Source organism: Sphingomonas hengshuiensis, from assembly GCF_000935025.1.
GTDB classification, from domain to species: Bacteria; Pseudomonadota; Alphaproteobacteria; order Sphingomonadales; family Sphingomonadaceae; genus Sphingomonas; species Sphingomonas hengshuiensis.
In genome coordinates, this window is record NZ_CP010836.1 from 1,823,301 (window position 1) to 1,880,971 (window position 57,671).

A 57,671-nucleotide genomic window follows, 5' to 3' on the forward strand; every position below is an offset into this window, starting at 1 on the left:
CTCTCCTAACAGCACCCGGGCGTCCGTCAAACTTTCACATGATTGTAAGTCAACAGTCGTTGACAAAATTTTCGGGGGGTCCTAGCGCCGCGGCTACAGGCGGACCGTCTATATAAGATCGGCCCCTCGGAGGATGCCGGCGAGCCGGATCAGGAACGTAAAAATCATGGTTTCGAAGCAAACTCAGTCGCTTACCCTAGTGGCGCTTGCTGGCGCGCTTCTGCTCGCCGGGTGCGGGGGCCCGTCCGACTCGGGACCGCCACAGGGTAATCCGCCGGTTACGGTCGCGACTCCGCTGGTCGAGAATGTCGTCGATTGGGACGAATTCGCCGGCCGCTTCGAGGCGATCCAGAATGTCGAGGTGCGTCCGCGCGCCACCGGCTATGTCTCGGGCATCCATTTCCGCGACGGCGCCTTTGTCCAAAAGGGGCAGTTGCTCTTCACGATCGACGCGCGCCAGGCGCAGGCCGCGCTCGCCCAGGCACAGGCGCAGCTCGTCCAGGCACAGGCCACGGCGGCTAATGCGCAGACCGAACTCGCCCGGTCGCAGACGCTGGTCAGCCAGCGCGCGGCCAGCCAGGAAGAAGTCGAGACCCGTCTCGCCGCAGTGCGCACCAGCAATGCCCAGGTCGCCTCGGCTGCCGCCACCGTGCGTGCGCGCCAGCTCGATCTGGGCTTCACGCGCGTCACCGCGCCGATCAGCGGCCGCATTTCCGAACGCCAGGTCGATGCCGGCAATACGGTGACGGCCGACACCACGATCCTGACGACGATCGTCTCGGTCGACCCGCTGCACTTCGTGTTCCAGGGTTCGGAGGCGCTGCTGCTCAAATATCAGCGCAACGATTCGGGCGTGCAGCCGGGCGCGCCGGTGCGCGTCAAGCTGAGCGACGAGTCCGATTTCGCCCATCCCGGCAAGCTCGATTTCATCGACAATGCGCTCGATTCGGGCGCGGGCACGATCCGCGCCCGCGCGATCATCGACAATCCCGGCGGTTTCCTGAAGCCGGGCATGTTCGGCACGCTGCGGCTTGAGGCGTCGCGCCCCTATGCCGCGATGCTGGTGCCCGACACTGCGGTGATGGCCGACGCCGCCCGCCAGCTGGTCTATGTCGTCGACAAGGGCGGCACGCTCGTCGCCAAGCCGGTGCAGACCGGCGCGATGCGTGGAGACCTGCGCGTGATCCGCAGCGGCCTCGACCGCGCCGACCGCGTGGTCATCGGCGGTGCGCAGCGCGCGCGTCCGGGCCAGAAGGTGACCGCACAGCCGGGCAAGATCGTCCAGGGTGCCGGCGCGCCGGTTGCCCCGCCTTCCAGCGGCGCCCCGCCGTCCAGCACCGCTCTCCCCGCGGCCGGCCGCTGAGGACCGCATCATGAACATTTCCGGCTTCTTCATCGAGCGCCCGATCTTCGCGGGCGTGATCGCGGTGTTCATCACGCTCATCGGCGCATTCTGCTACCCGATGCTCCCGCTGTCGCAATATCCCGACATCGCGCCCCCGACGATCTCGGTGCAGGCGTCCTATGCCGGCGCTTCGGCTGAGACCATCGCCGAGACCGTGTCCGCGCCGATTGAGCAGGAGATCAACGGCGTCGAGGGCATGCTCTATATGAGCTCGTCGTCGACCCAGGGCATCGCGACGGTAACTGTGTCCTTCGCGCCCGGCACCAATCTGGATTCGGCGCAGGTGCTGGTCCAGAACCGCGTGCGGCTCGCGGAGCCGCGGCTGCCCGAACAGGTGCGCCAGATCGGCGTGACGGTGAGCAAGCAGGAATCGGGCTTCCTGATGATTGTGGCGCTGACGTCGCCCGATGGCAGCCTGGATACCGATTATATCGGCAACTACGCGAACACCGCGATCCGCGATCGGCTGCTGCGGCTCGAGGGCGTGGGCAATATCAGCGTGTTCGGCGGCGGCAATTATTCGATGCGCGTCTGGATCGATCCGGACAAGGCTGCCGCGCGCAACCTGACGTCGTCCGAAATCGTCACGGCACTCCAGGGGCAGAACCAGCAGGTCGCGGGCGGCGCGCTCGGCCAGTCGCCGACGGGGTCGAGCCAGCCTTCGTTCGAAATGGCGGTCGACGTCGAGGGGCGACTCAAGACCGCGGACCAGTTCAAGAACATCACGATCAAGTCCGATCCGACCAGCGGCGCAATCACCCGGCTGGGCGATGTCGCGCGGGTCGAACTGGGCAGCCAGGATTATTCGATCCGCGGTTCCATTGGAGGCGCGCGCGGCATCGCGCTGGCGATCGTCCAGCAGCCGGGGGCGAACTCGCTGTCGGCCGCGGCCGGTGTGCTCAAGGAAATGGAAACCCTGGCGAAGGATTTCCCGCAGGGCCTCAAATATTCGGTCCCGTACAACCCCACCGAATATGTCTCGGCGTCGGTCGAGGCGGTGCAGCATTCGCTGATCGAAGCGGTCTTCCTGGTGATGATCGTCGTCCTCGTCTTCCTCCAGACCTGGCGTGCTGCGGTCATCCCGATCCTCGCGATCCCGATCGCGCTGGTCGGCACCTTTGCGGTGCAGCTGGCGCTCGGCTATTCGATCAACTCGCTGTCGCTGTTCGCGCTGGTGTTGGCGGTGGGGATCGTCGTCGACGACGCGATCGTCGTGGTAGAGGCCGTGGAGAAGCATATCCGCGAGGGGCTGTCCCCGCGCGAGGCTGCGCATCGCACGATGAAGGAAGTGTCGGGCGCGCTGATCGCGATCAGCCTGGTGCTGGTCGCGGTGTTCGTGCCGACGGCAATGGTCTCGGGCATTCCGGGCATCTTCTATCGCCAGTTCGCCGTCACGATCGCGGCATCGACGGTGATTTCGCTCATCGTGTCGCTGACGCTGTCGCCGGCAATGGCGGCATTGCTGCTCAAGCCGCATGTCGAGCACAGCGTCGACGAGGGCCCGCGCTGGCTGCGCCCGGTGCGCATCGCCGGGCATAAGTTCAACCAGGGCTTCGACTGGCTCTCGGATCGCTACGGCAAGTTCACCGCCCGGGTGATCCGGATGGGCCTGATCATGATGATCCTCTATGCGGGTCTTCTGGCGCTCACCGGATGGCGGCTGACGGCCACGCCAACGGGCTTTATCCCGGAGCAGGATCAGGGCTTCCTGATCGGGGTGATCCAGCTGCCGCCGGGCGCGTCGCTGGACCGCACCAGCGCCATCGTCGACAAGGCATGGGCGATCGCGAGCAAGAACGAGAATGTCGTCGATGGCGTGGCCTTCGCCGGTCTCGACGGCGCGAGCTTCAGCCAGGCGTCCAATTCGGGCGTGGTGTTCCTGAAGTTGCGCGACTGGTCCGAACGCGGCGCGAAGGCGAGCGCAACCGCGCTGGCCGGGCAGCTTACCGGCGCACTGGCCGGGCAGATCAACGGCGCGAGCATCTTCATGATCTCGCCCCCGGCGGTCCAGGGGCTGGGCAATGGCAGCGGCTTCGTGATGATGCTCCAGGATCGCTCGGCCAATGCCGGCTATCGCGGGCTGGAGGGCGTGACCGGCGCGATGATGGGTGCGGCGATGCAGCAGCCCAAGGTCAACCAGGTCTTCTCGCTGTTCAACACCTCGGTTCCGCGCATCCGCGCCGACATCGACCGCGACAAGGCGCAGCTTCTGGGCGTCCAGCCCAGCCAGGTGTTCGACGCGATCGGCACCTATATCGGCTCGACCTATGTCAATGACTTCAACCTGCTCGGGCGCACCTTCCGGGTAACGGCGCAGGCCGAACCCAATGCGCGCAACGACGTCGCCGATGTCGGCAGGCTGCAGGTGCGCTCCAGCAGCGGGCAGATGGTGCCGATCTCGTCGGTGGCGACCTTCCACCGCGATTCGGGCGCGGCGCGCGTCGTCCGCTACAATTTGCTGCCCGCAGTCGAGCTGCAGGGACAGGCGGCGCCCGGCGTATCCTCGGGCGAAGCGCTGGCGACGATGGAGCAGATGGCGGGCCAGGTGCTGCCCCCCGGCTACACCTTCGAATGGACCGGCCTTGCCTATGAGCAAAAGGCCGCGGGAAGCAGCACGATCATCTTCGTCCTCGCGGTGGTGTTCGTCTTCCTCGTGCTCGCTGCGCAATATGAATCGGTGACGCTGCCGCTGGCAGTGATCCTGATCGTGCCGATGTGCATCCTGGCCGCGATGCTGGGGGTCAATCTGCGGGGGATGGACAACAACATCCTGACCCAGGTCGGCCTGATCGTGCTGATCGCACTGGCTGCGAAGAACGCGATCCTGATCGTCGAATTCGCCAAACAGGCGGAGAATGACGGCATGGACCGGTTCGAGGCGGCGGCCCATGCCGCGCGCTCGCGACTGCGCCCGATCCTGATGACCAGCTTCGCCTTCCTGTTCGGCGTGATCCCGCTGGCGATCGCCACCGGGCCGGGCCAGGAAATGCGCCAGTCGCTGGGCACCGCAGTGTCGTTCGGCATGGTGGGGGTCACGGTGTTCGGCCTGATCTTCACGCCGATCTTCTACGTCCTGATGCGCAAGTTCAGCGTCAAGCGGGTACCGCGCGAGGCGCCGTACGACGCCCCTGACGCCATTTCGGGAGACGCGCAGTGAAGCGCACGCTGAGCCTTGTATCCGCCTTCGCGCTTTCGGGCTGCGTCGTCGGCCCTGACTACGTCTCGCCGGCCCCCAATCAGCCGGCGCAGACTCCCTTTGCGAGCGCCGCGGCCCCAGGCTTCGTCGCCCAGGAGCCGCCTGCAGAATGGTGGCACCTGTACCGCGAGCCGGTGGTCGACCGGCTGGTGCGCGAAGCGCTGGCCGCGAATACCGATCTGCGCGTTGCTGCGGCGAACCTGCGCCAGACGCTGGCGGTGCTGCGCGAGACCCGCACGCAGCGGCTGCCCTCCACCACGGTGAGCGCGCAGGGCACCTATGCCCGCACCCCGGGCGCATCGCTCGGCATGCCCGACCTGAGTTTCGAGAACGAGACGTACACCGTCGGGCTCGACCTCAGCTATCAGGTTGACCTGTTCGGCGGGATCACCCGTGCGATCCAGGCCGGTCGTGCCGATGTCGCGGCGTCGCAGGCAACCTATGACCTCACCCGCGTGACCATCGTCGCCGAGACGATCCGCGCCTATGCCGACGCCTGTTCCGCCGGGTTGCAGCTCAAGGCGGCGCGCGAGAGCCTCCGCGTGCAGTCGGAGACCTTCGACCTCACCCGCCGGCTGGAACTGGGCGGCAGCGGCACCGGGCTGGACACCAGCCAGGCGGCATCGACGCTGGAGCAGACCCGCGCCAACATCCCGACCTATGAGGCGTCGCGCAAGTCCGCGCTGTTCCGCCTCGCGGTGATGACGGGCAAGCCGCCCGCCGATTTCCCCGAGGACGTCGCGCAGTGCGAAACGCCGCCAACGGTCGCACAGGCGATCCCGGTGGGCGATGGCGCATCGCTGCTGGCGCGCCGCGCCGATGTCCGCAACGCCGAGCGCAAGCTGGCGGCGGCGAGCGCGCGCGTCGGAGTCGCGGTCGCCGATCTCTATCCCAACATCACGTTCGGCGCGTCCGTGGGATCGACGGCGCTTGCTCTGGGCGATCTGGGCAAGAGTTCGGCGTTCAAGTTCAGCCTCGGACCGGCGCTGTCGTTCAGCTTCCCCAATGTCGCGGCCGCACGCGCGCGCGTCGCCCAGGCCGAAGCCGGCGCGGAATCGGCGCTCGCCACCTTTGACGGGACGTGGCTGACCGCGCTCCAGGATACCGAAACCGCGCTGAGCAATTATAGCTTGCGGGGACAGCGGATAGAGACGCTGCGCCGTGCGCGCGACGAGGGCCAGGAAGCGGCGCGGATCGCACGGCTGCGCTATCGCGCCGGTGCCGAGAGTTTCCAGGTCGTGCTGGATGCCGAACGCAACCTCGCGACGGTCGAGGCGACACTTGCCTCGGCGCAGGCGGACTTCTCGGATGCGACGGTGACGCTGTTCCTCGCGCTCGGCGGAGGCTGGCAGACGCCGGCCCCGACGCCCGCGGCGGCAGGCTGAACCGCGATGGACCTCGACGCGCTGCTCGACCATTATTTCGACGGCGCGGACCCCGATGCGATCGACCCCGCGACGCTTGCCGCGGGCAAGGAGAAGCTGGCGATCGACTTCGGGGTCGAGCGTGAGCCCGGGCGCCGCTTCGCGCTTTGGGCGCTGATGGAGGCGCTGGGCTTTGCCCCCGTCCCTGCGCTGGCGTTCCCCAAGGACGCCGCACTCCGGCGCGCGGCGGAGGAGTATCTGACGGTGGCCTGGCGCATCGATCGCTGAGCGGCACCGCCGCCGCGATTTCGCGGGAACCAATCGCGTCCAGGAACGATATCGCTGCTGCTCCCATCTGGCCCCAGCCAGCGCGCTGGAGTTATGGTTTGTTCAGCGATATCGTCCCCGACATGGTCCCCATCCCGCCCTTCACCGTCGCTCCTCGCGCGTCGTGCGATGCGGCCTCGCTGCTGCCCCGGCGACCCACAGGAGTAATTACGCAATGCCCAAGCCCGATGATCTCGAACTCACGCGCCGGCATGTCCTGGTCGCAGGCGCGGCGTCGGCGGCAGTGGTAGCCGTCCCCGGTGCCGAGGCGCGCGCCCCTCGCCCCCAGCCAAGCCCCGCGACGATGCCGGTGACCTTCACGGTCAACGGCACCCGCCAGTCGCTGGACCTCGATACCCGCACCACACTGCTCGACGCGCTGCGCGAGCATCTGCACCTGACCGGCACCAAAAAGGGGTGCGACCATGGCCAGTGCGGTGCCTGTACCGTGATCGTCGACGGCCAGCGGATCAACAGCTGCCTTAGCCTTGCCGTGATGCACGAGGGCGACGCGATCACCACGATCGAGGGACTGGGCACGCCCGAGAAGCTGCACCCGATGCAGGCGGCGTTCGTCAAGCATGACGGCTATCAATGCGGCTATTGCACGCCGGGGCAGATCTGCTCGGCGGTGTCGGTGCTGGCGGAGATCAAGGCGGGGATACCCAGCCATGTCACCGCCGACCTGACCGGCAAGCCCAAGCCGACCAGCGACGAAATCCGCGAGCGGATGAGCGGCAATATCTGCCGCTGCGGCGCCTATTCGAACATCCTCGATGCGATGACCGAAGTCGCCGGAGTACGCGCATGAAGCCCTTCACTTATGAGCGCGCCACGTCGCCTGCGGGCGCGGCAGCGGCGCTGGCGCAAGTCCAGGGGGCGAAGGCCATCGCCGGGGGCACCAATCTTCTCGACCTGATGAAGCTCCAGATCGAAACGCCGGCGCATCTGGTCGACGTCAACGGGCTGGGCCTCGACACGATCGAGGCCACGTCGGAGGGCGGGCTGCGGATCGGGGCATTGGCGCGCAATACCGCGCTGGCCGCCGACCGTCGCGTGCGCCGCGACTATGCCGTGCTGTCGCGCGCGTTGCTCGCCGGCGCCAGCGGACAGCTGCGCAACAAGGCGACGACGGCGGGCAATCTGCTCCAGCGGACGCGCTGCCCCTATTTCTACGACACCAACCAGCCGTGCAACAAACGCAAGCCGGGCACCGGCTGCGCCGCGATCGGCGGGTATAGCCGCCAGTTGGGCGTGATCGGTACCAGCGATGCGTGCATCGCGACGCACCCGAGCGACATGGCGGTCGCGATGCGGCTGCTCGACGCGACGGTCGAGACGGTAGCCCCATCGGGCGCGACGCGCGCGATCCCGATCGCCGACTTCCACCGGCTGCCGGGTGATACGCCGCATATCGAGACGGTGCTCCAGCCGGGCGAACTCATCACGGCGGTCACCTTGCCCAAGCCGCTGGGCGGGCAGCATTTCTACCATAAGGTGCGCGACCGTGCCTCCTATGCCTTCGCGCTCGTCTCGGTCGCCGCGGTGATCCAGCGCGACGGGTCGGGCCGTGTCGCGGCGGGGGCGTCGCGCACAAGCCGTGGCGCGTCGAGGCCGCCGATGCGGAGATGCCGCGTGGTGCCAAGGCCGTCACCGCCCGCCTGCTCGACGGCGCCAAGCCGACTCCTGAAAATGCCTTCAAGGTGCCGCTGGTCGAGCGTTCGCTCGCCGCAGTCATGGCCGAAGCGAGGACCGCATGAAGTTCGATTCGCCCGCGGGCACCAATCCGATCGACCAGCTGAAAGTCATCGGCAAGCCCGTCGACCGGATCGACGGCAAGCGCAAGACGACGGGCACCGCGCCCTATGCCTATGAACGGCACGACAAGGCGCCCAATGCCGCCTATGGCGTGATCGTCGGTGCGGGCGTGGCGAAGGGGCGGATCAACGCGATCGATCTGGTCGATGCGCGCGGTGCCCCCGGCGTGCTCGGCATCGTCACTGCCGAGAATGCGGGCAAGCTCGGCAAGGGCAATATGAACACCGCCAAGCTGCTCGGCGGGCCCGAGATCGAGCATTATCATCAGGCAATCGCGATCGTCGTGGCCGAAAGCTTCGAACAGGCGCGGGCCGCCGCCGCATTGGTGCGAGTCGACTATGCCCGCGCGCCGGGCCGGTTCGATCTCGCCGCCGAAAAGGGCAAGGCGACCAAGCCCGAGGGCGACGATGCCGACAGCGCCGTCGGCGATTTCGCCGCAGCGTTCGCGAGCGCGCCGGTCACGCTCGACGCGACCTACACCACGCCCGACCAGAGCCATGCGATGATGGAACCGCATGCGACGATCGCCGCATGGGACGGCGATTCGCTGACGGTATGGACCTCGAACCAGATGATCGCGTGGAGCAAGCGCGAGCTGGCGACCACGCTTGGCATTCCGCGCGAGAAGGTACGGCTCGATTCGCCATTCATCGGCGGCGGGTTCGGCGGCAAGCTGTTCCTCCGCGCCGATGTCGTGATGGCGGCGCTGGCGGCGAAGGAAGTGAAGCGCCCGGTCAAGGTCGCGCTGGCCCGGCCGATGATCGCCAACAACACCACGCACCGCCCCGCCACGATCCAGCGCATCCGCATCGGCGCGACGCGCGAGGGCAAGATCACGGCGATCGGGCATGAGAGCTGGTCGGGCGACCTGCCCGGGGGCGGTCCGGAAACCGCGGTGCAGCAGACCCGCCTGCTCTACGCCGGCGCCGATCGGATGACACGGACGCGGCTTGCGGTGCTCGATCTGCCCGAGGGCAATGCGATGCGCGCGCCGGGCGAGGCGCCGGGGATGATGGCGCTCGAGATCGCGATCGACGAGATGGCCGAGAAGCTCGGGATGGACCCGGTCGCTTTCCGCATCGCCAACGATACCCAGGTCGACCCTGAAAAGCCGTCGCGGCCTTTCTCGCAGCGCCAGCTGGTCGAGTGCCTGCAACAGGGCGCCGAACGCTTCGGCTGGAACCGCCGCTCGGCTCGTCCCGCATCGGTGCGCGACGGGCGCTGGCTGGTCGGGATGGGCGTCGCCGCCGGGTTCCGCAACAGCATGCTGATGAAATCCGCGGCGCGCGTCCGGCTCGACGCGCGCGGCATCGTGACGGTCGAGACCGACATGACCGATATCGGCACGGGCAGCTACACGATCCTGGCGCAGACCGCGGCGGAGATGATGGGCGTGGACCTCGATCGCGTCGTGGTCACGCTGGGCGATTCCGATCTGCCGGCCGCTGCCGGTTCGGGTGGGCAATGGGGTGCCGCCAATTCGACCGCGGGCGTCTATGCCGCCTGCGTCAAGCTGCGCGAGGCGGTTGCGGTCAAGCTCGACCTGGACCCCGCCACCGCCGAGTTCGCCGATGGCCGGGTCCGCGCGGGCAATCGCAGCGCCAAGCTGGCCAATGCGGCCAAGGACGGCCCGCTGACGGCGGAGGATGCGATCGAATATGGCGATATCGGCAAGCGCTTCCAGCAATCGACCTTTGCCGGGCATTTCGTCGAGGCGGCGGTCGATTCCTACACCGGCGTGATCCGCGTCCGGCGGATGCTGGCCGTCTGTGCCGCAGGGCGCATCCTCAACCCCAAATCGGCGCGCAGCCAGGTGATCGGCGCGATGACGATGGGCGTCGGCGCGGCGCTGATGGAGGAGCTGGCGGTCGACAAGCGCTTCGGATTCTTCGTCAATCACGACCTGGCCGGATATGAAGTGCCGGTCCATGCCGACATCCCGCACCAGGAAGTCGTGTTCCTCGATGAAGTCGATCCGACCTCGACCCCGATGAAGGCCAAGGGCGTCGGCGAACTGGGGCTCTGCGGGGTCGGCGCGGCGGTTGCCAATGCCGTGTACAACGCGACCGGGGTCCGTGTCCGCGACTATCCGGTCACGCTCGAAAAGCATCTCGATCGGCTTCCCGCCGTCGCATAAACCGCGCGGCGCACCGGCGGTTTCGTCGGTGCGCCGGAGCGCAGCGCGACGTTGTGCGTTCATCCCCGCGAGGCGCGCATGCCTGCCGCCGACACGTATCTGACAAGGGATATCGACATGGATGACGCAACCGTTCCGACGGCGACCGCCCCGACGACCAGCACGGACAGCGGCAATCGCAAGACCGCATTGACCGACGCCTTCCGCACGCATTTCTCGGGCGACGCGCCGATCACCGAAAAGGCCGCGAACTTCGCCAAGGCACGCCCCTGGACCAGCGCCGCCTTTGTCGGCGTCGCCGCGCTCGCCGTGCTCAACACGCTTCGCGGGCGCTGAACGGCCTGATCGTTGGATCGCGCGGACGCTGCGTGCCCATGGCCGCAGCGTCCGCGCTTCCACGCTCAGCTCACGCCATATCCTGCGCGAGCAATTGCAGGATCGCTGAATAATAATCGTCGGCAAGCGCACCCGGCTGGGCGCTGCCCGTCGCCCGGCCGACAACGGCCATCCCCCCGGCAGACAGCGGATAGGGTGCGGTTTCGCCCGTCACCACGTCGATCCACGCCGGGATCGGCTTGTTACCCTCGCCCACCGTCTTCCACCACGCGATCGCGGTCTCCGCCACCGAGAGCCGACGTCCGGCAGCGGCATAGAGCGGGACCCGCACGGCATCGAACCCGAAGCGCGGGGGCTTGTCGTGGGCCGGGGCCAGCTTGCCCGCGGCGTCGATCTCGAACCAGTCCACCGGCAGCGCGAGCGGTCCGAAGCGGGCGGCGGTAAGCAGCTTCACGCCGTCGTCGATGACCGGCCCCCACACCTCCTCGCCATCCAGCGCGGCAAAGGCATCGAGCGCCGACCAGATGTAATAGGACGGATTGACGACCGTCCGCCCGGCGTCCGAAAAGCCGACCAGACCCGGGAGGAGCACATTCCCCCCCGCCCGCTTGACCACCAACTGGCTGCGGATCGCCTGCCGGATGTCGCGCGAGCGGCGGGCATAGTCCGGCACCTTCCACCGCGCGTCCGCCCGCGCCAGCGCCCATGCGATCAGGATGTCGCCGTCGGTCGCATTATTGGGGTCCGCGACCGGCTTCGGCTCGCGCGGGTCGTATTTCCACGCGTGCAGCGCAACGTCAGGCCGCAGCAGCGTCTCCGCAGTCCAGCGCGCCAGCGAGTCGAAGGTTTCGCGGTCGTTGTTGAACGATGCCAGCAACATGCCATAGCCCTGGCTTTCGCTATGGCTGATGTTCCCGTTGCCATTGTCGATGACCCGGCCCACCGGCAGCACGAAGCGTTCGCGGAACTGCGGCCAGAGTCCATTGGGCACCTTGGCGCTGCCCTTGGGCACCTTGCCACAAGCGGCGGTCAGCATCGCGATGCAGCCCAGCGCGAAATGCCGGCGATCGATACCAGGCAGATCAATGGCCATGACGCACTTCGATGATCCGATCCTGCCACGTCGCCGAAGTATGGATCGCGGCCGCACTGCCCAGCGCGCGAAAGCATGCGTCGAACGTCCCGCGCACCAGCTCGAGCAGGAATGGGCGCGCGGCGGGCGACAGCGTGTCGGGCGGGAGCAGGCCGGGGTCATGCTCGACGACCAGCGCGGTGTCATCCGCGTGCAGGCGGCACCGGCCCAGGTCGAGATCGCTCCAGAGGCGATTCAGTTGCGATTCCAGGTCGTCGAGGCCGTTCACCTGGTCCAGACGCACCCGCGACGCCAGACGCTGCCCGAGTGCAAAGCCGAAGCCCGCGATCTGCTGCGCCGAGGCCGCGTCCGCCAGTTCCGCTACGACTTCGGAAAGGAGGAGCGGGACACCCGGCGAGCGGGTGCCGCCAAAGGCTTCGTGCAAGGGCGCCTGGATCAACGTCTTCCTCCAATTGCCTGCCGAATTCCAATCAGCGAGCGGAATTCCTCGTATTGTCCGAAGCTTGTGAACGAAGCATTGCCACCGACCTGGGTATTTGGCGAGACCCGGTAATAAGCCTCGCCGCCGGCCGAGACGGCGAATCCGGTGCGGCTCAGGCTGTCATAATGCGCCCGGACGTCCGCGTTGGCCGCCTTCATCGCGTCGAGATCGGCCTGAAGCGCCAGGTCGATCGGGTAGATCGCCGTCTCCTCCTGGCTGAAGCTCTGGAACCCGGGCGTGAAATTCGCCTTGATGTCGAACTTGTCGGTCTGCAGCGTATAGTTGATCGGGAAGCCGATGCTCAGGAAGCTTTGCGGGCTGAAATAGCCGCCCTGCCCGAAAGTGAAGAAGTTCTGACTGTTTTCGTAGCTCTGATAATTGGCATTCAACCCGCCGGTCAGTTGCGAATGTTCCCCCTTCATCAGGCGCAGATAGCCGCCGATATTGGCCTCGATTCCACGATTTTTTCGCACGTTGGTGCCGGTGAACTGGTTGTATGCGACTTCGCCGTACACGCCGCTCCCGTCGCGGTCATAGGACAGCCCTGCCCCGCCGCCGGTCCGCATGACCTGACCCCAGCGCTCGCCCGACACCGGATCGCGCGTGCCGGCATAGGAGACGACCGAGTCGGTCACTGCTTTACGCTCGGCCCAGGCCTTGGCGCGCACCCCGGGGGAGAGTTCGGGCGTCACGCTGGCGCGGAACGTCGCCCTGGTCTCGCCCATCCCCACTGGCGTGGTGCCGCCTTCGACCTGCACATTCTGATCGGCATAGCCGACGGTGAACGCGACTCCGGAAGCCTGCTGGGTCTTTGCCTGCGCCAGCACGGCGCGTTCCTCGTCGACAATGGCTCGCGCCTCGATCGTCGCGTTGCGGCCGAAACGGGCGAGGCCTGAGCCGGTCGGGCGCCCCGAATCGATCACCACCGCCTCGGCGCGGGCACGCACGCGCCCCCCGGCCAGCCCGGTCGACAGCTCTGCCGCGCCGGTGATTTCGTTCATCGCGCTCAGCCCGGTTTCGCCCTTGCGGCTGCGGTAGCCGGTCTGGAGATCGGCCCGCGTACGCGAATCCGCGCTGAGCGTCTCGATGTCCGAAGCGATCGCGGCAAGCACCGGGTCGACCGGGCCGCTCGGGATGCCGGCGCCGAAGCCGCCGCTCCCTGACGCTGCCGACGGCGACGCCACGCCCCAGCCCGAAGCCGAGGCCGCTTGCGCGCCTCCAGGCTGCACCGGGGATGCCGGCGCATAGGCCTGATACCCAAGGCCGCCGCTCATCGCCGGGGCCGGCGATGCCGAAGGCAACCGGGTGCCATTGCCCAGCGCGAACGGGTTCACCGCCGCCGGAGCAGCGGCGGCAAAGGCGGGCGCGCGGAACGGATTGCCGTCGCTCGCACCCGGCGCCGCCGCAAAGGGATTAGCGCCCGGCATGATCGCGGTCCCCGCGCCGTTCTGGCGTTCGTACAACTCGCGCGCCCGCTTGAGCAGGCGCGTCGCCGCCCCCTTGTCGCCGCGATCCTGCGCCACGCGGGCCAGCGCCAGCGGGACCTGATAATCATTCGGGTATGCGCTCAGCGCGCGTTCCGCGGCGTCCTTGGACAGCCCGCGATCGCCCGCCGCCTGCGCCGACTGGGCGAGCCCGAGCAGCGCATCGCGGTTGCGCGGGTCGCGCGCCAGGACAAGCTGGAACGATTGCGCCGCACGCGCGGGCATGCCGCCGCTCTGGTACAGCCCGGCAAGCGCGGTCAGGATTTCCGGATCGCCCGGTGCGGCGTTCCACGCGCCCTGCAGCACATCGAACGCCGGGGCGAACTGGCCGGCAAGGCGCATCTTGTCCGCCTGCGCGATCGCGAGCCCCGCCGACATGCGTGCCACTGCGCGCTGCGAGTCCGGAGCGGCGCCCCCCAGCGCGGATGCCTGTTGCAGCGCGGTTCGGGCGAGGTCCTCGCGCCCCGTCTTGGCGAAGACGCGCACCAATGCGTCATATCCGCCCAGATCGGTGATCTCCCCGTCGAGCGCCGAGCGCGCGAGGCTGGCGGCGGTCGCCTCGTCGCCCAGATCGTACAGGGCGCCCGCCACTTCGGCGCGGCGCGCGGCCGGGAGCGAAGGCTGGCTCGCGATCTGGCGCAGGGCCGATACCGCCGCCGCGCGCTGCCCGGAGTCCGCGAGCGTCTTCGCCCGGGCAATCGCCACTTCGATCTTGATGCCGATCGAGAAGTTGCGGATCGCGGGGCTGCGGCGGCTTTCGGGCACGCGCTCGACCAGCGCTGAGGCGGCGAGCAGATTGCCGAGGTCCTTGTTGATCAACGCCGCAGCATAGAGCGCGTCGGGGTCGTTCGACTGGGCGAGCGAGGCGATCAGCGATTCCGCGTCGCCCCGCCGCCCGCGTGCCAGCATGAAGCGCGCAAATTCGTAGCGAATCCAGGGATCGTCGCGGTCGAGCAGCAATCCGCCCTGGAACTCGCGCTCGGCGCCATAGTCGTCGCCGCGCGCCATCGCGTCCAGCGCCCGGCCGCGGGCGGCGCGGCTGGCGAGACGGGCTTCGTCGCTGCCGCCGCCCGCGCTCGCCTGGCGGTACAGATCGGCGGAATCGGCAAACCGGCCCTGCTTCTCATAGATTTGCGCGAGCAATTCGAGCGCAGCCTGCGGCTTGGGGTTGCCGAGACGGACAGTGTCCTCGGCAATCGCCTGCGCCTTGTCGAGCAGCCCCTTGTCCAGCGCGTCGCGCGCATCCTCTATCCCGCCGAAGAAGCGCGCGGAGGCGAGCGCATCGGCCCAGCGATCGGCGCCCGGCAGGCGCGAGGCGCGTTCCAGCAGGTCGCGCGCCTGTGCGAAGCGGCTCTGGCGCAGGCGCACGATACCAAGCCCGCCCAGCGCCGCGCTATCGTTGCGATCGACGGCAAGCGCGCGTTCGAAGCGGCTGGCGGCGGTCGCAAGATCGCCGGATTCGAGCGCGGAGAAGCCGGCGACGCGGGCGGTGCCGGCAGTCGACGCCGGGCGCGCAGGCGCGGCCTGTGCCCTGCTCGGGGCCGGCGCGGCGGCAGCGGGTGCGGCCCGCGCCGATGCAGGCCGGGGTGCCGGGGTTGGCTTTGCCGTTGTCTTTGGGCGAACCGGCGCCGCCTCTGCCGCACTAGGATCGATCGCCCGCGCGCGACGCAGCGCCTGGTCGGCGAGATCGTTGCGGCCCTTGGCGCGCCAATAAGCGGCCTGATCCAGCAGGGTCTTCACCACGGGGGTCTGCGCCGCTGCCATCGACGGCACGGCAACCCCCACCAGCGCTGCTGCGATCAGGCCGAACGGCACAATCCGGTGCTTGCGGCTCATGTCATGCGCCCTTTTCATCGATGGCAGCAAGCCGGGCCTTGGCTTGTCGGGTGAAGAACAGATAGACCGGGCCGGTCAGCGCCAGCGCCAGCAACAGCGTGGAAAGCGCCATCAGCAGCGGCCGCTGGCTGAACCAGTACGCAACCTTCATCCACACCGGCAGCGATCCGACCCAATAGGTCGGCCCGACGGCAAAGCTCACCATGCCGTCGCCCGAGGTCACCGACAGGTCGCCCTGGATCTGGGCATTGATCTTGGGATCGGCCATGCCGTCGACGAGGAGCGGCAACTGGCGGACATCATCGGCCAGCAGCGCCACGACGGTGCGATCGGCGGAATAGGGCGAGCGGAAGCTGGCGATGCCGGTGAAGCCGCGCGAGCCCTGGACGATGGCGGCGACATCCTCGGGATTGGACTGGTCGCGATTGCTGAACCACGAATAGGCATGTTGGAGCGGCGAGCTCTGCGTGACCCTGAGCCCATCGCCTTCATAATGGACCGGCGCGTTCGCGAAGAAATTCTCGGCGCTCGCAAGCGACGAACTGCCGATGACGAGGATGTCCTGATCCGCCAGCCGCGACGAATCGATCCGGTCTGCCACGGTCACGCCAGTGGTGGCAGCCCCCGTGACATCGCCGAAACGCCCCATCAGCCCCAGAAACGCCTCGACCGACGCCGGCGAGGGATTGCCCGCCATGATCACCGTCGTCTCGGACAAATCGGGGCGTACCGTGAACGGATAGCCCGCGCCCGCGAACGGCGCGAGATCGGGCATTTCGATGCCGTGATAGGCGCTGGTCAGGTCGATCAGCGATTCGGGCAGGACCGACACGCGGACATTGTCGGGCAGCATGCCGGTGCATTTCTGCTTGTTCGCCACGATCAGATTATAGTCGAACACGACTTCATTCTGGCCGAACAGCGCATAGCGCGGCAGCACGACCCGCTGGTGCCCATCCTCGCTGGTCGCGCCCTTGTTTCCGAACAGCCCCGACCACCAGCTTCCGGCGAGCGGGAGCGTCTTGAGATACTGGCCGTTCATCGAGACATCGAGGCGCGACGCATCGCGATCGAGCCAGTTGGCCACCGGATAGCGATAGCGCAGGCCAAGCTCGCCGCCCTGATGCGGCCAGAAGAACAAGTCGGGCGCGACGCGGAAGCGCGCCGCGAGCGGCCCCGGGGGCAGCCCCATGCCCTGCAACGCATAGGGTTCGACCAGCTCGCCCAGCCGAATCGTGCGATCGGTGGGCAGCCAGCGCGGCGCGCCATAGCGCGGCCAGGTCGGGATGCGCGCGCCATCGAAGCTCATGCGCGTGCCGCCGAACACGCCCGTGCCCGTCGCGACGGCGCCCGCGGCAAGGCGCAGCTCGGCACTGTCGCGGCCCATGATGACGAGCAGCGTACCGTTGGCGTCGCGAGGATTGGGAATGACGGCGGCGGACGGGCCGGTCACGGCAAGGCCCAGTTCGGGCATAGCGCCGTCGCGATTGAGGAAGACGACGGCATTGCCGGTGGGAATCTGCCCGAAGGACGGCGTGAACGCGAACCCGCGATAGCTGGCAAGGCTGCCCAGCCACGCCGCGATCGGCGCGGCGGCTTCCAATTCTCCGGCGCGGGGTTGCCCGGCGAAGACGAACGGCACCTTGAGCGTGGTATTGATGCCCTTGTCGAAGAACGGCGCCGGCAGGCGGGACAAATCGGGGCGGCTGGGGAGCGCTTGGGTCGAGAGATCGAGCCACGAGCGGGTGTTGCTGATATTGGCCCAGAGCAGGCTGCTGAACGGGTCCTCGCAGTCGCGCGCGTAATGGCCGATCAGCCGCAGGTTGAGCTGATTGTCGCCGGGCAGGAACATCGCCGGGTTGACCTGGACGGTGATCACCTGCCCGCCCGAATTCTCGGGCCGCAGCGCTATGATCTGCGCGACTTCGCCGTTGACGATCACGACGAGCTGGCTGCGGTCGCCGAGCAGCGCCGGCGACCATGCCGCCTGGAGCGTGATCGTCGCGGCGCTGACCACCTGGTCCTGACGCAGCCCGAACGGGATGCTGATCTCGCCGCGCGTCCCCTGAAGCCGGATCGCATCGCGAACGCGCAGGTCCTTGAACGTCAGCCGCTCGGTGCCGGGGCTCGTCGCAACGGGGACGGCCGCGCGTGGTGCCGCGGGCGCGGCCTGTGCCGCGCGCGCCATTTGCGGCGAAACGGCATAGCCCGCAGCCGCGAGCGCCAGCGCCACGCCCGCGGCTTTCGCCACCGATGCCGGGCCGAAGCCCGATTTGTCCTTGGCCGGGGCCTCGGCGGTCTTGGCCAGTGCGGCTTCCTCCGCCTTCATCATGCGCCGCTCGGCGAAGTTGAGGCCCAGCGCGCGCTTAACGGTCATGAAGTCGATCACGATGATATCCTGAAGCGAGCGCAGTCCTGCGACGCGCTCCGGCGGGGCCGTGCGCTGCCAGGCATCGGCACGGCCCATGATGGCGCGCACCAGCTGGCGCGCCGCGTTGTTCGCAAGCGGCGAGAACTTGACCGAGACGAAACCGTCGCGGCGGCGCACCTGATCGACCTCGACCGACAGGTTTTCGGCTCCAGTCGCGAAGACGACATGCGTGGCCGGCGCATCCAGCGGGGCGACGCCCGCAGGCAGTTCGATCGCCGCGCCGCCCATCGAGATATCGTTGGTCAGGCCCTTTGCGACATGGCCCGACGCGAAATGGACGGTCACCGGCAACCGCGCGGGCAGCCGGATTTCCTGCCGCGCCTGCCGCGTCTCGCGCGCCACCGAAACCGCGGCGAGCAGCAGGACCAGGCTGAACCCGCCCCAGGCGAGGTTGAGCGTCAGCGTATCGAGCTGGACGTTGAAATATTGCGGGAAGAACAGATATTTCGCGATCGCCAGCAGCATCCCCCCGACCATCAGCGCGATCGTGAACAGATGCGGACGCACCGTCGCCCAGTCGAAATAGGTGCGGTCGAGCACGCCGCCCTTGTCGGTCACGTTGAACTTGCCCTTGCGCGGCTGGAACCAGGTGACGACCGTCGGCGCGACGAGGTGGAAGGCGAGGATCGTCTCGTAGATCTCGCCCCAGAAGGGTCGCCGCCATCCGCCCTGCTGCCGCGCCGACGCGACCTGCGCGCAGAACAGATGTGGTAGCGCATAGGCGAAGATCAGCGAGGCCGAGGCCTGGATGATGTTCTGGCCAAAGATCAGATAGGCGAGCGGGCTGGTCAGGAATACGATGCGCGGCAGCGGAAACTGGAAATGCAGCATCGCATTGAGGTAGCAAAGCCGCTGCTGCCACTTCAGGCCCTTGCCCAGCAGCGGGTTGTCGATGCGCATGATCTGCGTCATCCCGCGCGCCCAGCGGATGCGCTGGCCGATATGGACGACGAGCCGCTCGGTCGCGAGCCCCGCCGACAGCCGCGCGGAGATGTACGCGGTGTTCCAGCCCATGCGCTGCAGCTTCAGCGCGGTATGCGCGTCCTCGGTCACCGTCTCGCCGGCGAAGCCGTTGGTCTGCATCAGTGCTTCGCGGCGGATCACGGCGCAGGAACCGCAGAAGAAGGTGGCGTTCCACAGGTCGTTGCCGTCCTGCACCGGGTTGTAGAACAGGTCGCCCTCGCCCGGCATGTCGCGCACCGGGGCAAGGTTGCGCTGCACCGGATCGGGCGAATAGAAAAAGTGCGGCGTCTGCATCAGCGCCAGCTTGGCATCCCTCTGGAACCAGCCGAGCGTGAGTTGCAGGAACGAGCGATTGGGAACGTGATCGCAGTCGAAAATCGCGATCAGTTCGCCATCGGTCTTCTTCATCGCGGCGTTGAGGTTGCCGGCCTTGGCGTGAAGATTATTGTCGCGCGTGATATAGCCACAGCCCGCCTCGCGCGCGAACGCCCGGAATTCGGGGCGCCGGCCATCGTCGAGGATGAACACCCGGAAACGATCCTCCGGGTAGTCCATGTCCATCGCCGCATAGACCGTGTTGCGCACGATATCGAGGCTCTCGTTATAGGTCGGGACATACACGTCGACCGTCGGCCAGCGGTCCGGCTCCCCCTTGATCTCGACCGGAGGGCGCTCGAGCGGCCAGCTCGTCTGGAGAAAGCCCAGGAGCAACAGGATCCAGGCATAGAGCTCGGCGAGATACAGCCCGCCGCCGAACAGGAATTCGGGCAGCGTGTTGAATTGCAGCGTCTGGGTGGTGCGCCAGAACATGTAGCGCGTCGAGGTCAGGATCGCGAGGATGCCCAGCGTCAGCGCCGCCTTGCGCGACATCCGGCGCGACAGCACCATCGTACCGATCACGGTGCCGCCGGCCATCATCCATTGCTGGTTGCGATCCAGCGGCACGCCGATGACGACCGCGGCGGCGAACAGCAGGGGTGCGATGGCGAGCCATCGCAGCAGATGTTCCGAATGGCGGGTCATGCGGCGTTGCTTCGCCAGGCCCGGTCGACCGTCTGCACGCTGTCTTCCCGGCTCCGTGGAAGCGTCGCGAGGCGCTCGCCCAGCGCGGCGATATCGGCGAGCGCGGCGCTCGCGGGTGCATGGCGCATCAGCGGCTGCATCATCGCCGCCGCTTCGGCGACTGCCTCATCGGCCTGGATCGTCGCGATCAAGCGGTCGCCCAGCAACTCGCGTACGAAGCTTGCGGTGTGCCGCGCCAGCCGGCGCGTATCGTCGTTGCGGTTCAGCAGGAACAGGGCGTTGTCCGGAAGCGTCTCGAGCGCCGCCGGGAGCGCGTAGACGCACTCCGCCGAAGGAACGAGCACGCAGAGTTCGACATCGGCATGCGCGCGCAACTGCGCGGCAACGCGCGCGTCGGTCCCGGAGAGGTCGGCGATGTGGATCGCATCCCCCGCGAAGCTATAGTCCCCACTCGAAAGCCCGTCGCCGAGATCGCCGCTGGCCGCCTGCCCCGACGCATCGAGCAACCGCACGCCATGGATGGCGCCAGAGTCCGAGGAGGACGCGGCGAAGCCCGGTAGCGCCTGGTGCGGGTCCAGCCCGAAATGGAGGCCGAGCGTGCTGTGCGGCGCCAGGGCCAGCGCGACCGACGACCGGCCCATTGCGCCAACGGTGATGGCAAGGTTGGCGGCGAGCATCGTCGTGCCGACGCCGCCGCGGAGCCCGGAGATCAAGACAAGCGCCATCAGACGGCCCCCCTCTCGACTGCGGCAGAGATCCGCGCAAGCAACGTCCGGACATCGTCGGTGGGCTTGGCCGCGCCGACGGCGGGGTCGCCGTGATATTTGCGCGAAAGCACCGATCCGATCGATGGCGCCTCGGGCTGCGATGTAGGGACCGCCTTTACCGAATGCGCGGCAGCGCGGTCGAATATCCGGGCGTCGCGAATGACCGCCTCGAACACCGGCCAGGTCTCGAGATCAGAGAAGCGATCGGCAAATTCCTTGTACCGGAACTGGCTTTTGCCCAATCTCTCAAGAAAGGTCTTCACATCGGACCGCATTCGACTGTCCCCACGCCCTTTTTGCGTCAGACCCTTTTTCCCCGCACGTGTGGGACGGAGGTCATCGGCGATATCCACGGAAATCCGCGCAACTCTGTGCGCGCAATGGTTATCAAACCGATAACACGTTGAATTTCGTGCCATAAATTCAGTACACTGAGGCCGCAAGACGAAAATGGGATGACCAGAATCCGCGTGTCAACCGCCCGATCTTACGCGACGCTGGACAGACACGATCAAGGCGCGCCCGACGCTGCTAAGGTCTCATAGGACAACGGACCCGTAGAAGTTTCCGCGATATAGTACCGCAGGACTTTGGCGGGGCGCACGATGGGCATGCCGCATAGGCTTAATACGGTCCGATCTGGAGGCGAAACGACCCGGACCTTTCGCATTCGTCGATTTTTAGCCGGCACGACCGTTTTACTGTCGGCCCGCGCCGCCGCATTGGCTATGTGTCTCACTTCGGCACGGTTCGGGCAGCGCGTCCGGAGCCCTTGCGCTGTCCCCCGGCGTCGAAGCGGCGCGCTGACGCCTGACAGCGCCTCGATCGGGGACCGTGTTGGGGGGAGTGCGCCGACGATCCCCTGCCCGGCCCTTTAAGGCGTTGTGATTCCGCGCTACTGGCCGAAATTCACACTTCGGGGTTGCGCGCCGTGGCTTGGCATGGAACCGGAATGCGAGGTCGCCGTAACCAGAGGTTCGCAAGAAAACGATGCCGCAAACGTCCGCGCGTACCGCCGCCAATTCCCGTTCGCGATTCGGGGTCACCATGGCCTTTGGCGTCGCCGCCGCGCTCCTCTTCTTCCTGCTCAGCGCCGCGCTCGCCTATTCGAACATCCAGGCGCTGCGTGCCGACACGAGCAAGGTGGTTCACACGCACGAGGTCATTACCGAGCTGGGCACTTTGCTCTCGGCGGTGCAGGACGCCGAGACCGGCCAGCGCGGCTTCCTGCTGACGGGCAATGATCGCTATCTGGAGCCCTATCAGGACGCGATCGCACGCGCCGGGACCAGCCTGAGCAGTATCGAGACGCTGACCCGCGACAACGACCTGCAACAGGCCAATCTCCGGCGGCTCAAGCCGCATGTCGACGCCAAGTTCGCCGAGCTGAAGGAAACGATCGAGCTGCGCCGCACGCAGGGCGTCGCGGCAGCGCTTGCAATAGTCAACGCCGATCGCGGCAAGGTCGAGATGGACGCGATCCGCGCGCAACTGGGGACGATGCGAACCGAGGAGCGGCGCCTCCGCGAATCGCGGCTCGCGCAGATGGAGGCAGCCTATGGCACCACCACCCTGACCGGCGTCATCACGGCGCTGATCGGCATGGCGCTGTCGCTCGCGGTCGCGGTCCTGATCCAGCGCAACGCGCTTGCCCGCCAGCGTCAGGCATGGCTCCAGGCGGGCGAAGTCGGCTTGGCGCAGGCAATGCTCGGCGACAAGACCGTGCGCGAGCTGGGCGAATGCATCCTCGATTACCTGACGCCCTATCTCGGCGCGCAGGCGAGCGTGTTGTTCAAGGGCGAGGAAGGCGCGTTCAAGCGGATGGCTTCGCTCGGCGTCCCGGGCGATGCCAGCGTGCCCAATAGCTTCGGCTTGCGCGAAGGGCTGCTCGGGCGGGTTGCCGCCGATGGCGCGCCGATGGTGCTCGATGACGTACCCGAGGGCTATCTGACGCTCGGCTCGGCGCTCGGGCGCGATACGCCGCGCCAGCTCGTCATCGCGCCGTTCAGCGCCGATGGCGTGGTCAACGCAGTGATCGAGTTCGGTTTCCTGCACAAGGCCGACGAGCGCGCGCTGACCTTCCTCGATCAGATCGGCAAGCCGGTCGGCGTCGCGCTCCGCTCCGCCCGCTATCGCACCGAGCTGCAGGCGTTGCTGGAGGCGACCCAGCGCCAGTCCGAGGAATTGCAGGTCCAGAGCGAGGAACTGCGCGTCTCGAACGAGGAACTGGAGGAACAGGGCCGCGCGCTCAAGGAATCGGCGGTGCGGCTCGAACAGCAGCAGGTCGAGCTGGAGCAGACCAACTCGCAGCTCGAGGAACAGGCGCAACTGCTCGAAACCCAGCGCGACGATCTCGCCCGCACCGGCGCGGCGGTCGAACTGAAGGCGCGCGAGCTGGAGCAGGCGAGCCAGTACAAGTCCGACTTCCTCGCCAATATGAGCCACGAGCTGCGCACCCCGCTCAATTCGCTGCTCATCCTGTCGAAACTGCTCGGCGATAATCCGACCGGCAACCTGACCGACGAGCAGGCGCAATATGCCCGCACGATCCAGGCGTCGGGCAACGATTTGCTCAACCTGATCAACGACATCCTCGACCTGTCGAAGATCGAGGCCGGGCATATCGATATCCGGGCCGAGGCGGTGGCGCTCAAGCGGCTCGCGTCGGACCTGCGCCAGACCTTCGATCCGGTCGCGCAGCAGCGCGGGCTCGCGTTCGACATCGCGATCGCCGAAGACGCGCCCGCGCAGATCGCCACCGACCGCCAGCGACTGGCGCAGATCCTCAAGAACCTGCTCGCCAATGCCTTCAAGTTCACCTCCGAAGGCACGATCGCGCTGCGGATCGAGCCGGTCGCCGAGGGGCGCATCGCGCTGACCGTCAGCGATACCGGCATCGGCATCTCGCCCGAGCAGCACCAGGCGATCTTCGATGCCTTTCGCCAGGCCGATGGCGCGATCAACCGCAAATATGGCGGCACCGGACTGGGCCTGTCGATCTCGCGCGAACTGGCCCGGTTGCTCGGCGGGTCGATCTCGCTCACCAGCGAGGCCGGGGTCGGCAGCAGCTTCACCGTGACGATCCCGGTCGATTACGACCCCGGTCAGGTCGAGGCGCGGATCGAACCGACGCCCGCGCCTGCGGCACCCGCGACGGCCACGAAAAAGCCGATGGCCCGGCGCGTCGTCAGCCTGCCGGCAGTCGATGACGACCGCGATCGGCTGGAGGGTGCGCGCCGCATGCTGCTGATCGTCGAGGATGACCCGGTCTTCGCCGGCATCGTCCGCGACCTGTCGCGCGAGGCGGGGTTCCAATGCGTCGTCGCCGGCACCGCGCAGGAGGCGCTCGACCTCGCCCGGCGGTTCAAGCCCAGCGCGATCGTGCTCGATCTCGGCCTGCCCGACCAGTCCGGCCTGTCGGTGCTCGACCGGCTGAAGCGCGAGGATGCGACGCGGCATATCCCGATCCACGTCATCTCGGGCAGCGACCACCAGCAGACTGCATTCTCGCTCGGCGCGATGGGCTATATGGTGAAGCCGGTGAAGCGCGACGATCTGGCGCACGCGCTCGATGCACTGGAGGCGCAGCTCACCCGGACGATGCGCCGCGTGCTCATCGTCGAGGACGATCCGGTCCAGCGCGACGCGGTGGGCAAGCTGCTCGCCGGGCCCGAGGTCGAGACGGTCGGCGCCGGCACCGCCGCCGAATGCCTCAAGCTGCTGGGCGAGCAGACCTTCGATTGCATGGTCCTCGACCTGACGCTCCCCGATGCGTCTGGCTTCTCGCTGCTGGAAACGCTCAGCGCCGATGGCGCGCACAGCTTCCCGCCGGTGATCGTTTATACCGGGCACGACCTGTCGAGCGGCGACGAGCAGCAGCTGCGGCGCTATTCGTCGTCGATCATCATCAAGGGCGCGAAATCGCCCGAGCGGCTGCTCGACGAAGTCACGCTGTTCCTGCACCAGGTCGTGTCGGAACTCCCGCCAGAGCAGCAGAAGATGATCCAGCAGTCGCGCAATCGCGATGCCGTGCTGGAGGGGCGCCGAATCCTGATCGTCGAGGACGACGTCCGCAACGTCTATTCGCTGACCAACATCCTCGAGCCGCGCGGGGCGAAGGTCTCGATCGCGCGCAACGGCCAGGAGGCGCTCGACGCGCTGGCCGACACCGCCGGAACCGCGGGCGAAGTCGACCTCGTGCTGATGGACGTGATGATGCCTGTGATGGACGGGCTCGACGCCACGCGCCGCATCCGGCGCGATTCGCGCTGGGCCAAGCTGCCGGTGATCATGCTGACGGCGAAAGCAATGCCCGATGATCAGGAACGATGTCTCGCGGCAGGCGCTAACGACTATATGGCCAAGCCCCTCGACGTCGACAAACTCCTCTCCCTGGTGCGCGTATGGATGCCGCGCTGAACCTCGCGGCCGGGGAGCCGGTCGAGGATATCGAGATCCACTTGCTGCTGGAGGCGCTCTACCGGCGCTATCACTATGATTTCCGCCATTATGCGCGCGCGTCGATCAAGCGGCGGCTGCGGCAGGCACGCACGCAATTGGGGTTCGTCAGCCTCTCCGCGCTTCAGGATGCGCTGTTGCGCGACGAGGCCGTGGTGACGCGGCTGCTCGACTATCTGACGGTGCAGGTCAGCGAGATGTTTCGCGACCCCGGCTATTTCCGCGCGATCCGCGAAAAAGTGGTGCCGCATCTGCGCACCTATCCCTCGCTCAAGATCTGGATCGCCGGGTGCAGCGGCGGCGAGGAGCTGTATTCCTTCGCCATCCTGCTGCACGAAGAGGGGTTGCTCGACCGCACCCTGCTCTACGCGACCGACATCAATCCCGCGGCGCTGGAGATCGCGCAGAGCGGCGTCTATGCGCTCGATCGGATCGCGGCGTTCACCCAGAACCATCAGCGCTCGGGCGGAAAATCCTCGCTGTCCGACTATTATGCCACCGCCTATGGCCGCGCCGTGTTCGACAAAAGGCTGCGCGACAAAGTGGTGTTCTCCGACCACAGTCTCGTCACCGACGCGGTGTTCGCCGAATGCCAGTTCGTGTCGTGCCGCAACGTGATGATCTATTTCGATCGCCCGCTCCAGGATCGCGCCATCGGGCTGTTCCGCGATTCGCTCAGCAGGCGCGGCTTTCTCGGCCTCGGCTCGAAAGAGACGCTCCGCTTCTCCGAACATGCCAACGCCTTCACCGAGTTCGTCCGCGAGGAGAAAATCTATCAGCGGCGCGAGGCATGACGGTGGCGCGCGCACAGGCGGTGGTGATCGGCGCCTCGGCGGGCGCCGTGCAGGCGCTGTCGCACATACTGCCGCAATTGCCGGCGAGCTATCCGCTGCCGGTGCTGGTGGTGGTCCATGTCCCGGCGGCGCCATCGGGGCTGGTCGCGTTGTTCAGCGCCAAATGCGCGATCCGCGTCCGCGAGCCCGAGGACAAGGAACCGATCGTGCCCGGCACCGTCTATTTCGCGCCGCCAAGCTATCACATGCTGGTCGAAAGCGATCGCAGCATCGCGCTGTCGATGGATGAGCCCGTGCTGTTCTCGCGCCCGTCGATCGATATTCTCTTCGAAAGCGCGGCGGACAGCTATGGCGCCGGGCTGGTCGGCGTGGTGCTGACCGGCGCCAATGAGGATGGCGCGGCGGGCGCGGCCATGGTCGCCGCGGCGGGCGGCACGGTGTTGGTCCAGGACCCGCAACACGCCTTTGCAACTGCGATGCCCCGCGCCGCGCGCGAGCGGTGTCCGGCGGCGCAAACGCTACCACTGAACACGATTGCGGACTATCTGGTGCGCCTGGGAGCGATATGAGCGGCACATCGGATCCGATCCATTTCCTGATCGTCGACGACCTCGAGGAAAACCTCGTGGCGCTCGAGGCGCTGTTGCGGCGCGACGGGCTCGGCTTCCTCCGCGCGCGATCGGGCGAGGAGGCGCTTGAGCTTCTGCTGCAGCACGAGATCGCGCTCGCGCTGCTCGACGTCCAGATGCCGGGCATGGACGGGTTCGAGCTGGCCGAGTTCATGCGCGGCAATGCGCGGACCCGGCATGTCCCGATCATCTTCCTGACCGCGGGCAGCGCCGACACCCAGCGGCGGTTTCGCGGCTATGAAGCCGGCGCAGTCGACTTCATCCAGAAGCCGATCGAAGGCGATATCCTGCGCAGCAAGGCCAATATCTTCTTCGACCTGCACCACCAGCGCCGCGAGATCCTGCGCCAGAGCGATGCGCTTGCCGATGCCGCGGGCCGGCTCGAAATGCAGGTGCGCGAGCGGACTGCGGAACTCGAACATGCGCTGGAGCGGCTGCGTGCCGAGACCGCCGAGCGCGAGCGCGCCGAGGCATCGCTGCGCCAGAGCCAGAAGATGGAAGCGGTCGGGCAGCTGACCGGCGGAATCGCGCATGACTTCAACAACATGCTGACCGGAATCATCGGTTCGCTCGACCTGATGCGCCGCCGCATCGCGATGAACCGCGTCGACGAGCTCGACCGCTATATGGACGCCGCGACCAGCTCGGCCGAGCGCGCGGCATCGCTGACCCAGCGGCTGCTCGCCTTCTCCCGCCGCCAGTCGTTGGACCCCCAGCCGCTGGCGATGAACGCGCTCATCCACTCGATGACGCAACTCGTCGAGCGCGCCCTGCCCGAGAAGATCGAGCTGGCGCTGGTGCTGGGGACCGACCTTCCCACCGCGCTGGCCGATTCGAACCAGCTCGAGAACGCGATCCTGAACCTCGCGCTCAATGCGCGCGACGCGATGCCCGATGGCGGTCGGCTCACGATCGAAACCGGCGTGGCGGATATCGATTCGGCGGATGCGGCAGCGCCTCCGGGCGTGGCCGACAATCGCTTCGTGGTCGTATCGATCTCCGACACCGGCACCGGCATCCCGCCCGATCTGCTCGACAAGGTGTTCGATCCGTTCTTCACGACCAAGCCGATCGGCAAGGGCACCGGGCTCGGGCTGTCGATGGTCTATGGCTTTGCCCAGCAGAGCGGCGGCTTTGTCCGCATCCAGAGCGCAGCGGACGTCGGCACCTCGGTCCGCCTCTACCTCCCGATCACCGAGCATTCCCCCAGCGACACGACCGTGGCGCCGGGCAGCGCGCCGCGCGGCGACGGCGAGCGGGTGCTGCTCGTCGAGGACGACCCCGCGGTGCGGATGCTCGTCCGCGAAGTGCTCGAAGAGCTGCACTATGAGGCGATCGAGATCGCCGACCCGTCCGACGCGGTGCCGCTGCTCGCGACCGACACGCGGATCGACCTGATGATCTCCGACGTCGGGCTGCCGGGCATGAACGGCCGCGAACTGGCCGATATCGCGCGCACCCACCGCCCCGACCTGCCGATCCTGTTCATCACCGGCTATGCCGAAAATGCGACGCTGCGCGCGGGGTTCCTCGGCACCAACATGACGATGATCACCAAGCCGTTCACGCTCGACAGCCTCGCGACCCGGATCAGCGAACTGATCGGAAGCCCGGTTTCGATCGACTGAGCGGGGCGGAATCCTCGCCTCACATCCCGTGAGAAAAGACTCCGTCGCGTCCCCTACCCCGCGATCGGCAGCTCGTGCGTGGACTTGATCTCCGACAGCGCCACGGTCGAGTTGATTTCCTGAATCCCGGGCAATTTGCTCAGCTTGTCGAAGAAGAACCGCTCATAGGCGTCGATATCGGTCGCGACGATCCGCAGCATGAAGTCGGTCTGGCCCATCAGCACATAGGCATCCAGCACTTCGGGGAAGGAGCGGATCGCGGCGCTGAACTCGTCGAGGTTCGAGCGGCCGTGCGCGTTGAGCCGGACCTGCGCGAAGATATGCGCATTGAGCCCGATCTTGCGGCGGTCGATCACCGCGACCCGCGCGCGGATCACGCCTTCGCGCTCCAGCCGGTCGATCCGCCGCCAGCAGGGCGATGCCGAGAGCCCGACCTTGGCTGCAATCTCCGCAGTCGTCTGCGCAGCGTCGCGTTGCAACTCGCGGATGATTCTGCGCTCATACCGGTCGAGTTCGATCATCTAAACCTCGATATGCGTATAATGAGGTCAATCTTACCGCGGATAGCCCATTTGGTCCACAGCTTAGGTCACATCTTTCCCGACGCACGCCGCATAAGCATCGCGAACCGCACACAGGAACGATCATGGCCTTTCAGACCGACCACGCGCTCGCCCCGGCCAGCGTCCACCTCCTCCACGACGCAGCGAGCGGGCTCGACGGCGTGATCGTCCTCCACTCGACCGCGCTCGGGCCCGCTGCCGGGGGCTGCCGGTTCTGGAGCTATCCCGATCGCGAGGCGATGATCGCCGATGGCTGCCGACTTGCCGAGGGGATGAGCTACAAGAATGCGCTCGCCGATCTGCCGCTGGGCGGGGGCAAGGCAGTGCTGCGCCGTCCCGAGGGCGATTTCGATCGCACCGCGCTGTTCCGCGCCTTTGGCCGCGCCGTCGAGTCGCTGCGCGGCAGCTATGTCACTGCCGAGGATGTCGGCACGCATGTCGAGGACATGACGGTGGTGCGCGACCATAGCCGGCACGTCGCGGGGCTTCCGCTGCGCGGCGACCGGCCCGGCGGCGATCCCTCGCCCTGGACCGCGCGCGGCGTATTCCTGTCGATGCGCTATGCCGCCGAGCGCAGCCTGGGGCGGCCGCTCTCCGACTGCACGGTCGCGGTGCAGGGCGTCGGCGCAGTCGGTGCCGCGCTGGCCGGGATGCTGCATCGCGCCGGGTCGCGGCTGATCGTCTCGGACGTCGACGCCCGTGCAGCAGCGCGCGTCGCGATCGAAACCGGGGCACAGGTGGCGAGCGTTTCCTCGATCCTGTCGGCGCGCGCGGACATCTTCGCGCCGTGCGCGCTGGGCGGCGTCCTCCGGCACGACACCGTGGGCAAGCTCAAGGCCAAATTGGTGTGCGGCGCGGCCAACAACCAGCTCGCCGAGCCCGCCGATGGCGACCGGCTGGCCGACCGCGGCATCCTCTATGCCCCCGATTATGTCGTCAACGCCGGCGGGATCATCAACGTCGCCGCCGAATATCTGAGCTGGTCGAGCGAAGAGGCGGCGCAGCGCGTCGAAGCGACGCCGCAACGGCTGGCGCAGGTGCTCGACTATGCCGCCGCCACGGGCACCGCGCCGCACGACGCCGCCGACCGGCTCGCGCGCGAGCGCATCGCTGCGGGCCATGCCGCGCGCCGCGCCGCCTGATCGCAGTGAAACTCTCGGTCCACGGCGCGGGTTCGCCCGAGCTGCCGCTGCGCGTGCTGGGCCTGCTCGCGCAGCAGGACGCAGTCGTCGAGCGTGCGGCGCTCGAATTGCGCGACGGATGCTACCGCATCGCGCTCGACACCGCGCCGGTCGCGGCGGACCGCAGCGCGCTGATCCTCGCCAAGATCCGCGCGATGGTGCTGGTCAGCGCGGCGGAGATGCAGGATTAGTTCGCTGAAATTGTCAGCTGGCCCAACTAAAGCTACCGTCATGCTGAACTTGTTTCAGCATCCATCGTGCAACAAGCTGCGAAAAAGCAAGTTGTGGGTTGGATGCTGAAACAAGTTCAGCATGACGGGGACTAAAGCAACGTCACGCCGCAGCGTCTCCGTGCAGGCTCATCAGCGAGTCCATCAGCCCTTCGTCCGCGCTCGAACACACGCCGAGCACCAGCGCCTCCTCGCATCCTTCGGCCACGACATAGGCGTGCCCCATCGACGAATCGATATAAATGGTCTCGCCCGGGCCCAGCACCACCGGATCGTAGAATTCGGTGTGGACCTCGATCCGCCCCTCGATGACGTAGATGAATTCCTCGCCCTGATGCCGGACGAGATCGCCGAACTCGCGGGCGCTGTGCGCGCGGATGCGCGTGACCAGCGGGATCATCCGCTTCCGGCGCAAATCGGTGCAGAGGTAATGATAATCGTAATTGGGCGTGGTGACGCGCACCGCCTGCTCCATCGTGCCCAGGCTGCGACGACCCGTCACGCGGACGACATTATCCTCGGACCCTTCGGCAAACAGGTCCGACATGCGGATGTTGAGCCGCTGGGCCAGTTGCTGGAGCTTGTCATAGGTCAGCGTCAGCCGGTCATGCTCGACCTTGGACAGCGTCGAGACCGGAATGCCCGACTTGGCGCTCATCTCCTTGAGCGTCCAGTCGTGACGCGCACGGATACCGCGCAGCACCGCACCCAGCGTCGGCTTGGAGGCGCTATTTGCCATCACTGCCCATCCGCGTTTGACAATTTTCTAATCAGGATCATTATGTCCCTATCGGGCTAATAGATGTAGCTCATTGATAGGGATTCGCGCAGGTCGCTGCAACCGTCCGCGCGGACAATGCAAAAGGGGATCGCGATGCGTTCGTTTCGCAGGCTGATAATCGCGCTGATGGCGGTGCTCGTGCTACCGTTCACCACCCAATTGTTCGCACAGGGGCCGGTGCCACAGGGGCCCGCCCCCAAAGCCTCGGCGCCCGCTGCGGCCTCCGCGCCCCCCGCGGGCCAGGCGACCCGGAACCCGCCGCCGCTCGACGCCATAGATCTGGAGACATGGCTCGACGGCTTCATGCCCTATGCGCTCGAGCGCGGAAGCATCGCGGGCGCCGTCGTGGTCGTCGTGCGGGGCAACGGCACCGTGCTGCAAAAGGGCTATGGCTATGCCGACTATGCCACGCGCAAGCCGGTGTCGCCCGACGCCACGCTGTTCCGCCCGGGCTCGATCTCGAAGCTGTTAACCTGGACCGCAGTGATGCAGCAGGTCGAGGCGGGCAGGATCGACCTCGACAAGGACGTGAATTCCTATCTCGATTTCACGATCCCGGCGTTCGACGGCAAGCCGGTCACGATGCGCAATATCATGACGCACACCGCCGGGTTCGAGGAGTCGGTGCGCCATCTGATCACCAGCGATCCCAAGGCGGCGCTGCCGCTGGGCCGGCTGGTGAAGGTCACGCTGCCCCAGCGTGTCTTTGCGCCGGGCACGACGCCGGCCTATTCCAACTATGCCACCGGCCTCGCCGGCTATATCGTCGAGCGCGTCAGCGGCATGTCGTTCGACGCCTATGTCGAGCAGCGCATCTTCGCCCCGCTGGGCATGACCCGGTCGAGCTTCCGCCAGCCGTTGCCCGATGCGCTCAAGCCGCTGATGTCGAGCGGCTATCCCGATGTGAACGATAAGGCCAAGCCGTTCGAGATTGTCGCCCCCGCGCCCGCCGGCAGCCTCTCCTCGACCGGCGCCGACATGGGCAAGTTCATGATGGCGCATCTTACCAACAACGGCGTGCTGATGAAGCCCGAGACGATGCGGATGATGCATGATTTCCGCGCGCCGGGGATCGGCCCGCTCAACACCATGGCGCTGGGCTTTTACGAACAATGGGTCAACGGCCAGCGTTCGATCTCGCATGGCGGCGACACCCAATGGTTTCACAGCGACCTGTGGCTGTTCCCGGAATCGGATGTCGGCCTGTACATCTCGATGAACAGCAGCGGCACAGAAGGCGCGGCGCATGCCGTACGCAGCGCGCTGTTCCACAAATTCGCCGACCGCTATCTGCCCGGCACCGATCCGATCGGCAAAGTCGATGACGCCACCGCGCGTCAGCACGCCGCGCTTCTCGCCGGCAATTATGTCAGCAGCCGCGGCTCGTTCACCAATTTCCTGAGCGTGCTCAACCTGCTGGGCCAGTCAACCGTAACCGTTGGCGAGGATGGCAAGATCGCCTTCCCCGCGCTCGATGGGCTGAGCGCCGGCGCGCGCGACTGGGTCGAAGTCGCGCCATTCGTGTGGCGCGACACCAACACCGGCGAACGCCTCGCCGCAGTCGTGAAGGACGGCAAGGTCGTGCGCTTCAGCGTCGATGTCGGCTCGCCGTTCATGGTGTTCGAACCCGCGCCCGCGGGTCTCAACACCGTATGGCTGGTGCCGGCACTGCTGCTCGCGCTCGGCATCATCCTGCTCGCTGCGCTGGCATGGCCGGTGCGCGCGCTGGTCCGCCGCAGCTATGGCCAGAAGCTCGCGCTCCAGGGGCGTTCGCGGCTCGCCTATCGCCTGTCGCGCGGCTTCGCCTGGCTGGTGCTGGCGGCAGTGGCGGGATGGATGGGCCTCATCGCCGCCTTCTCGGCCGATCTCGGATCGATCGGCGGCCCGCTCGACTGGCTCATTATCCTGCTGCGGGTCATCAGCCCGATCGCAGCGATCGGGCTCGTCGCATCGAGCGGCTGGCTGTTGTGGCTCGCCTTTGCGAGCAAGCGCCGCTGGACCGCCAGGCTCGGCGCGCTCCTGCTGCTGCTCGCGGGGCTGGTGGTGCTGTGGGTGGTGGTCTCCAGCCACCTCTACGGCTTCAACATGGTCTATTGATGCCTGCGCCGGACACGCAGGGACCGACGCTCGACCTTCGGGTCGAGCGTTTTCCCTATCACAAGCCGTTCCGCATCTCGGGCCATGTCTTTGCCGAAACTGCGGTGCTCGTCGCCACGCTGTCGCAGGGCGCACATCGCGGTCGCGGCGAAGGCGCCGGGGTCTATTATCTGGGCGACGACGCAGGCCATATGCTGGCCGAGGCAGAGCGGGTGCGCGGCGCGGTCGAAGCCGGGGCGACGCGCGACGATCTCCAGCACCTGCTCCCGCCCGGCGGCGCGCGCAACGCGCTCGACTGCGCCTTTTGGGAGTTGGAGGCGCAGCAGGCGGGCACGCCCGTATGGAGGCTCGCCGGGCTCGATCGGCCGCGACCGCTGCGCTCGACGCTGACTTTGGGGGCGGACACGCCCGAGGCGATGGCGGCAGGCGCGCTGGCGATCGACCGGCAAGCCCCGGTGAAGCTCAAGCTGACCGGCGACCTTGCCGACGATATCGCGCGGCTGGCGGCGGTGCGCGCGGCGCGACCCGAGGCGTGGATCGGCGTCGACGCGAACCAGGGCTATGCGATCGAGACGCTGCGCGCGCTGTTGCCGGTGCTGGTCGAACACCGCATCGCGCTGCTCGAACAGCCGCTGGCGCGCGGTCGCGAGGCCGATCTCGACGGCCTCAAACGCCCCCTGCCCTTTGCCGCCGACGAAAGCGCGGTGACGTTCGCCGACACCGCCGGGCTGGTCGGGCGGTTCGACGTCGTCAATATCAAGCTCGATAAATGCGGCGGCCTGACCGAGGGGCTGGCGATCGCGCGGCAGGCGCGGCGGCTCGGGCTCGAGGTGATGGTGGGCAACATGATGGGGACCAGCCTGTCGATGGCGCCTGCCTATCTGCTCGGCCAGCTTTGCGACGTCGTCGATCTCGACGGCCCGACCTTCCTCGCGCGGGATCGCACCCCCGGTGTCCGCTATGCCAATGGCCAGATTCACTGCGCCAGTGACATTTGGGGCGCATAATCAATTCATTTTCTATAAGGGTTGACAGTTCTCTGATTAGGACAATAGTCTCACATCAGAGACGAGAGCGATATAGGCGTCTATGGGCGATGTTCGCCACTTTCGCCGCCGCTCGCCGGCCAGCACCTTGGGGGAACAAGTCATGAAGCAGGCACTTTGGATCGCATCCAGCGCACTCGCCCTCGCCGCCTCCCAACCCGCGCTCGCCCAGGACGTGGTGGCGCGCGATCCCGACACCATCGTCGTGACGGCCCAGAAGCGCGAACAGGACCTGCTCGACGTGCCGCAATCGGTGTCGGTCGTATCGGGCGCCACGCTGGAACGGCAACAGGCAGTGACGTTCCAGGACTATGCCAAGCTCATCCCCGGCCTCCAGCTCGAACAGAGCAACCCCGGCGAGGCCCGCATCGTCCTGCGCGGGATCAACACCGGCGGCGTCGCCTCGACGGTATCGACCTATATCGACGAAACCCCGTTTGGATCGTCGAGCGGCCAGAATAACGGCGCGATCCTCGCGGGCGAGTTCGACACGTTCGACGTGACCCGGATCGAAGTCCTGCGCGGCCCGCAGGGCACGCTATACGGCGCCAGTTCGCTCGGCGGCGTGGTGAAGTTCGTGACGAACCTTCCCGACACCGCCGCAACCGAGGGCCGCGCCCGCGCCACCATCGAAACCACCGAGGGCGGCGACCTGTCCTATATGGGCCAGGCGATGCTCAACCTGCCAGTGTCCGAGAAGCTCGCGATCCGGGGGTCGGGTTTCTATCGCTCCTATGGCGGCTATATCGACTCGATCGGCACCGGCGGCTCGGACGTGGCGGAGAATATCAACGGCTCCAAAAGCTATGGCGGCCGGCTCTCGGCGCTGTTCGTGCCCACCGAGACGCTGTCGGTTCGGCTCAGCGCGGTGCTCCAGGATTTCGACAGCAAGGGCGGCAGCGTCGTCGACGCCGATCCGGCGACCTTGGCGCCGCTTTACGGCCTGACCCAGTCGCAGTTCGTTCCCGAATTCACCAAGGTCAAGTATCGGCTGTACAACGGCACGCTCAACCTCGACCTGGGCGGGGCCGAGCTGCTGTCCTCGACCAGCTATGCGGTGCAGGACGTGACGCTGCGCGACGACCTGACCACGCCCTATGGCGCCGCGCTGGGGGTGCCGAGCGACATCGGCATGGCCCAGATGACCAACCTGACCAAATGGACCCAGGAAGTGCGCCTGCAATCCCCGACGAGCAGCAGCGTCGAATGGCTGGTCGGCGGCTATTACACGCATGAAAAGGGCGGCATCTTCCAGCGGATCGACTTGCTGACTCCGGGCACGCTGTCGGTGGACCCGGCGATGCCGCAGGTCGCCGATATCTTCACGACCTCGACCTATCAGGAGGTCGCCGGCTTCGGGAACGCAACCGTCCATCTCGGGCCGCGCTTCGATCTCACGCTGGGCGGGCGGTACAGCCACAACAAGCAGTTCGCGGATCAGGGCGGCACCGGTCTCCTCGCCCCCGAGGCGCTCGATTCGCGCTCGTCGGAGAATGTCTTCACCTGGTCGGGCGCCGCCAAATATTCGGTCTCCGACACGGCGTCGCTCTATGCCCGCGTCGCCAAGGGTTTCCGCCCCGGCGGCCCCAACCTCCTGCCACCCGGAGTGCCCGCGGGCACCCCGCGCACCTATGGCTCGGACTCGCTGATCAGCTATGAAGTCGGCGTGAAGGCCCAGACCGCCGACAACAGTTTCTCGATCGATGCGGCAGCGTTCCATATCGACTGGACCGACATCCAGCTCTTCACCGTGATCAATGGCTTCGGCCTCAACGCGAACGGAGGCAAGGCCAAGAGCGAAGGGTTCGAATTCACCGCGACGCTCCGGCCCACGCGCGGCTTCGTGGTGGCGTTCAACGGCGCCTATACCCGTGCGCGGCTCACCAGCGACACCGATCCCAATGTCGGCGGGCTGGCGGGAGATCCCCTGCCGTTCACCCCGGAGTTCAACTGGAACGTCAACGCCGATTATAGCTGGACGCTGGCGGGCGAGACCGAGGCGTTTGTCGGCGCCTCGCTCCGCGCGCTATCGAAACAGCGCGCCAATTTCGACGCCGGCTTCGGCGCCGCGTTCGCGCTCGATCGCCCGACGCTGCCTGCCTATGAAGTGATCGACCTGCGCGCAGGCGTCGACTTCGGGCGCTTCACCCTCGACGTCTATGCCAAGAACGTCGCGAACAGCCGCGGCGTGACCGATGTGACGACCGGCGGCGGTCTCCCGGTGGCGCCCAACGGCGCCATCACCACCGGCATCGTCCGTCCCCGCACCTTCGGCCTTTCCCTCGGCGCGGGGTTCTGAAAGTCATGAGTATGCGCGTATCCCTGTCTGCACCCGTCGTCGCCGATGACGGTTTGACCCTGCCACAGCCCTATCTGCTATTCCTCGGCGACACGACCGAAGCGGGCTTCGCCAAGACCGCGCTCGGCCTGGTCGACTGGGCGGGGGACCGCTGCGTCGGCGAACTGGCGGTGGACGGCTGCACGGTCACGACCGGGCTGCCGCTTATGTCCCCGGCAGAGGCGCGGGCGGCGGGTGCGCGGTCGCTAGTGATCGGTGTTGCCAACCAGGGCGGGGTGATCGGCGATCGCTGGATCGCCCCGCTGGTCGAAGCGATGGAGGCCGGGCTCGACCTGATCAGCGGGCTTCACCAGCGGCTGGGGAGCGTGCCCGCGCTGGCCGATGCGGCGCGGCGCACCGGGCGGCGGCTGATCGATATCCGCACGCCCCCGTCCGCGATCCCGATCGCCACCGGGCGCAAGCGCGGCGGCAAGAGGCTGCTGACCGTCGGCACCGACTGCGCATTGGGTAAGAAATACACCGCGCTCGCGCTGCATCGCGCCTTCGTCGCGCGCGGAGCCGACGCCGATTTCCGCGCGACCGGCCAGACCGGGATCATGATCGCGGGTGGCGGCATCCCGATGGATGCAGTGGTCTCCGATTTCGAAGCGGGCGCCGCCGAGATGCTGAGCCCCGATGCGGCGCCCGGCCATTGGGACGTGATCGAGGGTCAGGGATCGATCTATCACCCCGCCTATGCCGCGGTGTCGCTGGGCCTGCTCCACGGCAGCCAGCCCGATGTCTTCGTGGTCTGCCACGACCCGGGCAGGACGATGGTGCTGGGCCTTAGCGGCTATGCCCTCCCCTCGGTCGAGGACGTCATCGACCTCACCATCCGCCTGGGGGGCCGCACCAACCCCGCGATCCGCTGCGGCGGGGTCAGCTTCAACACCGGCCGCTATGCCGAGGATGAAGCCGAGGCGCTGATGGCTGCCGAGCGCGATAGGCTGGGTCTGCCCGTCGCCGATCCGATCCGTGGTGGCGCGGCGTTCGACGCTCTCGTCGCGAACTGCCTCGCATGACCATTGCCGGGCCGGGCCGCGCGTCGACCCGGTTCCAGCGCTTCCTGCTGCCCGGCTTCGCGCTCAAGGCGGTGATCATCGGCGGCGGCTATGCGACGGGGCGCGAGCTTGCCGAATATTTCGCGCCCGCCGGCCCCTGGGGCGGGCTGGCGGCGATGCTGCTGGCCACTGCGATCTGGAGCGTCGTCGCGGCGCTGACCTTCGCGCTGGCGCGGGCGATGCACGCCTATGACTATCGCAGCTTTTTCCAGGGGCTGCTCGGCCCTTTCTGGATCGCGTTCGAGATTGCCTATTTGATCTTCGTCATCCTGATCCTCGCGGTGTTCGGCGCGGCGGCGGGGGCGATCGGCGCGGCGACCTTTGGCTGGCCGGAGGCGCTGGGTTCGGTCCTGCTCGCGCTCGGCATCATCGTCACGACGGCGCTGGGCACCGGCGCGGTCGAGCAGCTGTTCAAATATGTCTCGATCCTGCTCTACGCCGTCTATGCGCTGTTCCTGGTGCTGGCGCTGGCCAGCTTCGGCGGGCTGATCGGCCAGGGTTTTGCCGCGGCGCCGCCGCCCGCGGGCGACTGGGTGGCGGGCGGGCTGACCTATGCCGCCTATAACATCGTCGGCGCAGTCGTGATCCTGCCGGTGCTCCGCCACCTGACCAGCCGCCGCGACGCAGTGGTGGCGGGACTGATCGCCGGCCCGCTGGCGATGCTGCCCGCGATCCTGTTCTTCGTGGTGATGATGGCCTTCTACCCGGCGATCGCCGCCGAGGCGCTGCCGTCCGACTTCCTGCTTCGGCAGATGCGCCTTCCCGGCTTCCACCTCCTGTTCCAGCTCATGATCTTCGCGGCGCTGCTCGAAAGCGGCGCGGGCGCGGTGCATGCCGTCAACGAGCGCATTTCGGGCGCCATGGAGGCGCGGGGGCGCCCGCCGCTCGGCACCCGCGCCCGCGCCGCGATCGCCGCGGTGATCCTGGCCGGTTGCATGTTCGTCGCCGCTCGGGTCGGGCTGATCGCGCTGATCGCCAGCGGCTATCGCTTCCTCGCCTGGATGTTCCTGCTCGTCTATCTCGCGCCGCTGCTGACGATCGGCGTCTGGCGGCTGTTTCGCACGCCCCCCACCGCCCCGGAGTCCCCGCAATGAACCCGCTGCACCTGCTCGCCCTCGGGCTGGCGCTCGCCGTCGCGACGCCCGCCGCAGCCGATCCCCCCGCCGATCTCGCCGCCCGGGTCGAGGCGCTGCGCAAGCGGGTCGGCGCCGCCGGGGTGTCGATCGCGATCGTCGAGGGCGGCAAGACGACGCTGTCGCACGGCTGGGGCACGCGCAAGCTCGGCGATGCGGCGAAAGTGGACCAGCACACGCTGTTCCAGACCGGCTCGACCGGCAAGGCGATGACCGCCGCCGCGCTCGCGATCCTGGTCGATGAGGGCAGGATCGGGTGGGATGACCCGGTGATCAACCATATCCCGTGGTTCCGGATGTACGATCCGTGGGTGACGCGCGAGATCACCGTGCGCGACTTGCTAGTCCACCGCAGCGGGCTGGGGCTGGGTCAGGGCGACCTGATGTTCGTGCCGCGCACCAACCTCACGCGCAAACAGACGGTGGAGCGGGTGGCGTTCCTGAAACCCCGGACCAGCTTCCGCTCGGCCTATGCCTATGACAATATCCTCTATGCCGTCGCCGGCCAGCTGATCGAGGAAGTCACCGGCAAGAGCTGGGAAGTCTTCATCCGCGACCGGCTGCTCCGCCCCGGCGGCATGATGGACGCGACCAGCGACAGCGAGGACCGTTTCCGCATCGCCAACCGGTCCTGGCCGCACGCACGCCTGTCGGGCCCCTTGCGCGGTCTCGGCCCGCAACAGGTGCTCGACGAGCGCGACGAGCTGGGCCGCAACGGCGCCCCCGCCGGCGGCCTCGCGCTCAGCGCCGACGACATGGCGGCATGGCTCAAGATCCAGCTCGCGCACGGCGGCCTGCCCAATGGCAAGCGGCTGTTCAGCGAGAAGCAGGCGCTGGAGATGTGGAACCCGGTGGTGACGATGCCGATCACCCCGCTACCCGCATCGCTCGCCCCGGCCATGCCCAATTACCAGGCCTATGCGCTCGGCTGGCAGGTCCAGGACTATCGCGGCCACCGCATTATCGCGCATAGCGGCGGGGTGTTCGGATCGATCACCCGCGTCGTGGTGGTCCCGGACAAGAATATCGCCTTCGCAATCATGCTCAATTCCGAGGATAGCGGCATGCTTCTCGGGCTCTATTACCTGCTGCTCGACCATTATCTGGGCGCGTCGGACCGCGACTGGGTGAAGAACTGGCAGGATTGGTATGAATCCCGGCTCGAAGGCGGGCGTGCGTTCCTCAGCGAGGCGAAGGCTGCGCCCGTCAAGGTCGGCCCGTCGCTCGACCTCGCGCGCTACGCCGGGCGCTATCGCGATCCCTGGTATGGCGATGTGGTGGTGGCATCGACCCCGCAAGGGCTGACGATCGACTTCACCTCCACCCCGCGCATGAAGGGGCGGCTCGCGCACTGGCAATATGACAGCTTCGTCATGGCATTCGACGACAAGGCAGTCGAGCCTGCCTATGTTACCTTCGCGCTCGATCCGGACGGCAAGGTCACCGGCGTCAGGCTGAAGGCGGTCAGCCCGATCGCCGATTTCAGCTGGGACTATCACGACCTCGATCTCAAGCCCGTGGAGGACGCGAAGTGAAAGCGATTACCCTCACGCTCGGTGCGCTCGCCTTATCCGGCTGTGTCGCCACACGCCCCGCCGAGGACCCGGTCGCGCTCCATGCGCGGATGCTGACCCTCGACACGCATCTCGACACCGCGCTCCATTTCGGGCGCGCGGGCTGGCGGTTTGACGCGCGCCACAGCCTTGCCGACGACATGTCGCAGGTCGATTTGGGCCGCATGAAGCAAGGCGCGCTGGATGGCGGCTTCTTCGCGATCTACACCGATCAGGGCCCGCTGACGCCGAGGGGCTATGCCGATGCGCTCGCCTTCGCCCGTGCGCGATCGGACCTGATCGACCGGACGATCGCTGCCTATCCCACGCGGATCGCCCCAGCACTGACCGCCGCCGATGCGCAGCGGCTGGGCCGCGAGGGCCGGTTGATCGCCTTCAAGTCGATCGAGAACAGCTACCCGCTTGGCGAGGACCTGTCGCTGCTCGCCGAATTCCGGGCGCGGGGCGTGCGGCTGGCGGGGCCGGTCCACGGCAAGAACAACCAGTTCGCCGATTCGGCCACCGACACGCCGCGCTGGGGCGGGCTCAGCCCGCTGGGGCGGCAATGGGTCGCCGAGATGAACCGGCTCGGCATGGTGATCGACGCGAGCCATTCCTCCGATGCCGCCTTCGACCAGATGCTTGCGCTGTCGAAACACCCGATCCTGTTGTCGCATTCGAGCCTGCGCTCGGCGCATGACCACCCGCGCAACCTCGACGAAGGCCGGCTACGCGCGCTCGCGGCCAAGGGCGGGGCGATGTGCATTTCGACCATCTATCTGTCCGAAATGAACCTGACGCCGGAGCGCGCCGAACTCTTCACCGCCTATGAGACGATCGCCAGCCTCGACCCCGCCGGACAGGCCGATCTCACCCGCCGCTGGAACGCGCTCAACGCCCGGGAAAAGATGTGGGACGCCAATTTCGAGACGTTCATGGCGATGCTCCTGCGCGCGATCGAGGTCGGCGGGGTCGACCATATCTGCATCGGCGCCGACTGGGACGGCGGCGGCGGCATCGACGGGATCGACGACATCACCGCCTTGCCCAAGGTCACCGCACGGCTGAAGGCCGCGGGTTATAGCGATGCCGATCTCGAGAAGATCTGGAGCGGCAACGTGCTGCGAATACTCGACGCCCAGACGCACTGAGCGCCGCCCTTCAAAGCGCCCAGTCGAACTGCACCCACAGCTTGCGCGTGTCGGTAAACAGCCGGTCGGCGGAATAGCGGGCATAGCGCAGCGCGAACCCCGTCCGCCCCAGCTTCCCCCCGGCAAGCAGGTTCACTTCGTCGCCATAATGGCGCACCAGCCGGTCGCTGTCGAAACGGTGATAGGCCGCCTGCACCGTCACGCCCTTCACCGGCCCGAGCGCCTTGGCCGTATAGCCGATCGTGGCATAGCGATCGCGCAGCCCGTCGGGCGGCGTGGTCGTCAGCTTGTCGGCCCATCCCTGGAATTTGAACACGCTCCCCAGCGGCGTCTGGAACGAGGTCAGCGCCCCGCCCTTGTCGGCGCCCAGCACTTCCTGCCCCGCGCCGATCGTGAAGCCGCGCGCCTCGATCCCGACATCGGCCAGCCAATATCCGGCGCGATAGCGACTGGGGTTGCGATGATAGTCCGACTGCGTTGCCCAACTCGCCTGATAGTGAAGCCGCACGCCGTCCCCCAGCGGGCGCACCCCCGCAAGCCGCACGCCATAGCTCTGGCTCGACAGGCGGAACCCCTGCACCTCCGCCTCGTCCTGGTCGACCAGATAGGCAAAGCCGGTCAGCGTGCCGATCGGCGTCGCATAGCCCAGATTGGCGAACACGCTGTCGCCCCCCACCCCCGGCTGGCGCGCGCCATTGCCGTCTATGCCCCAGATCGTGCGGACAGCGCGGACATAGCTCAGATCGGCCTTGAGCCCCTCGATCGGCGCTGCCTCGACGCGCACCGCGTCGAAGGTCTGGGCGTTGTCGCGAAAGGCGGCGTTGCCGATGAAGCGCTCATCGTCGAGCGCGATCCGCTGGCGCCCCGCCGTCACCGCAAAGCCCGTGCCCTGATAGCGAAGCTGCGCGCGGTACAGCGCGATATTCTGCGGATCGGCGATCGTCGGTCGGGTCGCCGCGCCGTGGAGGCCGTCGTCGTACCGATCGACCACCGCCATCGTCCCCTGCGTCTCGACCAGCGCCGACCAGGGCCCCGCCGCTGCCTGCACGCCGGCGCGGACACGCACCGTGACAGCGGTCGAATCTTCGGGCAGCCCCTCCTGCGCGACGTCCTCCAGCCGCAGCCGCGCCTCGGCCAGCGGCGTGACGGCCACATCCTGCGCAAAGGCAGGCCCGGTCGCGGCCAGCGCGGCCAGGGTCACGATCAGCGCTTTCATCGATAGTCCTTCCATAGCGTTGAGCAATGCAGCCCGTCGCCCGCCTTCGTGTTCAAGATCAGATATGTGCCGGCAAAACCCGGGGAAAAACCTTCCTGTCAACTGCTTTGCGGCGCCCGGAGACGAAGCCGGGAAGAAGCTGCCAATTCGATCTCGCCGACGAAACTGCTACCGGCTGGACAATCGGGGCGGCCCGCCCCTATCGGCTGCGCGATGGGAATCATCGCAACGATCATGAACAGCACCACCGGCCAACCGATTCAGAAGATGCAGTTCGGCCGCATGCCCAAGCCCTGGGCCTCGTTCACTCTCGAAACCGGCGAACTGGTAAAGGCCGATCGCGTCGAGGTAGGTAAGCCCGCGCCCGGCAAATTCGTGGTGCCCGTCTCGGTATGGGTGACGCCCAAGGCCTGAGGCGGATCGCGCCGCGTCAGCGCAGATAATCGAGCGCGGTACAGATATGGTAGAGCGAGCTGGCGGGAATGTGATCGACCAGCGGCGCGCCCCGTGGGTCGACGCGATCGATCCATCCGCCTGCGATCGCGGGGGTTATGAACGACTGCCACGCCGCTGCCAGCACGTCGGACGTCCCTGAGGCACGCACTGCGCGGCCCTGGGGCAGATCGAACGCCTTTGCCGCCTCCGTCGCGGGCCAGAGCCGGTAATCCGCCGCGACGGGCTCGCCCGGCCCCATCTGATCGACCACCCCGCCGCGTGCGTCCACCCCGCGCTGCGCGGTTCGCAGCAGCCGCTCGATCCTGCCCGCCATGTCGATCCCGGTGATAGCCGCGGTGCGCGCCAGCAGCCAGGCCCATTCGAAATGATGCCCCGGCTCGAACGCACGGCCATCGTCGACGGGCGTCCAGTCCTCGCCATAATATTCGGAAAGCACATCGTCCTCGGCGGACAGGAAGCGCCGGTCGAACAGGTCGATCATCGCGGCGATACGCGGACGGAAATCGCCGCAGTTCCCGGTTTCGTGCAAGGCCAGAAAAGCCTCGAGCAGGTGCATGTGCGGATTCTGCCGGCGCGGCAGCACGCCGGGACATTGTTCGGCATAGCCCCCGGCCGGATGCGCCATCGCGCGATCGAGAAAGGCCAAAGTGCGGTGGACCAGCGCGACATGGCGCGGCTGCGCATCGAGCGTCACCAGCCCGGCCAATGCCAGCAGGACGAAGCCATGCGCATAGAGATCGCGTCGCGCGTCGACGATCGCGCCCTGTCGCGTACAGGAAAATGCCCAGCCATTCCCGGCATCCGCATCCCAATAGCGCGCGACCATCGCATCGCCCGCGCGCATCGCCAGTTCGTCGGCCCCCGAGAACCAGCCATTCGCCGCCGCGGTCGCGAAAACATGGATCTGCCGCGCCTGGACCATCACGCGCCGGGGCACCTCCCATTGCGGGCGCCCGTCGAGCGCCAGCCGCTCGACAAAGCTCCCGCTCTCGGCATCATAGCCCGCCTCGCTCCACAGCGGCAGCGCCCGCCGGCACAGCCAGTCGATCCAGACTTGAGGCGAGCCCTGCGTCACGAGCGCGCCAGCAAGTCGCAAACGAAGCGATCGAGATCGCCGCCGGGGAACAGGAACCCCGCAATCCCGGCGCGGGCCGCCGCCTCGACGTCGGTCGCCTTGTCGCCGACCAGGAAACTGCGGGCACGGTCGATGCGATGCGTCTCGATAAGCCCGTTGATCATCCCCGGCGCGGGCTTGCGACAGTCGCATGCGCGCGCATAGGCCAGGACGCTGCCCTCGGGGTGATGCGGGCAATAGGCAAATGCGTCGATCCGCGCTGCCTCCGGCAGTGCCGCCTGCATCGCGGCATGGACGCGGTCGATGGCCGCTTCGTCGAAATAGCCGCGCGCGACGCCCGACTGGTTGGTCACGACGAACAGCCGGTATCCCAGCGCCGCAAGCCGCGCCAACGCCTCGCGCGCGCCCTCTATCCAGCGGATCGCGCCGGGGTCCGACAAATAGCCGGTGTCGACGATGAGCACGCCATCCCTGTCGAAAAACGCAGCGGGAGCCGCGCGGGAAGTGGGATCCAAGATCACGCTCACATTCGCTATATACGTCTTTTCACTGAATAGGATGGTATCGTCTCGTTAGACAATAGTGCTAAGCTGCAAATCGGGAGAGGGACCGAAATGTTTGTGCGGCCGGCGTTTGCTGCCTGATGCGTATCGTGGCATTTATCGCCTTTATGCTTTCGCTGCGTTGCAGCGATATTGCTTTGGCGCGAACGTCAGCTAATGCTCTCGTGCAACGGGCGGGGTGGCAATGGGCCGCGATTGCTGCCGACCGCTTCGACCTGGCGAGCGCGCGGCGGCCCATCACGACGCGATCCGCGGTGCTAACAGTATATATCGAAGGCGACGGCTTCGCCTATGCGCGGCCCGGTCGCCGGTCGATGGACCCGACGCCCACCGATCCGGTCGCGCTGCGGCTGGCGTTGCAGCATCCCGGGAACGGCGCGGTCGCCTGGCTCGCCCGCCCCTGCCAATATGCCCCCCGCACGCGCAATTGCCGCAGCGACTATTGGACCGTCGCGCGCTACGCACCCGAGGTGATCGACAGCGCGGGCGCCGCGCTGGACCGGCTGAAGCGCGATACTGCGGGCGCATCGCGGCTGATCCTGGTGGGTTATTCGGGGGGCGGGGCGTTGGCGGCGCTGCTGGCGGAGCGGCGGGACGATGTCGCGGCGCTGGTCACGGTGGCCGCCAATCTCGACCTCGCTGCATGGGTTCGGGCGCACGACCTGACCCCGCTTTCGGCCTCGGTCGATCCGGCGACCGAGGCGGCGAGGCTTTCGCGCACGCCGCAAGTGCATTTCGTCGGTGCCGACGATCGCGTGGTCGATGCGCGGATCGCCCGCGCCTTCGTCGCCCGCATGGCGCCCGACGCGCCCGCCAGCATCACCGTCCTGCCCGCCCAGGATCATGGCTGTTGCTGGGCACGCCGCTGGCCGCTGCTCGCGTCGCGCCCCGAACTTACACGGATCGAGGGCTGGCGGTGAGCCCGGCGACCGACGCACTCGCCGGCGCGCAGGACGCCCGTCCGCACATCCTCGTCGTCGGGGATGCGATGCTCGATCGCTACATTATCGGCGAGACGAGCCGGATTTCGCCCGAAGCGCCCGTGCCCGTAGTTCAGGCGGGGCGCGAGGAAATGCGCGCGGGCGGCGCCGCGAACGTCGCGGCGAACGTGCGGGCGCTGGGGCCCAGGAGCAGCCTGCTGACGGTCGTCGGGGACGACAGCGGCGGCCGCGACCTGATCGACCTGATGGCGGCGCAGGGTGTCGCGCTGGACTGCGTGATCGACAAGGGCCAGCGCACCACGCAGAAGACGCGCCTGATCTCGGGCGCGCAGCAGATCGCCCGCATCGACCATGACGGCAGCGTGAGCGACAGCGCCAGGGCCGAACTCGCCCGCCGCTTCGAGGCACGGCTCGACGGCGTTTCCGCGGTGATCTTCTCCGATTACGACAAGGGTGCGCTGACCGACCTGCCCGCGCTGCTCGCCATCGCGCGGCGGCGTGGCGTGCCGAGTTTCGTCGACCCGAAGGTCGCGGACCCGGCGCGCTATGCCGGGGCGTTCCTGCTCAAGCCCAATGCCCGCGAGTTCCATGCGCTGTTTGGCCAATGCCCGGACGAGACCCTCGCGGCGCGCGCGCGGGCCGTGCTGGCCGAGATGGACCTCGACTATCTGGTGGTCACGCGCGGCGCGAAGGGCATTTTGATGGTGTCGCGCACCGGCGAGGTCGTCGATCACCCGACCGAGGCGCTGGAGGTCTTCGACGTCACCGGCGCCGGCGACACGATCATCGCGGCGCTGGTCGTTGGAATCGCCGAGGGGCTGCCGATCGCTGCCGCCATCGATCAGGCGAATATCGCCGCCAGCATCGCCGTGTCGCGCCCGGGGACGCATGTCGTGACGCGCAGCGAACTGGAGGAGCGGCTGTACCGGCGCAGCCACGCGATGACCAAGCTCCTCCCGCTCCCGCTGCTCGCGGGCAAGCTGGACCATGCCCGCGCGGGCGGTGCGCGGATCGTGTTCACCAATGGCTGTTTCGACGTGCTCCATGCCGGGCATGTCCGGTTGCTCGATCTCGCGCGGCGACAGGGCGATGTCCTCGTCGTCGGGCTCAATTCGGACGATTCGGTCCGCCGGCTGAAAGGGGCGCCGCGCCCGGTAAACACGCTCGCCGATCGCGCCGAGGTGTTGAGCGGGCTTGCTTCGGTCGATCATGTCGTCCTGTTCGAAGAGGATACGCCGCTGGACCTGATCCGCGCGGTGCGGCCCGACGTGCTGGTCAAGGGCGGCGACTATTCCGCCGACACCGTCGTCGGGGCGGACCTCGTTCGCGAAGGCGGAGGGCAGGTCATGATCGCGCCGCTGCTGGCGGGCCGCTCGACCACCGCGATCCTAGGCGCGCTCGCGCGATGAACAGAGGAGCCCGAACCCAGCATGCAGCTAGTCTGCAAACATCCCGCCCTCACAGTGCACGCACCCCTGCCCCTCTTTCGGACTGATCAGCTATCATGACCAATCAGCAGCAGAACCTCACGATCGAACAGGCGCTGGCGCAGGCCAATGCGCATTGGAACGCCGGCCAGGCGGATCAGGCCGAGCGGCTGTGCCAGCAAGTGCTCGCGCTCTGGCCGGGGCAGACCGACGCGCTGCACCTGATGGGGCTGATGGCGCATGCCTATGGCAATCTCGACCTCGCGATCGACCATCTGCGCCGCGCCAGCCTCGCCCCGCGCGCGCCCGCAATCTATCTGAGCAACCTCGCCGAGATGTGTCGCCAGGCCGGCCAGCTCGCCGATGCCGAGGTGGCGGGTCGCCGGGCGGTGGCGATGGACAATGCGCTCGTCGCGGGGTGGAACAATCTGGGTATCGTCCTCCAGGAAGCCGGCAAGCTCGAGGAGAGCCTGACCTGCCTGCAACGCGTGGTCGCGCTGCAACCCGATTATGCCGAGGCGCATAACAATCTTGGCAACACGTTGAAGCGGCTGGGACGGCTGGATCAGGCGCGGGCCTGCTATGAGCGTGCGCTCGAACTCGCCCCGACCTATGCCGAGGCGCTCAGCAACCTTTCGAACCTGCTCAACGATCTCGGCCTGCCCGATGAGGCGCTCGCGCTGGCCCGTCGCGCGATCGACGCCAATCCGCGGCTGTCCGATGCGTATATCAACGCCGCGGCGGTCGAAGTGGCTCGTGATCGCTATCCGGACGCGCTCCGCTGGGTCGACGGCCTGCTCATGCACGCCCCCCTGCATGTCGGCGCGCTGGGCGTCCGGGCGACGATATTGCGCCGGCTCGGGCGGCTCGACGAAGCGCTGGCCGACGCCCGCCGCGCCGTCGCGACCGCACCCGACAATGGCGAGGCGCAGAACATCCTCGGCGAAGTGCTCCAGGCGCAGGACAAGCCGGAGGAGGCGCTCGCGGCATTCGACCGCGCGGCGCAGTCGCTCGGCTTCGCCCCCGAAAAGGCGCTGGTCAATCGCGGTATTCTGCTGATGGAACGCGGCGACCGCGATGCGGCGAAGGCCGTGTTCGATCAGGTCCTCGCGCAATTCCCGCGATCGGCCTCCGCATGGTTCAACCTCGCCGACCTGCATCGCTTCGCGCCCGGCGACCCCGCCATCGCGACGATGGAGGCGCTGGTCACGTCCGGCGGGGTACAGGGCCAGTCCGATCGCGCCGCGCTGCACTTTGCGCTGGGCAAGGCCTTGCTCGACGCGGGCGAACCGGCCCGCGCCTTCGCCTATCTCGACGAGGGCAATCGCCAGAAGCGCGCGACCTTCGCCTATGACGCCGACAGCATCGACGCCTGGGTCTCGGCGATCATCGAGGCCTTTCCCGCCGAATTGATCCAACGCCCCGCCGCCGCGGTGCCGGACAGCGCTCTGGCAGTTTTCGTCGTCGGCATGCCGCGATCGGGGACGACGTTGATCGAACAGATCCTCGCCTCGCATCCCGATATTGCCGGGGCGGGCGAACTCGCGACGCTCCAGAACATGGTGCATCAGGCGGGCGGCTATCCGGCGCTGGCATCGGCGCTCACCCCCGAGAACGAAGCCACGCTGGGCCGGCACTATCTCGACGCCGTCAAGCCGCTGGCGGGCAGCCGCCACCGGCTGGTCGACAAGATGCCCTCGAACTTCCTGTTCGCGGGGCTGATCCACCGGATGCTGCCCGAGGCGCGCATCATCCATGTCCGCCGCGATCCCGCCGACACCTGCCTGTCCTGCTACACCAAGCTGTTCACGCGCGAACAATTGTTCAGTTATGATCAGGTGGAGTTGGCGCGCTTCTACAAGGGCTATGAGCGGCTCATGGCGCATTGGCGGGCGATACTGCCCGCGGATCGATTTATCGAAGTCCGGTACGAGGATGTCGTTGCCGGTATCGAGCCCGAAGCGCGGCGCCTGATCGATTTCTGCGGGCTCGACTGGAACCCCGCCTGCCTCGATTTCCACGCAACGCCGCGCACGATCCGCACCGCGAGCGTCAACCAGGTCCGGAGCCCGCTCTACGCCAGCAGCATCGGACGCTGGCGCGCCTATGCGCCGCATCTCGGCCCGCTACTCGAAGGGCTCGGCATTGTCCCCGAAGCGGCCCCCGTCGAGGCAAAGAGCGCGGCCAAACCAGCCGGGAAGCGCAGCAAGAAGCCGGAGGTCGCCCTTTGAGCGATGTTGGGGGGACGCTGAAAGCGCTGGAGACCCAGGCTCAGGCGCTGCTCGTTGCAGGGCGCGGCGCCGAGGTCGAGGCGATGGTCCGGCCGTTGCTGGCGAGTGGCAGCGGCGCGGTGAGCCTATGGGCGCTGCTGGCGCAGGCGCTCCGTGTCCAGGGGCGCGTGGCCGAGGCGCGGCCGATCCAGGAAATGCTGGTCGATGCGCTGCCCGGGCATCTTCCGACGCGGTTCGACTTGTCCGAGACGCTGCTGTTGCTTGGCGATTTCGACCGCGGCTGGCGCGAATATGGCTATCGCTACAGCCTTGCGCACACGACCCGGATCGAACGCAAGGTGCAGCGCCCGCGCTGGGACGGGCGCCCCATCCCCGGCCAGACGCTGCTGATCCATGACGAACAGGGCTATGGCGACACCTTCCAGTTCCTCCGCATGGTCGCCTGGGCCAGGGAGCGCAGCCAGGCGAAGGTGGTGCTCGAGATCAATCACGAAATGGCGAGCATCGCACGCCGTATGTCGGGGTTCGACGCGATCACGCTGCGTGGCGAACTGCCCCCGCCCTTTGACGTGCATTGCGAGATGATGAGCCTGCCGATGGCGATGGGGCTCAAGCTCGGCGATCTGCCCGGCGATCCGATGCCGTATCTGACCGCCCTGCCCGACCGGCGCGAGACGTGGCGCCGGCGGCTAGCCCCTCATGCCGGGCTGAAAGTCGCGTGCCTCTGGGCCGGGCGACCGACGCACATGAACGACGCCAATCGCTCGGTGTCGCTCGCGACGCTGGCGCCGCTGGCGCAGGACGGCGTCACCTTCTTCTCGATCCAGAAGGGACCGAGCGAGGGCGACGCATTGGCCCCGCCGCCCGGAATGAACCTTGTCAGCCTCAGTCCTGAAATCCGCGATTTCGAGGATACTGCTGCGATTCTGTGCGAAGTCGACCTCCTGATCTCGATCGACAGTTCGCCGGTCCATCTTGCCGGTGCGCTTGGCCGCCCGGCCTGGGTGATGCTACCGCTCCTTCCCGACTGGCGTTGGTTGCAGGGTCGCGACGACACCCCCTGGTATCCATCGGTACGGCTGTTCCGACAGACCGAATGGGGCCGCTGGGACCAGGTGGTCGACCGGGTTGCCGCGGCGCTGACCGAGCACAAACGCGCGGGTTAAGCGGCGCTGAGCAGGATCGCTAACTTCGCGGGCGTCTCGTCCGATCGCCTCCGCGCGGGTATTTTCTCCCCAGAATCCAAGACTACGTAATAGTACAGTGGCATCTTGACTGAATAGATTGAGAGTAGCAGACGATATTACCGAAGGCCGGTAAAAATACGGCCTATGTGGAGAGTTTGCGGCGCAACATTGAGGTTTGAAGGGCATTTTACGGAAAATCGAGCGCGACTCCGAACGTTGTTAACGTTTGTTAGTTATTTCTATTTTCCCGTAGGAACCTTTCACAAAATCCGTGTGCCGCTTGTTTTTTTGGGGGAAGTATGGCGCGCACGAGCTATAACAGGGCAATTCTGGCCGGTTCCTCGCTAATCGTGATCGGGATGGGGCTGGCCGCAACGCCAGTGCTCGCCCAGGACACGACCATTGCCAGCTCGATAACGACGGGCACCGTTTGGAGCGGCAGTTCGTCGCCCGGTACAAATTTCACGATCACCCCTACCGGGACGATCAGCGTTACTAGCACAACTGCCCTCACCATCACCGGCGGGCCGGGTGCGGCGTTGGGCACGCTGGAGAACAGCGGCCTGATCAACGATACGTCCGGCGGCAACATGGCGATTTTCATCGGCGCGACGAGCACCGACACGATCAGCCTCGCCGCGCTGAACAACCTCGCTGGCGGTACGATCTCGGCGGTAGCGACGGGTATCGTTCTCAATACTCGCGGTACGATCGGTACACTGACCAACTCGGGGCGGATCAGCGGCTTTACCGCCGTGGGCAATTACGGATCGATCGGATCGATCAGCAACACCGGGGTGATTGCGGGTACCAGGCGCGGTATCTCCAACTTCTTCGGCGGCACAATCGGCACCATCAGCAATTCCGGCACGATTAGCGTGGGCGCCGGGGCTTCCCAGGCCGCGGGCGGCGTCGCCAACTATGCCGGTTCTATCCTGGCGCTGATCAATACCGGGACGATCATCAGCAGTTCCAGCAGCGGCGTGGGCAACAACACGCTCAGTTCTTCGATCGGCCAGATCACCAATAGCGGCCTGATCAGCGGCGCCACCGGCGGCCTGTGGAATTCGGGGACGATGTCCCAGGTAACCAATACCGGTCGGATCATCGGCGCCCAGGCCGGCGTTTTCCATTCAAGCGGCACGATCGGTACGATCAACAACAGCGGCACGATCAGCGGCGGCAGCTACGGTATTTCGATCGGGACCGGCGCGTTCAATTCGCTGATCAACAGCGGAACGGTGCGCGGCGCCATTGCGCTGGATTTTGGATCGGGCGTGTCCGTGCCCAACATCACCAACAGCGGCGTGATCGCGGGTAGTATCGTCAATCGAAGCGCCAACGTGCTGACGATCAACGGCGGCACCGGTGCCACGTTCGGCACCCTGACCGGCAGCACGCTGACCAACAAGGGCAGCATCATCAGCACCATGGCGAACCTGGAGTTCGCATCGGGCAATCTGGTGCTGAACAGCAATATCAACGCCACGGGCCGAACTGTCGTCAATGACGGTGCGACCTTGTTGCTCAACAGCGGCATCAACCTTGCCGGCGCCTTTAACCAGATCACCGGCACGCTCGTCGTGGACCCGCTGGGCGGCCTGATCGCCACCGGCGTGGCGACCGCCAGCGGCGGCACGATCCAGTCGAACTTCGTCAGCACGAGCAACTATCTGGCGGGCACCTATACGCTGCTCGGTGGTTCCAGCCTGAACATCTTCGGCTTGACGGTCGATATCGGCACACTCGCCAATCTGGACCGGTCGGTCAACGCGACCGGCACGGCGCTGCAGTTGCTGGTCAACAACAGCTATGTCGGCGGCACGCTGGCGACCGGGAGCAACGCTGCGGCGCTGACCAGCAGCGACACCGGCCTGTTTGTCGCAACGACGGGCAGCATCGGCACCTTTTCGAACACCGGCACACTCGGCGGCGCGCAGTTCGGCGTGAACAACCGCGGCACGATCGGCCTGCTCAGCAATTCGGGCCGGATCACCAACAACAACTTCACTGCACTGTGGAACCAGGGCAGCATCGGGCAGCTCGTCAACACCGGCACGATCACCAACAGCAGCTGGGCGATCCTGAACAGCGGCACGATCGGCACGCTGACCAACAGCGGCGTCATCGCGGGTGCGGGCAACGCGGTTCAGAACAACGCGGTCATGACGCTGATCGACAATAGCGGCACGATGTCGGGCGGGAGCGGCGGAAACGCCATTGCCGGCGTATTCGGCACGGTGCGCAACAGCGGCCTCTTCCTGGGCAACGTCAACGGCAATGGTGGCACGATCGGCACCATCATCGGCGGGTCGGGTGGCACCGTCGGCACTTTTACCGGCTTTAATGGCACGTCGCAGGGAACGCTCGGCGTCGATGCCAACCTGACCTTCGCGTCGGGCGCGCTGCTCCTCAACGACACGATCACCGTGAAGACCGCCGCCGCCAGCGCGGTCACCGTCAGCAATACTGGCGCCGACATCACGCTTTCGACGATCGTCAACGTCAACGCCAATTTCAGCCAGAGCGCGGGTTCGCTCAACCTGGGCACTGCCGGCAAGTTGGCGGTCACACAGGCGGCCAGCATCACCGGCGGCACGATCACCACCGGCGCCAACGGTTTTTCGACCAACGCGACCTATCTGAAGGGGGCGGCCGGCGGTACGCTGGTCAGCGGCGGTGTCGGATCGAGCTATTCGGGCGTCAGCATCGTGTCGAGCGGCGGCTTTACCGGCCTGGCCTTTGGCAGCTCGACCAGCGGCACCAACCTGCTGCTGTCGGCCAACAACATCTATGTCGGCGATACGCAGGCTTCGATCAACAATAGCGACTCGATCAGCGGCACGACCTGGGCGCTCTACGTCGCCAACACCGGCGCGATCGGCACGCTTATCAACAGCGGCACGCTGACCGGCCTGAATGATGGCCTCAGCAGCAATGGCAGCATCGGCAGCCTGTCCAACAGCGGTTTGATCAGCGGCGGGCAAAAGGGCCTGGGCAACCAGAACACGATCACGAACCTGACCAACACATCGACCGGCACGATCCTGGGCGGCACTGCGGCGGGCCTGCAGAACGACACGTCGATGGGTACGCTCACCAATGCCGGCCTGATTTCCTCGGGCTCGGCGGGCTTTGCCAATTACGGCACGCTGGGCTTGCTCAGCAACAGCGGCAGCATCAACGGCGGGCCGCAGGGTATCTATCTCGACGGCAACAGCAACGCCGGCACGATCAACAACAGCGGCACGATCACCTCGGGGCAGAGCGCCGTCCAGGTCAGCGGCACGCTGGGGTCGCTGGTCAACAGCGGCTATATCGGCAACGCCACGAACGCGCTGAACGTCGCCGGCACACTGGGCACGCTGGTCAACGCCAATGGTGGCACGCTCAGCGGCAACAACGTGATCTACGTGTCGGGCAGCCTGGGCGGGCTTTCCAACAGTGGCGTCATCAAGGGCCGGATCGACAACCAGACCGCCAACAACCTGACGATCACCGGCGGCGCGGCGGGCACGATCGGTACGCTGACCGGCACGTCGGGCATCGGCACGATCAACAACACGCTGAGCAACGTGGTGTTCGCATCGGGTAATCTGCTGCTGAACGACCGGATCATCGCCACCGGCCGCACCGTCAGCAACACCGGCGCCAGCCTGTCGCTGACCAGCAATATCAGCATCACCGGCAATTACAGCCAATCGGCAGGCACGCTCAGCGTCACGCCCGGCACCAGCAGCCTGATCGTCAGCGGCGCGGCGAACCTCAGCGGCGGAACCGTCGCCGCCAGCCTGTCCAGCACGGGGAATTACCTGGCGAGCAGCTATACGCTGGTCTCCGGCGGCGCGAGCTCGTCGCTTTCCGGCGCGACCGTGTCGACCGGCACCATCACCGGCCTGGCGAGTTCTTCGAGCATCAGCGGGAACAACCTGTTGCTGGCGATTACCAACGACTATGTCGGCGGATCGCTCACGACGCTCGCCAATGCGGCATCGCTCACCAGCGCGTCCACCGGGCTGTACGTGGCAACGACCGGCACCATCGGCACGGTGTCGAACACCGGGACGCTGGGTGGCGCGCAATTCGGCGTCAACAACCGCGGCACGATCGGCACGTTCGGCAACTCCGGGCGGATCACCAACGCCAATTTCACCGCGCTGTGGAACCAGGGCAGCATCGGCCAGCTGGTCAATAGCGGTACGATCACCAACAGCAGTTGGGCGATCCTGAACAGCGGCACGATCGGCACGGTGACCAACAGCGGCGTCATCAACGGCGCGGGCGTGGCGATCCAGAACAACGCCGTCATCACCGCGGTCAACAATAGCGGCACGCTGGCGGGCCAAAACGCGCTTGCCGGCACGTTCGGCACGGTCATCAACAGCGGCCTGATCCGCGGCAATATCAACCCATCCGGCGGCGTGATCGGCACCATCATCGGTGGCAGCGGCGGCGCGATCGGTACGTTTACCGGCTCCACCGGCACGACCCAGGGCACGATCGGTGCCACCGGCAACCTCACCTTCGCCGCGGGTGCGCTGCTGCTCAACGATACGATCAAAGCCGTCAACATAGCTGCCAGCGCGCTGACCGTCAGCAACACCGGCGCCGACATCACGCTGGCGACGATCGTCAACGTCGACGGCAATTTCACCCAGAGCGCAGGCACGCTCAACCTGGGCACCACCGGCAAGCTGGTCGTGACGCAGGCGGCGAACTTCACGGGCGGCATCGTCGCGGTGGGCGGCTTCTCGGCGACCGGCAACTATCTTTTCGGCGGCACTGCCGGAACGCTGGTGTCGGGCGGCGCGGGCTCCAGCTATAGCGGCGCCACCGTCAATGCGGGGGGCATCACCGGCCTGGCGGCGGGAGCGGTCACCAGCGGCAACGACCTCGTGATGGGTGTCAGCAACTACTATGTCGGCGGTACGCTGTCGTCGCTGAACAACACGGGCACCGTCAGCGGCGTTTCCGACGGCGTCTATGTCGCCGCGACCGGCAGCCTGGGCACGCTGGACAACAGCGGCACCCTGTCCGGCACGTCCACCGGCGTCACCAACCTCGGCCTGACGACGCTTCTGAGCAATTCGGGGCTGATCCAGGGCGGTGACAAGGGCGTCTACAACGCGGGCCAGATCGGCGCGTTGATCAACACCGGCACGATCACGACGGCGACCACCGCATCGGGCACCGGGCTGCAGAATAGCGGCAGCATCGGTACGCTGAGCAACAGCGGGCTGATCTCGATCGGGATTTACAACAATGGCGGCACGATAGGGCTGATCGACAACAGCGGCACGCTTCAGGGCGGTGCGCAGGCATTGTACATCACGTCCGGCGCCTCGCTCGCCGGTATCGCCAACAGCGGCCTGATCCAGGGCTCGATCATCAACGACTCGGCACAGGACTTCACCATCTCGGGCGGCACCGGCGCGGCGATCGGCACGCTGACCGGCATGAGCGGCCGCGGCAGCATCGTGAATACGGCCAGCAACCTGGTGTTCAGCAGCGGCAACCTGTTGCTCAACGACGACATCGACGCGACCGGCCACAGCGTGGTCAACAGCGGCGCGGTGATCACCCTGCCCGGCATGACGAGCATCACGGGCAATTACAGCCAGTCGGCGGGTTCGCTGCTGGTCGATGCCGGCGTGAGTGGGCTTGCGGTGAGCGGAACCGCCACCGTCACGGGCGGCACCATCGCCGCCGCGCTGGCCAGCACCGGAAATTACCTGGCAGGCGATTCCTACACGCTGATCCAGGCGGCGTCGGGCTCCTCCTATGGCGGTGTCAGCGTCACTTCGGGCGTGACCGGCCTCAGCGTAACGGACGCGACCGCCACCATCGGCGGCAATACGAACCTGCTGCTCTCGGTCGCGAACAACTATGTCGGCGGCACGCTCGGCACCATCGCCAACACCGGCACGCTTAGCGGCACGACGCCGGTCTATGTCGCGAGCACCGGCAATCTCGGCCTGCTGTCGAACAGCGGGACGCTGTCGGGCAGTGTGGCTGCAATCAACGGGCTCGGCACGATCGGGACGATCGCGAATAGCGGCCTGATCCAGGGGCCGAACGCGATCGTCGATGCGGGCGGCATCGGCCTCGTCGCGAACAGCGGCACCGTGATGGGCGATGTGCTCAACACGTCGGGCACCAACCTGACGCTGACCGGCGGCACCGGCGTCAATGGTGTCTTCACCGGGATGGCGGGCGCGCAGGGCACGATCACCAGCAACGCCGACATCGTGCTGGCGTCCGGCAATATCCTGCTCGACGACAGCGTCGCAGTGGCCGGGCATACGCTGGTCAACAGCGGCGCCTCGGTCCAGCTCGACCGGACGGTCAATGTCACCGGCGACTACAGCCAGACCGGTGGTACGCTGGGCATGAGCCTGGGCACGAGCAGCCTCGCGGTCAGCGGGACCGCAAACATCAGCGGCGGGACCATCGCCGTCGACGGCTTCTCGGCGACGGGCAACTATCTCTCCGGCACCAGCGCGGGCACGCTGGTCCAGGGCGGCACGGGGTCGTCCTATAGCGGCCTCGCGGTGAACGCGAATATCGGCGTTCTGGAGATCACCGGCGGGACTCAGGGCACCAACCTGGTCGCCAATGTCTCGAACAACTATGTCGGCGGCACGCTCGCGACGCTCGACAATACGACCAGCCTCGACGCGGGCACCGCCTTCTATATCGCCGGGACCGGCTCGGTCGGCACGCTGGGGAACACCAGCACCGTCAGCGGCACTTTCGGTGTGGCCAATCAGGGCGCTATCGCTGCGCTCAACAACAGCGGGACGTTCAACGTCGGCGGCACCGCGATCTCCAACAATGGCAGCATCGGCCAGCTCAGCAACACCGGCAGCCTGGTCGCGGCGGCATCGGCGGGCGTCTATAACGGCGGCACGATCACTGCGCTCAACAACAGCGGCGCGATCGTCAACAGCCAGCTTTCGGCGGGCTCGGGCCAGATTGGCGCGGTCTTAAGCACCGGCACGCTCGGCGCGCTCACCAACAGCGGCACCATCGCCGGCGCGGTCGCGCTCTATAACAGCGGCGCGCTGGGGACGATCGTCAACAGCGGCACCTTCGCCGGCAATATCGTGAACGATGCGGCGCAAGCGCTGGTATTCGTAGGCGGCAGCGCCGGAACCTTCGGCACGCTGACCGGCACTGGCTCGGGCCAGGGCACGATCACCAATACCCAGGGCAATGTGGTCTTCGCATCGGGCGGCATGGTGCTGAACGACGCCATCAATGTCGGCTCG

The 57,671-nt window shown here is 67.0% G+C and carries 37 protein-coding genes and 1 pseudogene (1 of these 38 only partly in view); 27 read left to right on the top strand and 11 right to left on the bottom strand.

Annotation, left to right across the window (positions count from 1 at the left end; translation table 11 throughout):
* Window positions 1-166: 166 nt before the first annotated feature.
* The 8 genes and pseudogenes from TS85_RS08095 to TS85_RS08130 all read left to right on the top strand — a co-directional run bounded on the left by TS85_RS08095 (window position 167) and on the right by TS85_RS08130 (window position 10,583).
* Entirely contained in the window at window positions 167-1,363 is a 1,197-nt protein-coding gene (locus TS85_RS08095; RefSeq protein WP_044331534.1) for an efflux RND transporter periplasmic adaptor subunit, read from the top strand.
* A 10-nt stretch (window positions 1,364-1,373) separates the two neighbouring features.
* Entirely contained in the window at window positions 1,374-4,562 is a 3,189-nt protein-coding gene (locus tag TS85_RS08100) for an efflux RND transporter permease subunit (RefSeq protein ID WP_044331536.1), read from the top strand.
* A complete protein-coding gene (locus TS85_RS08105; RefSeq protein WP_044331537.1) occupies window positions 4,559-5,986 on the top strand; it encodes an efflux transporter outer membrane subunit in 1,428 nt (475 codons plus the stop codon). The genes TS85_RS08100 and TS85_RS08105 overlap by 4 nt, the downstream gene beginning before the upstream one ends.
* A gap of 6 nt (window positions 5,987-5,992) precedes the next feature.
* Window positions 5,993-6,253, top strand: a complete 261-nt coding sequence (locus TS85_RS08110; RefSeq protein ID WP_044331538.1) for a hypothetical protein — start codon at window positions 5,993-5,995, stop codon at window positions 6,251-6,253.
* A gap of 214 nt (window positions 6,254-6,467) precedes the next feature.
* Window positions 6,468-7,103: an aldehyde dehydrogenase iron-sulfur subunit PaoA gene (gene paoA / locus TS85_RS08115; protein WP_044331539.1), complete on the top strand. Its 636-nt coding sequence runs from the start codon at window positions 6,468-6,470 to the stop codon at window positions 7,101-7,103.
* Window positions 7,100-8,052: pseudogene (locus TS85_RS08120) on the top strand (FAD binding domain-containing protein). Before paoA ends, TS85_RS08120 begins: the two are co-directional and overlap by 4 nt.
* The gene (gene paoC, locus TS85_RS08125; RefSeq protein WP_044331540.1) at window positions 8,049-10,247 is read left to right on the top strand and encodes an aldehyde oxidoreductase molybdenum-binding subunit PaoC; all 2,199 of its coding nucleotides are present in this window, start codon (window positions 8,049-8,051) and stop codon (window positions 10,245-10,247) included. Before TS85_RS08120 ends, paoC begins: the two are co-directional and overlap by 4 nt.
* A 117-nt stretch (window positions 10,248-10,364) precedes the next feature.
* Window positions 10,365-10,583, top strand: a complete 219-nt coding sequence (locus tag TS85_RS08130) for a hypothetical protein (RefSeq protein ID WP_044331541.1) — start codon at window positions 10,365-10,367, stop codon at window positions 10,581-10,583.
* A 70-nt stretch (window positions 10,584-10,653) separates the two neighbouring features.
* Here TS85_RS08130 and TS85_RS08135 read toward each other — a convergent pair whose 3' ends face one another.
* From TS85_RS08135 to TS85_RS08160, 6 genes are read right to left on the bottom strand one after another with little or no spacing between them, the layout of a single operon-like run.
* The gene (locus TS85_RS08135; protein WP_052507808.1) at window positions 10,654-11,676 is read right to left on the bottom strand and encodes a glycosyl hydrolase family 8; all 1,023 of its coding nucleotides are present in this window, start codon (window positions 11,674-11,676) and stop codon (window positions 10,654-10,656) included.
* Window positions 11,666-12,115 carry a cellulose biosynthesis protein BcsD gene (gene bcsD / locus TS85_RS08140; RefSeq protein WP_044331542.1) on the bottom strand — a complete coding sequence of 150 codons (450 nt, stop codon included), beginning with the start codon at window positions 12,113-12,115 and terminating at the stop codon, window positions 11,666-11,668. The genes TS85_RS08135 and bcsD overlap by 11 nt, the downstream gene beginning before the upstream one ends.
* The gene (locus TS85_RS08145) at window positions 12,112-15,477 is read right to left on the bottom strand and encodes a cellulose biosynthesis protein BcsC (protein ID WP_044331543.1); all 3,366 of its coding nucleotides are present in this window, start codon (window positions 15,475-15,477) and stop codon (window positions 12,112-12,114) included. Before TS85_RS08145 ends, bcsD begins: the two co-directional genes overlap by 4 nt.
* Window position 15,478: 1 nt before the next feature.
* A complete protein-coding gene (gene bcsA, locus TS85_RS08150) occupies window positions 15,479-19,894 on the bottom strand; it encodes a UDP-forming cellulose synthase catalytic subunit (protein WP_044331546.1) in 4,416 nt (1,471 codons plus the stop codon).
* A complete protein-coding gene (locus TS85_RS08155; protein ID WP_052507809.1) occupies window positions 19,891-20,619 on the bottom strand; it encodes a cellulose synthase operon protein YhjQ/BcsQ in 729 nt (242 codons plus the stop codon). Before TS85_RS08155 ends, bcsA begins: the two co-directional genes overlap by 4 nt.
* A complete protein-coding gene (locus tag TS85_RS08160; RefSeq protein ID WP_044331548.1) occupies window positions 20,619-20,936 on the bottom strand; it encodes a hypothetical protein in 318 nt (105 codons plus the stop codon). Before TS85_RS08160 ends, TS85_RS08155 begins: the two co-directional genes overlap by 1 nt.
* Window positions 20,937-21,708: 772 nt before the next feature.
* Between TS85_RS08160 and TS85_RS08165 the strand changes: the two genes are divergently transcribed.
* The 4 genes from TS85_RS08165 to TS85_RS08180 are packed head-to-tail and all read left to right on the top strand — an operon-like array spanning window position 21,709 to window position 28,170.
* On the top strand, window positions 21,709-25,080 hold the full coding sequence (locus TS85_RS08165) for a response regulator (RefSeq protein ID WP_044331550.1): 3,372 nt from the start codon (window positions 21,709-21,711) through the stop codon (window positions 25,078-25,080).
* Window positions 25,065-25,913, top strand: a complete 849-nt coding sequence (locus TS85_RS08170) for a CheR family methyltransferase (protein WP_044331551.1) — start codon at window positions 25,065-25,067, stop codon at window positions 25,911-25,913. The genes TS85_RS08165 and TS85_RS08170 overlap by 16 nt, the downstream gene beginning before the upstream one ends.
* Window positions 25,910-26,482, top strand: coding sequence for a chemotaxis protein CheB (locus TS85_RS08175; protein ID WP_044331552.1), 573 nt, complete (start codon window positions 25,910-25,912; stop codon window positions 26,480-26,482). Before TS85_RS08170 ends, TS85_RS08175 begins: the two co-directional genes overlap by 4 nt.
* Entirely contained in the window at window positions 26,479-28,170 is a 1,692-nt protein-coding gene (locus tag TS85_RS08180) for a response regulator (RefSeq protein ID WP_052507811.1), read from the top strand. Before TS85_RS08175 ends, TS85_RS08180 begins: the two co-directional genes overlap by 4 nt.
* A gap of 53 nt (window positions 28,171-28,223) precedes the next feature.
* On the opposite strand, the gene TS85_RS08185 is transcribed toward TS85_RS08180, so the two are convergent.
* Window positions 28,224-28,691 carry an Lrp/AsnC family transcriptional regulator gene (locus TS85_RS08185; protein WP_044331553.1) on the bottom strand — a complete coding sequence of 156 codons (468 nt, stop codon included), beginning with the start codon at window positions 28,689-28,691 and terminating at the stop codon, window positions 28,224-28,226.
* Between the two features lie 125 nt (window positions 28,692-28,816).
* On the opposite strand from TS85_RS08185, the gene TS85_RS08190 reads away from it, so the two are divergent.
* Together TS85_RS08190 and TS85_RS08195 are read left to right on the top strand one after the other, a co-directional pair.
* On the top strand, window positions 28,817-29,875 hold the full coding sequence (locus TS85_RS08190) for a Leu/Phe/Val dehydrogenase (RefSeq protein ID WP_044331554.1): 1,059 nt from the start codon (window positions 28,817-28,819) through the stop codon (window positions 29,873-29,875).
* Between the two features lie 5 nt (window positions 29,876-29,880).
* Window positions 29,881-30,105 carry a hypothetical protein gene (locus TS85_RS08195; protein ID WP_044331555.1) on the top strand — a complete coding sequence of 75 codons (225 nt, stop codon included), beginning with the start codon at window positions 29,881-29,883 and terminating at the stop codon, window positions 30,103-30,105.
* A 142-nt stretch (window positions 30,106-30,247) separates the two neighbouring features.
* Here the strand turns inward: TS85_RS08195 and TS85_RS08200 are convergent, their stop codons facing one another.
* Entirely contained in the window at window positions 30,248-30,883 is a 636-nt protein-coding gene (locus tag TS85_RS08200) for a helix-turn-helix domain-containing protein (protein ID WP_044331556.1), read from the bottom strand.
* Window positions 30,884-31,018: 135 nt separating this feature from the next.
* Here TS85_RS08200 and TS85_RS08205 point away from each other — a divergent pair, with 135 nt between their 5' ends.
* From TS85_RS08205 to TS85_RS08235, 7 genes are all read left to right on the top strand, one after another.
* Window positions 31,019-33,022 carry a serine hydrolase domain-containing protein gene (locus TS85_RS08205; protein WP_044336062.1) on the top strand — a complete coding sequence of 668 codons (2,004 nt, stop codon included), beginning with the start codon at window positions 31,019-31,021 and terminating at the stop codon, window positions 33,020-33,022.
* Window positions 33,022-34,029, top strand: a complete 1,008-nt coding sequence (locus tag TS85_RS08210; RefSeq protein WP_044331559.1) for a dipeptide epimerase — start codon at window positions 33,022-33,024, stop codon at window positions 34,027-34,029. Before TS85_RS08205 ends, TS85_RS08210 begins: the two co-directional genes overlap by 1 nt.
* 142 nt (window positions 34,030-34,171) lie before the next feature.
* The gene (locus TS85_RS08215) at window positions 34,172-36,367 is read left to right on the top strand and encodes a TonB-dependent receptor (RefSeq protein WP_044331560.1); all 2,196 of its coding nucleotides are present in this window, start codon (window positions 34,172-34,174) and stop codon (window positions 36,365-36,367) included.
* Between the two features lie 11 nt (window positions 36,368-36,378).
* Window positions 36,379-37,428 (top strand): DUF1611 domain-containing protein, encoded by a 1,050-nt coding sequence (locus TS85_RS08220; protein ID WP_155006342.1) that lies wholly within the window; start codon window positions 36,379-36,381, stop codon window positions 37,426-37,428.
* On the top strand, window positions 37,425-38,561 hold the full coding sequence (locus TS85_RS08225; RefSeq protein WP_044331561.1) for a YkvI family membrane protein: 1,137 nt from the start codon (window positions 37,425-37,427) through the stop codon (window positions 38,559-38,561). The genes TS85_RS08220 and TS85_RS08225 overlap by 4 nt, the downstream gene beginning before the upstream one ends.
* On the top strand, window positions 38,558-40,135 hold the full coding sequence (locus tag TS85_RS08230; protein ID WP_044331562.1) for a serine hydrolase: 1,578 nt from the start codon (window positions 38,558-38,560) through the stop codon (window positions 40,133-40,135). The genes TS85_RS08225 and TS85_RS08230 overlap by 4 nt, the downstream gene beginning before the upstream one ends.
* The gene (locus TS85_RS08235) at window positions 40,132-41,304 is read left to right on the top strand and encodes a dipeptidase (protein WP_044331563.1); all 1,173 of its coding nucleotides are present in this window, start codon (window positions 40,132-40,134) and stop codon (window positions 41,302-41,304) included. The genes TS85_RS08230 and TS85_RS08235 overlap by 4 nt, the downstream gene beginning before the upstream one ends.
* A gap of 10 nt (window positions 41,305-41,314) precedes the next feature.
* Here TS85_RS08235 and TS85_RS08240 read toward each other — a convergent pair whose 3' ends face one another.
* Window positions 41,315-42,520, bottom strand: coding sequence for an alginate export family protein (locus tag TS85_RS08240; RefSeq protein WP_044331564.1), 1,206 nt, complete (start codon window positions 42,518-42,520; stop codon window positions 41,315-41,317).
* A 213-nt stretch (window positions 42,521-42,733) separates the two neighbouring features.
* Between TS85_RS08240 and TS85_RS08245 the strand changes: the two genes are divergently transcribed.
* Window positions 42,734-42,934 (top strand): hypothetical protein, encoded by a 201-nt coding sequence (locus TS85_RS08245; RefSeq protein WP_044331565.1) that lies wholly within the window; start codon window positions 42,734-42,736, stop codon window positions 42,932-42,934.
* Between the two features lie 16 nt (window positions 42,935-42,950).
* Here the strand turns inward: TS85_RS08245 and TS85_RS08250 are convergent, their stop codons facing one another.
* Entirely contained in the window at window positions 42,951-44,072 is a 1,122-nt protein-coding gene (locus TS85_RS08250) for an AGE family epimerase/isomerase (RefSeq protein WP_227698718.1), read from the bottom strand.
* Complete coding sequence (locus TS85_RS08255) at window positions 44,048-44,578, bottom strand: D-glycero-alpha-D-manno-heptose-1,7-bisphosphate 7-phosphatase (RefSeq protein ID WP_227698719.1); 531 nt, start codon at window positions 44,576-44,578, stop codon at window positions 44,048-44,050. The genes TS85_RS08250 and TS85_RS08255 overlap by 25 nt, the downstream gene beginning before the upstream one ends.
* A gap of 290 nt (window positions 44,579-44,868) precedes the next feature.
* On the opposite strand from TS85_RS08255, the gene TS85_RS08260 reads away from it, so the two are divergent.
* The 5 genes from TS85_RS08260 to TS85_RS08285 form a co-directional block, all read left to right on the top strand.
* Window positions 44,869-45,534, top strand: a complete 666-nt coding sequence (locus TS85_RS08260) for an alpha/beta fold hydrolase (RefSeq protein ID WP_227698720.1) — start codon at window positions 44,869-44,871, stop codon at window positions 45,532-45,534.
* Window positions 45,531-46,964, top strand: a complete 1,434-nt coding sequence (rfaE2, locus tag TS85_RS08265) for a D-glycero-beta-D-manno-heptose 1-phosphate adenylyltransferase (protein WP_227698721.1) — start codon at window positions 45,531-45,533, stop codon at window positions 46,962-46,964. Before TS85_RS08260 ends, rfaE2 begins: the two co-directional genes overlap by 4 nt.
* A 95-nt stretch (window positions 46,965-47,059) precedes the next feature.
* The gene (locus TS85_RS08270) at window positions 47,060-49,213 is read left to right on the top strand and encodes a tetratricopeptide repeat-containing sulfotransferase family protein (RefSeq protein WP_044331571.1); all 2,154 of its coding nucleotides are present in this window, start codon (window positions 47,060-47,062) and stop codon (window positions 49,211-49,213) included.
* Complete coding sequence (locus TS85_RS08275) at window positions 49,210-50,379, top strand: glycosyl transferase family 8 (protein WP_044331574.1); 1,170 nt, start codon at window positions 49,210-49,212, stop codon at window positions 50,377-50,379. Before TS85_RS08270 ends, TS85_RS08275 begins: the two co-directional genes overlap by 4 nt.
* 320 nt (window positions 50,380-50,699) lie before the next feature.
* Window positions 50,700-57,671 carry the 5' portion of a hypothetical protein gene (locus tag TS85_RS08285; RefSeq protein WP_155006344.1) on the top strand. It continues 5,394 nt past the right edge of the window, so the window shows 6,972 of its 12,366 coding nt (coding positions 1-6,972); its start codon is at window positions 50,700-50,702; the stop codon falls past the right edge of the window.

Excerpts from the sequence above, each read along its gene's own strand:
- TS85_RS08095 (WP_044331534.1), top strand. The coding sequence starts at position 167 with ATGGTTTCGAAGCAAACTCAGTCGCTTACCCTAGTGGCGCTTGCTGGC.
- TS85_RS08230 (WP_044331562.1), top strand. The coding sequence starts at position 38,558 with ATGAACCCGCTGCACCTGCTCGCCCTCGGGCTGGCGCTCGCCGTCGCG.
- TS85_RS08215 (WP_044331560.1), top strand. The coding sequence starts at position 34,172 with ATGAAGCAGGCACTTTGGATCGCATCCAGCGCACTCGCCCTCGCCGCC.
- paoA (WP_044331539.1), top strand. The coding sequence starts at position 6,468 with ATGCCCAAGCCCGATGATCTCGAACTCACGCGCCGGCATGTCCTGGTC.
- paoC (WP_044331540.1), top strand. The coding sequence starts at position 8,049 with ATGAAGTTCGATTCGCCCGCGGGCACCAATCCGATCGACCAGCTGAAA.
- TS85_RS08225 (WP_044331561.1), top strand. The coding sequence starts at position 37,425 with ATGACCATTGCCGGGCCGGGCCGCGCGTCGACCCGGTTCCAGCGCTTC.
- TS85_RS08185 (WP_044331553.1), bottom strand. The coding sequence starts at position 28,691 with ATGATCGAACTCGACCGGTATGAGCGCAGAATCATCCGCGAGTTGCAA.
- TS85_RS08245 (WP_044331565.1), top strand. The coding sequence starts at position 42,734 with ATGGGAATCATCGCAACGATCATGAACAGCACCACCGGCCAACCGATT.
- TS85_RS08130 (WP_044331541.1), top strand. The coding sequence starts at position 10,365 with ATGGATGACGCAACCGTTCCGACGGCGACCGCCCCGACGACCAGCACG.
- TS85_RS08220 (WP_155006342.1), top strand. The coding sequence starts at position 36,379 with ATGCGCGTATCCCTGTCTGCACCCGTCGTCGCCGATGACGGTTTGACC.
- TS85_RS08210 (WP_044331559.1), top strand. The coding sequence starts at position 33,022 with ATGCCTGCGCCGGACACGCAGGGACCGACGCTCGACCTTCGGGTCGAG.
- TS85_RS08190 (WP_044331554.1), top strand. The coding sequence starts at position 28,817 with ATGGCCTTTCAGACCGACCACGCGCTCGCCCCGGCCAGCGTCCACCTC.
- TS85_RS08135 (WP_052507808.1), bottom strand. The coding sequence starts at position 11,676 with ATGGCCATTGATCTGCCTGGTATCGATCGCCGGCATTTCGCGCTGGGC.
- TS85_RS08170 (WP_044331551.1), top strand. The coding sequence starts at position 25,065 with ATGGATGCCGCGCTGAACCTCGCGGCCGGGGAGCCGGTCGAGGATATC.
- TS85_RS08160 (WP_044331548.1), bottom strand. The coding sequence starts at position 20,936 with ATGCGGTCCGATGTGAAGACCTTTCTTGAGAGATTGGGCAAAAGCCAG.
- bcsA (WP_044331546.1), bottom strand. The coding sequence starts at position 19,894 with ATGACCCGCCATTCGGAACATCTGCTGCGATGGCTCGCCATCGCACCC.
- TS85_RS08145 (WP_044331543.1), bottom strand. The coding sequence starts at position 15,477 with ATGAGCCGCAAGCACCGGATTGTGCCGTTCGGCCTGATCGCAGCAGCG.
- TS85_RS08155 (WP_052507809.1), bottom strand. The coding sequence starts at position 20,619 with ATGGCGCTTGTCTTGATCTCCGGGCTCCGCGGCGGCGTCGGCACGACG.
- TS85_RS08110 (WP_044331538.1), top strand. The coding sequence starts at position 5,993 with ATGGACCTCGACGCGCTGCTCGACCATTATTTCGACGGCGCGGACCCC.
- TS85_RS08240 (WP_044331564.1), bottom strand. The coding sequence starts at position 42,520 with ATGAAAGCGCTGATCGTGACCCTGGCCGCGCTGGCCGCGACCGGGCCT.
- TS85_RS08100 (WP_044331536.1), top strand. The coding sequence starts at position 1,374 with ATGAACATTTCCGGCTTCTTCATCGAGCGCCCGATCTTCGCGGGCGTG.
- TS85_RS08165 (WP_044331550.1), top strand. The coding sequence starts at position 21,709 with ATGGCCTTTGGCGTCGCCGCCGCGCTCCTCTTCTTCCTGCTCAGCGCC.
- TS85_RS08175 (WP_044331552.1), top strand. The coding sequence starts at position 25,910 with ATGACGGTGGCGCGCGCACAGGCGGTGGTGATCGGCGCCTCGGCGGGC.
- TS85_RS08270 (WP_044331571.1), top strand. The coding sequence starts at position 47,060 with ATGACCAATCAGCAGCAGAACCTCACGATCGAACAGGCGCTGGCGCAG.
- TS85_RS08180 (WP_052507811.1), top strand. The coding sequence starts at position 26,479 with ATGAGCGGCACATCGGATCCGATCCATTTCCTGATCGTCGACGACCTC.
- TS85_RS08205 (WP_044336062.1), top strand. The coding sequence starts at position 31,019 with ATGCGTTCGTTTCGCAGGCTGATAATCGCGCTGATGGCGGTGCTCGTG.
- TS85_RS08200 (WP_044331556.1), bottom strand. The coding sequence starts at position 30,883 with ATGGCAAATAGCGCCTCCAAGCCGACGCTGGGTGCGGTGCTGCGCGGT.